Annotated in this window: 42 protein-coding genes (1 of these 42 running past the window's edge); 17 read left to right on the top strand and 25 right to left on the bottom strand. The window is 72.8% G+C overall.

The genetic code is table 11. From position 1 onward, the window contains the following. On the bottom strand, positions 1-818 hold the 5' portion of the coding sequence (locus ACFY3I_RS41145) for an MDR family MFS transporter (RefSeq protein ID WP_390866075.1). It extends 670 nt beyond the left edge of the window; the window shows 818 of its 1,488 coding nt (coding positions 1-818); it begins with the start codon at positions 816-818; its stop codon lies off the left edge, out of view. 293 nt (positions 819-1,111) lie between these two features. Here ACFY3I_RS41145 and ACFY3I_RS41140 point away from each other — a divergent pair, with 293 nt between their 5' ends. Beyond that, positions 1,112-1,600 carry a TetR/AcrR family transcriptional regulator gene (locus ACFY3I_RS41140; RefSeq protein WP_390866098.1) on the top strand — a complete coding sequence of 163 codons (489 nt, stop codon included), beginning with the start codon at positions 1,112-1,114 and terminating at the stop codon, positions 1,598-1,600. Between the two features lie 96 nt (positions 1,601-1,696). Here ACFY3I_RS41140 and ACFY3I_RS41135 read toward each other — a convergent pair whose 3' ends face one another. The 6 genes from ACFY3I_RS41135 to ACFY3I_RS41110 form a co-directional block, all read right to left on the bottom strand. Next, positions 1,697-1,897, bottom strand: coding sequence for a hypothetical protein (locus tag ACFY3I_RS41135; RefSeq protein ID WP_390866074.1), 201 nt, complete (start codon positions 1,895-1,897; stop codon positions 1,697-1,699). A gap of 91 nt (positions 1,898-1,988) precedes the next feature. After that, the gene (locus tag ACFY3I_RS41130; RefSeq protein ID WP_390866073.1) at positions 1,989-2,906 is read right to left on the bottom strand and encodes a TIGR03619 family F420-dependent LLM class oxidoreductase; all 918 of its coding nucleotides are present in this window, start codon (positions 2,904-2,906) and stop codon (positions 1,989-1,991) included. A 10-nt stretch (positions 2,907-2,916) separates the two neighbouring features. After that, a complete protein-coding gene (locus ACFY3I_RS41125; protein WP_390866072.1) occupies positions 2,917-3,567 on the bottom strand; it encodes an HAD-IA family hydrolase in 651 nt (216 codons plus the stop codon). Positions 3,568-3,927: 360 nt separating this feature from the next. Next, positions 3,928-4,764 carry a prephenate dehydratase gene (locus tag ACFY3I_RS41120; RefSeq protein ID WP_390866071.1) on the bottom strand — a complete coding sequence of 279 codons (837 nt, stop codon included), beginning with the start codon at positions 4,762-4,764 and terminating at the stop codon, positions 3,928-3,930. A gap of 4 nt (positions 4,765-4,768) precedes the next feature. Further along, positions 4,769-5,656 (bottom strand): hypothetical protein, encoded by an 888-nt coding sequence (locus ACFY3I_RS41115; protein ID WP_390866070.1) that lies wholly within the window; start codon positions 5,654-5,656, stop codon positions 4,769-4,771. Positions 5,657-5,659: 3 nt separating this feature from the next. Beyond that, positions 5,660-6,631 (bottom strand): 2-hydroxyacid dehydrogenase, encoded by a 972-nt coding sequence (locus tag ACFY3I_RS41110; RefSeq protein WP_390866069.1) that lies wholly within the window; start codon positions 6,629-6,631, stop codon positions 5,660-5,662. 646 nt (positions 6,632-7,277) lie between these two features. On the opposite strand from ACFY3I_RS41110, the gene ACFY3I_RS41105 reads away from it, so the two are divergent. Then, positions 7,278-8,351 carry an alkene reductase gene (locus ACFY3I_RS41105; protein WP_390866068.1) on the top strand — a complete coding sequence of 358 codons (1,074 nt, stop codon included), beginning with the start codon at positions 7,278-7,280 and terminating at the stop codon, positions 8,349-8,351. Between the two features lie 137 nt (positions 8,352-8,488). Here ACFY3I_RS41105 and ACFY3I_RS41100 read toward each other — a convergent pair whose 3' ends face one another. The 6 genes from ACFY3I_RS41100 to poxB all read right to left on the bottom strand — a co-directional run bounded on the left by ACFY3I_RS41100 (position 8,489) and on the right by poxB (position 15,572). Next, positions 8,489-8,959: a nuclear transport factor 2 family protein gene (locus ACFY3I_RS41100; RefSeq protein ID WP_390866067.1), complete on the bottom strand. Its 471-nt coding sequence runs from the start codon at positions 8,957-8,959 to the stop codon at positions 8,489-8,491. 222 nt (positions 8,960-9,181) lie between these two features. After that, positions 9,182-10,315, bottom strand: coding sequence for a glycosyltransferase (locus ACFY3I_RS41095; protein WP_390866066.1), 1,134 nt, complete (start codon positions 10,313-10,315; stop codon positions 9,182-9,184). 33 nt (positions 10,316-10,348) lie between these two features. After that, the gene (locus tag ACFY3I_RS41090) at positions 10,349-10,978 is read right to left on the bottom strand and encodes a TetR/AcrR family transcriptional regulator (RefSeq protein WP_390866065.1); all 630 of its coding nucleotides are present in this window, start codon (positions 10,976-10,978) and stop codon (positions 10,349-10,351) included. Positions 10,979-11,245: 267 nt separating this feature from the next. Then, complete coding sequence (locus tag ACFY3I_RS41085; RefSeq protein WP_390866097.1) at positions 11,246-13,114, bottom strand: MFS transporter; 1,869 nt, start codon at positions 13,112-13,114, stop codon at positions 11,246-11,248. An 87-nt stretch (positions 13,115-13,201) separates the two neighbouring features. Continuing rightward, positions 13,202-13,705, bottom strand: a complete 504-nt coding sequence (locus tag ACFY3I_RS41080; protein ID WP_390866096.1) for a MarR family winged helix-turn-helix transcriptional regulator — start codon at positions 13,703-13,705, stop codon at positions 13,202-13,204. 133 nt (positions 13,706-13,838) lie between these two features. After that, positions 13,839-15,572: a ubiquinone-dependent pyruvate dehydrogenase gene (gene poxB / locus ACFY3I_RS41075; protein WP_390866064.1), complete on the bottom strand. Its 1,734-nt coding sequence runs from the start codon at positions 15,570-15,572 to the stop codon at positions 13,839-13,841. A gap of 1,019 nt (positions 15,573-16,591) precedes the next feature. Here poxB and ACFY3I_RS41070 point away from each other — a divergent pair. Continuing rightward, entirely contained in the window at positions 16,592-17,287 is a 696-nt protein-coding gene (locus tag ACFY3I_RS41070; RefSeq protein WP_390866063.1) for a ricin-type beta-trefoil lectin domain protein, read from the top strand. A gap of 77 nt (positions 17,288-17,364) precedes the next feature. On the opposite strand, the gene ACFY3I_RS41065 is transcribed toward ACFY3I_RS41070, so the two are convergent. Next, the gene (locus ACFY3I_RS41065) at positions 17,365-20,367 is read right to left on the bottom strand and encodes a S8 family serine peptidase (RefSeq protein ID WP_390866062.1); all 3,003 of its coding nucleotides are present in this window, start codon (positions 20,365-20,367) and stop codon (positions 17,365-17,367) included. Between the two features lie 210 nt (positions 20,368-20,577). On the opposite strand from ACFY3I_RS41065, the gene ACFY3I_RS41060 reads away from it, so the two are divergent. Continuing rightward, entirely contained in the window at positions 20,578-21,561 is a 984-nt protein-coding gene (locus ACFY3I_RS41060; RefSeq protein WP_390866061.1) for a transcriptional regulator, read from the top strand. Between the two features lie 43 nt (positions 21,562-21,604). Here ACFY3I_RS41060 and ACFY3I_RS41055 read toward each other — a convergent pair whose 3' ends face one another. After that, positions 21,605-23,542 carry a protease pro-enzyme activation domain-containing protein gene (locus ACFY3I_RS41055; RefSeq protein ID WP_390866060.1) on the bottom strand — a complete coding sequence of 646 codons (1,938 nt, stop codon included), beginning with the start codon at positions 23,540-23,542 and terminating at the stop codon, positions 21,605-21,607. A gap of 421 nt (positions 23,543-23,963) precedes the next feature. Here ACFY3I_RS41055 and ACFY3I_RS41050 point away from each other — a divergent pair, with 421 nt between their 5' ends. After that, positions 23,964-26,753 carry an ATP-binding protein gene (locus ACFY3I_RS41050; RefSeq protein ID WP_390866059.1) on the top strand — a complete coding sequence of 930 codons (2,790 nt, stop codon included), beginning with the start codon at positions 23,964-23,966 and terminating at the stop codon, positions 26,751-26,753. A 126-nt stretch (positions 26,754-26,879) separates the two neighbouring features. Here ACFY3I_RS41050 and ACFY3I_RS41045 read toward each other — a convergent pair whose 3' ends face one another. Together ACFY3I_RS41045 and ACFY3I_RS41040 are read right to left on the bottom strand one after the other, a co-directional pair. Then, complete coding sequence (locus tag ACFY3I_RS41045; protein WP_390866058.1) at positions 26,880-27,080, bottom strand: hypothetical protein; 201 nt, start codon at positions 27,078-27,080, stop codon at positions 26,880-26,882. Positions 27,081-27,162: 82 nt separating this feature from the next. After that, the gene (locus ACFY3I_RS41040) at positions 27,163-27,945 is read right to left on the bottom strand and encodes a TetR/AcrR family transcriptional regulator (protein ID WP_390866057.1); all 783 of its coding nucleotides are present in this window, start codon (positions 27,943-27,945) and stop codon (positions 27,163-27,165) included. A 206-nt stretch (positions 27,946-28,151) separates the two neighbouring features. Here ACFY3I_RS41040 and ACFY3I_RS41035 point away from each other — a divergent pair, with 206 nt between their 5' ends. Then, the gene (locus ACFY3I_RS41035) at positions 28,152-28,583 is read left to right on the top strand and encodes a GAF domain-containing protein (protein WP_390866056.1); all 432 of its coding nucleotides are present in this window, start codon (positions 28,152-28,154) and stop codon (positions 28,581-28,583) included. A 162-nt stretch (positions 28,584-28,745) separates the two neighbouring features. Continuing rightward, positions 28,746-29,552, top strand: coding sequence for a mycofactocin-coupled SDR family oxidoreductase (locus ACFY3I_RS41030; protein ID WP_390866055.1), 807 nt, complete (start codon positions 28,746-28,748; stop codon positions 29,550-29,552). Positions 29,553-29,608: 56 nt separating this feature from the next. Here the strand turns inward: ACFY3I_RS41030 and ACFY3I_RS41025 are convergent, their stop codons facing one another. Continuing rightward, positions 29,609-29,896 (bottom strand): hypothetical protein, encoded by a 288-nt coding sequence (locus ACFY3I_RS41025; RefSeq protein WP_390866054.1) that lies wholly within the window; start codon positions 29,894-29,896, stop codon positions 29,609-29,611. A gap of 205 nt (positions 29,897-30,101) precedes the next feature. Between ACFY3I_RS41025 and ACFY3I_RS41020 the strand changes: the two genes are divergently transcribed. Both ACFY3I_RS41020 and ACFY3I_RS41015 read left to right on the top strand, forming a co-directional pair. Further along, complete coding sequence (locus ACFY3I_RS41020; RefSeq protein ID WP_390866053.1) at positions 30,102-32,366, top strand: helix-turn-helix domain-containing protein; 2,265 nt, start codon at positions 30,102-30,104, stop codon at positions 32,364-32,366. Between the two features lie 187 nt (positions 32,367-32,553). After that, on the top strand, positions 32,554-35,340 hold the full coding sequence (locus ACFY3I_RS41015) for an AAA family ATPase (protein ID WP_390866052.1): 2,787 nt from the start codon (positions 32,554-32,556) through the stop codon (positions 35,338-35,340). Positions 35,341-35,551: 211 nt separating this feature from the next. On the opposite strand, the gene ACFY3I_RS41010 is transcribed toward ACFY3I_RS41015, so the two are convergent. Beyond that, on the bottom strand, positions 35,552-38,401 hold the full coding sequence (locus ACFY3I_RS41010) for an AAA family ATPase (protein ID WP_390866051.1): 2,850 nt from the start codon (positions 38,399-38,401) through the stop codon (positions 35,552-35,554). A gap of 191 nt (positions 38,402-38,592) precedes the next feature. Further along, complete coding sequence (locus tag ACFY3I_RS41005; protein ID WP_390866050.1) at positions 38,593-39,027, bottom strand: hypothetical protein; 435 nt, start codon at positions 39,025-39,027, stop codon at positions 38,593-38,595. Positions 39,028-39,333: 306 nt separating this feature from the next. Between ACFY3I_RS41005 and ACFY3I_RS41000 the strand changes: the two genes are divergently transcribed. Together ACFY3I_RS41000 and ACFY3I_RS40995 are read left to right on the top strand one after the other, a co-directional pair. Next, a complete protein-coding gene (locus tag ACFY3I_RS41000; RefSeq protein WP_390866049.1) occupies positions 39,334-39,909 on the top strand; it encodes a TetR/AcrR family transcriptional regulator in 576 nt (191 codons plus the stop codon). Positions 39,910-40,092: 183 nt separating this feature from the next. Continuing rightward, a complete protein-coding gene (locus ACFY3I_RS40995; RefSeq protein ID WP_390866048.1) occupies positions 40,093-40,584 on the top strand; it encodes a Dps family protein in 492 nt (163 codons plus the stop codon). Between the two features lie 98 nt (positions 40,585-40,682). On the opposite strand, the gene ACFY3I_RS40990 is transcribed toward ACFY3I_RS40995, so the two are convergent. Further along, positions 40,683-41,222, bottom strand: coding sequence for a CGNR zinc finger domain-containing protein (locus ACFY3I_RS40990; protein ID WP_390866047.1), 540 nt, complete (start codon positions 41,220-41,222; stop codon positions 40,683-40,685). A gap of 121 nt (positions 41,223-41,343) precedes the next feature. On the opposite strand from ACFY3I_RS40990, the gene ACFY3I_RS40985 reads away from it, so the two are divergent. After that, positions 41,344-41,772, top strand: a complete 429-nt coding sequence (locus ACFY3I_RS40985) for a hypothetical protein (RefSeq protein ID WP_390866046.1) — start codon at positions 41,344-41,346, stop codon at positions 41,770-41,772. 85 nt (positions 41,773-41,857) lie between these two features. On the opposite strand, the gene ACFY3I_RS40980 is transcribed toward ACFY3I_RS40985, so the two are convergent. Further along, positions 41,858-42,784 (bottom strand): alpha/beta hydrolase, encoded by a 927-nt coding sequence (locus tag ACFY3I_RS40980; protein WP_390866045.1) that lies wholly within the window; start codon positions 42,782-42,784, stop codon positions 41,858-41,860. A gap of 201 nt (positions 42,785-42,985) precedes the next feature. On the opposite strand from ACFY3I_RS40980, the gene ACFY3I_RS40975 reads away from it, so the two are divergent. From ACFY3I_RS40975 to ACFY3I_RS40960, 4 genes are all read left to right on the top strand, one after another. After that, positions 42,986-43,864, top strand: a complete 879-nt coding sequence (locus ACFY3I_RS40975) for a helix-turn-helix domain-containing protein (protein WP_390866044.1) — start codon at positions 42,986-42,988, stop codon at positions 43,862-43,864. Then, positions 43,861-44,283: a DUF2255 family protein gene (locus ACFY3I_RS40970; protein ID WP_390866043.1), complete on the top strand. Its 423-nt coding sequence runs from the start codon at positions 43,861-43,863 to the stop codon at positions 44,281-44,283. Before ACFY3I_RS40975 ends, ACFY3I_RS40970 begins: the two co-directional genes overlap by 4 nt. After that, positions 44,273-45,157: an aldo/keto reductase gene (locus tag ACFY3I_RS40965; protein WP_390866042.1), complete on the top strand. Its 885-nt coding sequence runs from the start codon at positions 44,273-44,275 to the stop codon at positions 45,155-45,157. Before ACFY3I_RS40970 ends, ACFY3I_RS40965 begins: the two co-directional genes overlap by 11 nt. Before the next feature lie 145 nt (positions 45,158-45,302). Continuing rightward, positions 45,303-47,534 carry a tetratricopeptide repeat protein gene (locus tag ACFY3I_RS40960; protein ID WP_390866041.1) on the top strand — a complete coding sequence of 744 codons (2,232 nt, stop codon included), beginning with the start codon at positions 45,303-45,305 and terminating at the stop codon, positions 47,532-47,534. Positions 47,535-47,987: 453 nt separating this feature from the next. On the opposite strand, the gene ACFY3I_RS40955 is transcribed toward ACFY3I_RS40960, so the two are convergent. The 3 genes from ACFY3I_RS40955 to ACFY3I_RS40945 form a co-directional block, all read right to left on the bottom strand. Then, entirely contained in the window at positions 47,988-51,332 is a 3,345-nt protein-coding gene (locus ACFY3I_RS40955) for a right-handed parallel beta-helix repeat-containing protein (RefSeq protein ID WP_390866040.1), read from the bottom strand. Positions 51,333-51,367: 35 nt separating this feature from the next. Then, the gene (locus ACFY3I_RS40950; protein WP_390866039.1) at positions 51,368-53,002 is read right to left on the bottom strand and encodes a hypothetical protein; all 1,635 of its coding nucleotides are present in this window, start codon (positions 53,000-53,002) and stop codon (positions 51,368-51,370) included. A gap of 93 nt (positions 53,003-53,095) precedes the next feature. Next, positions 53,096-55,840, bottom strand: a complete 2,745-nt coding sequence (locus tag ACFY3I_RS40945) for a hypothetical protein (RefSeq protein WP_390866038.1) — start codon at positions 55,838-55,840, stop codon at positions 53,096-53,098. A 746-nt stretch (positions 55,841-56,586) separates the two neighbouring features. Between ACFY3I_RS40945 and ACFY3I_RS40940 the strand changes: the two genes are divergently transcribed. Continuing rightward, entirely contained in the window at positions 56,587-57,606 is a 1,020-nt protein-coding gene (locus ACFY3I_RS40940; RefSeq protein WP_390866037.1) for a S8 family serine peptidase, read from the top strand. The last annotated feature ends 65 nt before the right edge of the window (positions 57,607-57,671 follow it).

Raw genomic sequence — 57,671 nt, 5'->3', positions numbered from 1 at the left:
AGGTAGACCAGGACGGCGAACATCGCGGCGTTGGCGAGGAACCCGATGAGCGAGGAGAGGAGCACCGTCCGGGAGCCGAGCATGGCCGGCGGCAGCACCGGGGCGGCGGCGCGGCGCTCGACGGGCACCAGCAGGACGGCGAGCGCCACGGTGGCGGCGGTCAGGGCGACGATGGCGGGCGAGCCCCAGCCCCAGCGCTCCCCGAAGGACGTGACCAGGACCAGGCCGGTGGCGATGGCGGCCAGGACGGTGGCGCCGAGGTAGTCGATACGCGCCTTGGCACCCCGCGTGGCCGCCGGCAGGGCGCGGGCGGCGATGGCCAGGGCGACGACGCCGACGGGCAGGTTGACCAGGAAGGCCCACCGCCACGACAGCCGGTCGGTGAAGACGCCGCCGAGCAGCGGGCCGACGATGCTGGCGACGCCGTAGACCGAACCGAACATGCCCTGGTAACGGCCGCGCGCGGCGGGGGCGACGATGTCACCGACGAGGGCGAAGGTGAGCACGATCATGCCGCCGCCGCCCATGCCCTGGAGCACGCGGGCACCGATCAGTTCGGGCAGGTTCCGCGCCAGGCCGCACGCCACCGAGGCGATCAGGAAGATCGAGGTGGACGCCAGGTAGAGCCGCTTACGGCCGAACATGTCACCGAGCTTGCCCCACAGCGGTGTCACCGCCGTGGAGGCGAGCAGGTACGCGGCGCTGACCCAGGCGATGTCGTCGAAGCCGTCCAGGTCCTGGGCTATGCGGGGCAGCGCGGTCGAGACGATCGTCTGGTCCAGGGCCGCCAGCAGGACGGCGAGGATCAGGGCGCTCATGGCGGCGGCGACCCCACCCGTCCGGGATGAGGGCGCGGGCTGTGTCTTCGGCATCGGGACGTGCCTTTCCGTCAGGAAGGAAGGGAAGGAAGGTCAGGACACAGGAAGCGGTACCACCTCGTCCCGCTGGCTTTATCCGGCCTATCTGTCACTCGACTGTAGCACTTCCTTGGATGACATTCACACCAAAGAGGCCATAGGTGTCTCAGGTTGCACATTCACCGGCTAGAATCGGCCCGGTGAGAGCCGACGCAGCACGCAATCTGGAAGCCGTCCTGACCACGGGGGCGCGCATGCTCGCGGCCGACCCGGGCGCGAGCATCGCGAGCATCGCCGCCGAGGCCGGGGTGGACCGGCGCACCGTCTACCGGCGCTTCGCCTCCCGCGAGGAACTCCTCGCCGCGATCTACGAGGCCCGGCTGAAAGCCATCGAGGACGCGATCGAGGACGCCCGGCTGCGCGAGGCGCCCGTGGCCGTCGCGCTGCACCGCTACGTCGAGAACATCATCACCGTCAACCGCACCTGGCCGGTCGACCTCACCCGGATGCTCGCCGACGACACCGTCAAGGCCCGCCGGGACGCGGCCGTCCGCGAGGTCGACGACTTCCTCGGCCGCGCCACCGACGAGGGCCTGCTGCGGCCGGGACTTGCGCAGGGATGGGCGGGCGCGCTGCTGCCCCAGCTGATGCACCTGGTGATCCGGCAACTGCCGGAGCTGAGCTCCGGGCAGGCCGCGGACGTCGTGGTCGACACCTTCCTGAACGGTCTCGGAGCGTCCTGAGACGCCAAAGGCCCCCGGAAACACATGTCTGATGTGTTCCCGGGGGCCGGGCGACGGACCGGGCGGCCGAGGTGTGGGGCCGCCGTCCGTCTCACGTCACTCCACGGCCTCCCGCGGCCCGTCCGTGGCGGACAGGTCCTGTTCCCCGTCCACGTCGCGTGGACGCCGGCCGGACACCGGCACGGACACCGGCACGGACACCGGCACGGTGCCGGGAATCCGGACGCGGCGGAGCAGGGACGGCTCGTCCCCGGGGTCGGAGCGCTGCACGGCTTCTCCCGTCGGTGCGTACGTCATTCCGTGTCCGGAGCGTTCACGGAGCCCGGCGCGGACCGGGTCGGTGTCGGGGACGAACCCCGGCCGCAGCCGCGCATTCCGCGGCGCCGGCTCAGCCCTGGCGGACCCCTTCGAGGAAACGGCCCGCCAGGTCGACGCGTTCGTCGAGGGTGGCGGGAGACTGCCCGAAGTCCACGAACAGCTCGTGCACCCCGGCCTCGGCGGCGGCGCGCGCGTAGTCGACGTACTGGCCCAGCGTGCCCGCCCGGGGCATCCGGTCGGCGTCGGTCGCGCGCTCGGTCAGTTCGGGGTTGACCCGCAGCGCCATCCGCAGGGTGTCCGGGTCACGACCCGCCTCGACCGCCTCCTTGCGGACGACGTCCCACATGCCCATCAGATGGGGCAGCGGCATCGCCACGGGCAGCCAGCCGTCCAGCCGCCTTCCGATGCGCCGCAGACCCGCGGGGGTGAACGCGGCCAGGAACACGGGTGGGCCGGGACGGCGGCAGGGCTTGAGACCCACCATCGTCTCCGGGACGGTGAACAGCGGTCCCTGGTGGGAGAAGACGTCGTCGGCCCAGTACCCCTCCAGGACGTCGAGCGTCTCGTCGAGCCGAGCGCCGCGGCCCGTCCAGGGCACCGAGACCGCCGTGTACTCGTCGGGCATCCAGCCGAGCCCCAGACCGACGTCCAGACGTCCCTGGCTGAGCACGTCGAGGGTGGTCAGCGAACGAGCGAGCATGAGCGGAGGCTGCCAGAGCCCGTTGAGCGTGCTGGTGCCCAGCCGGACGCGGGTGGTGTGGGCGGCGGCGAAGGCCAGGGCCGTCAGGGGGTCCATGTGGTTCTCGTAGATCCGGGGCATCACGCCGTCGCCGCTCGGATAGGGCGCGCCGGGCACCCGCGGCGCGAGGACGCGGTCACCCGTCCACAGGGAGTCGTATCCGGTCTCCTCCGCGGTGCGGCAGATCCGGAGGATGCCGTCCGGCGTGGCGTCGGGACCGAAGGTGGGAAGGGCCAGGCCCAGTCTCATGGCTGTCTCCTCAGGCGGGGACCCGGCCGGGGTCCGGGTCGGTGAGCGGGATGCCCAGCAGGGTCTCCAGGGCGGCGACCGTCCCGGCGGGGTCCACCGCGTGCACGGTGGCGAATCCCAGCTCCGCCGCGGGCGGCAGGTACTGCTCGGTGTCGTCCACGAACACGCACTCCGCGGCGGTCAGGCCGAGTTCCGCCAGCACGAGGCGGAAGATCTCCGGATCGGGCTTGCGCAGGCCGTGGACCTCGGACAGCACCACGGCGTCGTACCGGGTGTCGATCTCGTAGCCGTCGTAGAGGTTCCACGGGGCCAGGCCGACGGTGTTGGAGAGGATCCCCACCTTGACCCCGGCCCGGCGGGCGGCCGCAGCCGCGGCGATCACCGCGGGCTGGGGGCGCAGGTCGGCGAAGACCCGGCCCATCAGGTTGTCCGGATCGATGCCGAGCAGCCGGGCGGCCGCCTCGTTCCACTGGGTCTGGGTGAGCGCGCCGCGCTCCAGGGCCTCGGTGAGCCGGATGCCCTCGGGGTTCAGGTAGATGCCGGTGAGCAGCGTCCCCTCGGCCAGACCGGCTCGCCTCTCGAAGGCGAGGGCGGCAGGCAGCAGAGGGGTCGTCAGCACACCGCCGAAGTCGAGCACGAGGCCCTTGCGGTGCTGGGTCATACTCACACCTTAGAAGGCCGCCCGGACCGCTCTTCCACCAGGTCGCCGGGTGTGCCGGCGGACAGGCACATGTGCGCCGGCCGGAGCGGTGCGCCGTCGACGGATGTGAACCATCGGGACGGGCCGACACGTTGTCCCGGGTGGAAGGGTTCCCGGCCGCCCCGGCGACGGCGGCAGGGACCCGGCCCGCCCCCGTGGGACTGGTCACGACAGCCACGGCCGCGGGCGACATGGTGCGGGAAGGGGTACGCCCCTTCCCGGACCGCTCCGGACGCCCCCTGGCCCGGGCACCGGAGCGGAGGCGGTCCCGACCCGGTGCCGACACGGCGGGCGGGACCGCGCACCGTCCGGCGGGCGCGGTCAGTTCCGCCGGCGGTGCGGATGTGCCGCGTAGACACCCAGAATCCGTACCTCGGAGGAGAAGAAACGCAGTTCGTGCAGGGCGAGGGAGACGCCGGGCTCGTCGGGGTGGCCCTCGATCTCGACGTAGAAGCGGCTGGCGTTGAGCCCCGCGCCCATCTGGTAACTCTCGATCTTCGTGAGGTTCACCCCGCTGGTGGCAAAGCCGCCGAGTGCCTTGTACAGCGCGCTCGGGATGTTGCGCACGCTGAAGAACAGGCTGGTCATGGCGGGCTCGTCCCGCTCCGGGGCCGGCGCGGGATCCCGGGAAAGCACGACGAACCTGGTGGTGTTGTCCGGGTCGTCCTCGACCTCCGGCCGCAGCACCTCGAGCCCGTAGAGCGCTGCGGCGGCCGGCGGCGCGAGCGCCGCGTGCCGCGGGTCGCCGAGCCCGGCCACCTCACGCGCCGAACCGGCCGTGTCGTCGCTGACCAGCGTGCGCCAGCCGCCCTCCCGCAGCACCTTGCGGCACTGTCCGAGAGCGTGCACATGGCTGCGGACGCACTCCACCTGGTCCAGGGTCGCGCCGGGCACCCCCATCAGGTCGAAACGGATCGCCAGGAAGTACTCGGCGACGATGAACAGCCCCGACTCCGGCAGCAGGTGGTGAACATCGGCGACGCGTCCCGCCGCGGAGTTGTCCACCGGGATCACCGCCACGTCGGCGCTGCCGAGTGACACGGCGTCCAGGGCCTGTTCGAAGCCCGTGCAGGGCAGTTCCCCGGCGTCGGGGTAGAGCGCCCGCGCGGCGGTCGCCGAATTCGAGGCGGGTTCACCCTGATAAGCAACGGTTGTCACCGTTTCAGTCCTTTCCACGGGAGGTCCTGTCGTCGCGCGGCAGAATCTCCCTCGCGAACCGCACCTGTTGAAGTATCGGCGAACTCGCCTCCATCACCCGCAACGAGGGGTGGCCACCCTCGCAGTCCGACGTCAGCGCCAGGTCGCACGCCATCGCGATCACGTGCCGGACGGTGGTACCCACCGTCCCGACGCGGTCGCCCAGGCGCTCCTCGACTGCGGGGGGCAGGCCCTGCCGCACCGACGGCGCGCCGTGCAGCACCGCCGCCAGGCTCAGCCGCTCGTCGTGCAGGACGGCCGCCAGTTCCGCGGCGGCGGCCGGCCGCGGCGTCACCCCGTCCGAGGACGGGTCCGCCAGCACGTCGACCACCCGGCGGGCGGCTCCGAGCGCCAGCGCCGTGACCGCCGTCCAGAAGAAGACCGCGTCCTCGGCCCGCAGCGCCTCACCCGCCGCGCGGGTGACCAGTCCCCCCGGCACATGGGCGTTCTCCAGCCGGAACCCCGGGCCCCGGCCGTCGCAGGCGGCGGGCAGAGCGCGGACCGCGCAAGGCAGCACCTGGGAGGACACCACGAAGAGATCCGGGCCGCCGTCGGCCGGGCCGGCCAGGGGGAGGGCGAGCCATGTCCCGGTTCCGTGGAGCGAGGGCAGCCGCCACTGTCCCGACACCGCGAAGCCGCCGGAGGCCGGGCAGGCCACGGCCACCGGGCCCGGGAAGCCCGTGCCGGGCACGGCCGTGGTGAGCGGCGCGGCCCAGTTCCAGGTACGGGTGAAGGCGAGCCATGCCGCGGCCGGATCGGAGTAGCCGTCCGACTCGAAGAACGCGAACACCCGTGCCAGCGGGGCGGTGGGACCGAGCACCCTGAGATAGTCGCCGTGCGTCGACGCCTTCATGGTCTACGCGGCCCTTTCGCCGGCGGCGGGACCGGGCGTCGTCAGCACGATGTTGTCCAGCGCCTCGCCCCGGACGTAGCGGTGCAGTTGCCGCCGCAGGAACCCGGCGTTCGACGTGGCGAACGTGTCGGTGAACGCCGCCACGTGCGGGGTGACCAGCGCGCCGGGCAGCCGCCACAGCGGATGCCCGGGCGGCAGCGGCTCGGGATCGGTGACGTCGAGCGCGACCCGCAGCCGGCCCTCGCGCACCCGCCGGACCAGCGCGCCGGTGTCGACCAGCTCGCCTCGGGCGACGTTCACCAGCAGCGCCCCGTCCCGGAGCAGTTCCAGCATGCCGGCGTCGAACATGCCGCGGGTCCACTGTGTCAGCGGGGCGCACAGCACCACCGCGTGGGCCGTGGGCAGCAGCGCGGACAGCTCCTCCACGCCGTGCACCCACCCGGCCGGGGTGCTGCGCGCCGTCCGGGCCACGAGGACCGGCTCGCACCGGAAGGCACGGAGCCGGGCCGCGACGGACGCGCCGACCGCGCCGTAGCCGATGACCAGAACCCGTTTGCCGAGGAGCGAGGTCCGGAACTCGGGCCGCCAGACGCCCTCGGCCTGCTGGGCGGCGAACCGGTCGAGTCCCCGGCACAGCGCCAGCAGCAGGGTGACCGCCAGCTCGGCGGTGGCCTCGCCGTGCACTCCGCGCCCGTTGGCCAGCCGGGTGCCGGCGGGCATCTCGTCCAGCAGCGGCATCATGTGCTCGTAGCCGGAGCTGAGCAGCTGGAGCACCTCCAGGTTGCGCATGAGCGACAACACCGGACGCAGTACCTCCTCCGCACCGGGTCTCGGCGGGCCGACCAAGAAACGCACCGCGGCGGGATCGCCGGGCAACGGGCCCGAGCCGTCCCAGAAGGAGTAGGAGAGCTCGTCGGGCAGTCCGGGGATCTGGCCGGTGTGGTAGGGGAGCCAGACGGTCTTGCCGTCCTTCATGGTGTATCAGCTTCTTCCCGCTCCGGTGCCACACGGCATGGCGGCCACCTGCCGCGCCGTGTGTGAGAAACCCACCGCTCCGTTCGCGGCGGGCGAGGTACCGACCGCCTGATCCGGCATGTGTTCGGTCACCCACTTGAGTTGACGTGTGTATCACGGGCCGGGGTTCAGGTGAAAATCGCCACTCGCAGGTGTGAACCGGGCACGTGGACGGCCGTGGGCCTGGGCCGGACGGTTCCAGGGTGTGCCAAAGCTGACAGCGGTTGCCGGGATGCCCGACACCCCAGGTGCCCGTGGCGCCGTTGGGTTCGCACCGGCACAGGAGGGTACGTGGCCGGGTGGAGCCCGGAAGGGGCGTCGGGTTCGTCGACGGCCGGAGGCGGTCACACCTTCTCGACCGAGTGAGAAACATGACAGGTCGTGGAGGAGGCGTACCGCACACATCCGGCCTGCCGGTCAGCCGGCCCTCGACCCTGGAGGTGTGTCCCAACGTGACAGGTGTCACGACTTGGAGGGGATATGACCGGGAATCCGCGAGCCGCCTGTGTTTGTTCGGCCGATCACATGCTCGCGTTGCTGGTCCCCCGGGGCCCCGCGATCCGGTTTCCCGGCCGTCGTGCCGGGTCCGTCCTCAGGAGTGACGAACATGCCGAAGGCCTTCGAGCCCTATGTGCTGGGTGGCAAGTCCCTGGCCCACCGCATCGTGATGGCACCGATGACCCGCAGCCGTGCCCACGGCCCCGGGCAGAGCCCCACCGGTCTCATGGCCACGTACTACGCGCAGCGCGCCCATGGAGGCCTGATCATCACCGAGGGCACCCAGCCCTCCGCCGCCGGCCAGGGCAACCCGGACACCCCCGGCATCCACTCCGCGGAGCAGGTCGCCGGCTGGCGGAAGGTGACCGAGGCGGTGCACGCCGAGGGCGGCGTGATCTTCGTGCAGCTCATGCACGCCGGCCGTATAGGGCACCCGAGCGTGACCGGGAAGCAGCCCGTCGGTCCGTCCGCGGTGGCCGCGAAGGGCCAGGTGTACACCCAAGAGGGCCGCAAGGACTTCGTCACGCCGCTGGAGCTGACGGAGGAGGCGATCGGGGGCACGATCGCCGACTTCGTCACCGCGGCCCGCAACGCCGTCTACGCCGGCTTCGACGGTGTCGAACTCCAGGGCGCGAACGGCTACCTGATCCACCAGTTTCTGGCCCCCAACTCCAACCGGCGCACCGACCGCTGGGGCGGCTCGCCGCAGGCCCGCACCCGCTTCGCCGTCGAAGTCGCCGGCGCCGTCGCCGAGGCGATCGGCCCGGACCGGGTCGGGCTGCGCATCTCCCCTGCCAGCCCCCTCAACGACATCGCCGAGGACGACCGCGCCGACGTCGAGCGGACCTACACCGCCCTGGTCGACTCCCTCACCCCGTTCGGCCTGGCGTATCTGCACCACAGCGAGGCGCCCGGAATCCGCGACCTCACCACCCGGCTGCGCAAGCAGTGGCCCGGCACCTACATCCTCAACCCCTACACCGGTGCCGAGCCCACCGGCCCCGACCAGCTGGAGCTGGCCGACGACGGCACCACCGACCTCATCTCCTTCGGAGCCCTCTACCTGGCCAACCCCGATCTGCCCGCCCGGCTGAAGGCAGGAGGACCGTTCAACACCCACGACCGGGCGACCACCTACGGCGGCGACCACCGCGGCTACACCGACTACCCCGCTCTCGGCTGATCCCCGGCGCGGGACCGGCGGCCGGCCGGTTCGCGGACTCCGCAAGGCGACAAAGCTATTACGCCGTAATGACCGGCCTCCGAGCGGAGTTGACTTGTCGACCTGTCGGCGGGACGGACCACCGGGCCGCCGCCCCGCTACCGCTCGGTGGCCTGGCGCAGATGCCGACTCACATCGCCGGCCATGGTGATGCGGACACGTCGTTCGACGAAACGCCATTGCCCGTCACGGCGTTCGAACCGGTCGTGGTAGCGGCCGGCGGCGATGGGCTGCAAGGGCAGGTCGGGCAGTGCCTGCAGCACGGTGACATAGGCACGCGAGAACGCCGTGCCCGCCGCCTCGTCGACCTCGACGGCGACATTGGTGGTGACGTGCTGGGTTCGCGGCGTGCCGTCGGCGTAGACGATCAGGGTGTCGTGGAACATCTTCTCGATCGCGTCGCGACCCCTCACCGGCTCTCCGCTGCCGATGAAGGTGGCGTCCGCGAGGAGGTCGGCGAGTCGGGCGAAGTCCCCGTCGTCCACGAGCTCCGCGTAGCGGGCGATCAGGTTCTCGACGGCACGGTGGCTCGGCGCCGGACCATCGGGCCGGTGATCGGACGGTGACATGGCTCCTCCAGGCGGGACACACGCCCTGCCGTCGCCGGCAACGGCGGCGGCAGGGCTGATCGACGGGGGTGGTGACACCTACCTTGCCATGCGGCCGGGACGGCCGGACGGCCGGACCGCACACCCGAGCGCGCGCCACCGGTCCGGACGGGACCTGATCCCGCTCCCGTCCGGACCGGACACAGATGTGTGCCGTCCGGGGTTCCGCGGCCGCAGCGGGTGTCAGGTCAGCGCGGCGGCCAGCCGGTCCGCGACCTCGCGTGCCGAGGGCATCGCGGCGATCTGCTCGGCGGCGCGGCGGGCGTTGTCCCGGAACTCGGCGTTGCCGAGCACCTCGGTCACGGCCCGGGCCACGGCCTGCGGACCGGCCGGCGGCAGCACGGCGGCCCCGAGACGCGCCGTCGCGACGGCCCCGGCCTGGAGGAACTGGTCGGCACCCTGCGGGACGACCACCATGGGCAGACCGCGGGAGAGCGTACCCAGCGTCGTGCCCGCACCGCCGTGGGTCACCACGAGGTCGACGCCGTCGAGCAGTTCGGCGAGCGGGGTGAAGGGGACGAACTCCACGTGGTCGAGCCCGTCGCCGTACTCCGCGGCCGTGGCGGTCAGGCCGAGGGTCACCACGAGGTCGGCCTGCGGAGCGAGGGCACCGACGATCGGGCGCAGCAGCGCCGGCCGGCCGAAGTGCGTCCCGAAGGACAGCAGCACCTTGGGCCGGGTCCGGAGCGCGACCGCGACCGGGGCGGGCGGTCCGTCCGTCGCGCCGGGACCGCGGTGGGCCTCGGTCCTCAGCGGGATGCGGCCCGGCGGAGACTGCCAGCCGGGCCCCTGGAGGACCTCGGGGCACGGGTCCACGTACCAGGCGGGGGTGGGCACGGCCAGACCGCGGTCCTTGTAGGCGGCCTCCGCCACCGTGTCGAAGACCTCGGTGAACTCGGCGGGGATGAGCGGCCCGAACGCGTGCGTGGCGTAGGGGACGTCGAGCGCCGCGGCGACGAAGGGGCCCACGTAGTCGGTTGCCTCGGCGACGATCACGTCCGGCTGGAACTCGCGCGCGGCGGCCGTCGCCGCGTCCGCGGTGAGGGCGATCCGCGCCCCCGCGAACACCTCGGCGGCCACGACGGGGCTGGGCACGGTCGGATCGTCCACACCGGCCCGGCGCGCGCCTTCGGCGAGCAGTTCGGGCATCTCGGGGCCGACGGCCAGCAGGCTCAGCCGCTCCGCGTCGAGCATCGGCCCGAAGGCGGCCGAGGTGAGTACGGCCACGTCGTCACCCCGGTCCCGGAACGCGCGGGCGAGCGGGAGCAGCGGCATCAGGTGGCCGTGCGCCGGCGTGCTGGAGAAGAGGATACGCATGTCGGGAGTCTAGAACTTTGATGAAGTAACACTTCATTGAATTCTGTCACACTTGAGCAACAAGGCAGAGCACACGGCATCCTCGAGAAAGACACATGCTTCCTCCCAGTCCCATCCGATCTCCAGCATCCTGAACCAGGACGGCGGCGTCACGAAGTACTCCAGTACCCGGACGGCGTCGCTCGCGGTCACACCTGGGCGCAGCGCGCCGAGCTGTTCCAGACGTCCGGTCACCTGCGCGAAGCGCTCCCGCTCCAGTTGCCTGATCCGGTCCAGCAGGGCCGCCACGCCCTGGTCCACCGTCGCCGCGTCGAAGAGCGCGATCATGGTGTGCCGGTGGTGCCGCACCAGGTCGTGGATGCTGCGCACCACCTGCCGCACCACCTCATCGCCGGTCGTGACGCTCCGGATGGCCACCAGGACCTCGCCGATGCCCGCGTCGTCGGCGGCGCGTTCGGTCAGAGCGGTGACCAGGGCCGGCTTGCTGCCGAAGGCCCCGTAGACGGTGCCCTGGGCGACATCGGCCGCCTCGGCGATGCGCTTGATGGTGACCCGGGCATACCCGTGTTCCGCGAACAACGCCTCGGCCGTGTCCAGGATGGCCGTCCGCGTCGCCGCGGCTGCGCGTTCGCGCACGGTCGAACGGTAGCTGCGCGACGTCATGTGCCCAGTGTAGGAAAGCGGCCGCCGGGCGATCGTTCCCGCCCGGCGGCACACCCGGTCCACGAGCCGTCAGCAGCGGCCGCCGGGCGAGATCTTGCCGTCGGCCCAGCGGCGTCACACGGGTGGGCGGCGGGCGGCGCCCGGGTCGTCGAGGCCGGGGCGACGGCCAGAGCGATCGTCGCCCCGCACATGTGGCGTTCACACCAGGGACGCGAACATGCCGCGGCGGGCGGAGCCGTGACCGGTGCCGCCCGCCGTGGCGGCCGTTCAGCCCGCCGGTACCGTCAGCAGGATGTCGTGGACGACCTGTGCCCCGTCCGCCACGATCGTGGACGTCTGCGGCCGGTAGCCCTCGACGGCGGCGGTCAGGACGTACTGGCCCTGGCCCGGGGCGTCCAGGGTGTAGGTGCCGTCGGAGCCGACGGCGGACCGGCTCAGTTCGCGGCCCTCCACGGTGGTCAGCGTGATCGCGCCCCGCGGCACCGGCCCGCTGTCGGCGAGGCTGATCCGGCCGCGGACCGCCACTTCGGCGGCGGTGCCGGTGGCCGCCGCGTCCGCCTCGACGGCCTCGGCGGCCACCGGCAGGCCCGCCACGGCCTCGGCGTTGCTGAGTTCCTCCGCCGCCAGAGCCAGTCCGCTGGAGGCGCGCAGCGGGACCTCCTTGATGAACAGGGTGACCAGGAACGCGATCAGGGCGACGGGGGCGACGTACATGAAGATGTCGCCGATGGCGTGGCCGTAGGCGCTCTCCAGCCAGGTGCGCACCGGGGCGGGCAGGGCCGCGAGGTCTGGCAGCTCACCGCCGCCGGCGGCCTTCGCCGCGGTGGCCTGGTCCCCCGGGTCGAGCTGGGTGACGGTCTCGCGGGCGTAGTGGCCGATCCGGGTGGTGAGGACGGAGCCGAGCACCGAGACGCCCACCGCACCGCCCAGGGACCGGAAGAAGGTCACCGTGGAGGACGCGGCGCCCAGATCGCCGGGCGACACCTGGTTCTGTGTGCACAGCACCAGGTTCTGCAGGGTCATGCCGACGCCGAGGCCCATGAGCGCCATGCACAGCGCGATGAACGGGTACGCGGTGTCGTGGCGGAGCATGCCGAGCAGGGCCAGGCCCGCCGTCAGCAGGATGCCGCCCGTCAGCAGCCAGCCCTTCCACTTGCCCGTGCGGGTGATGATCCGGCCGGAGACCGTGGAGGAGACGAACAGGCCCGCGATGAACGGGATCGTCATGACACCCGACCGGGTCGGGGAGTCGCCCCGGGCCAGCTGGAAGTACTGGCTGAAGAAGACGGTGCCGGCGAACAGCGCGATGCCGACGAACAGGGAGGCGACCGAGGCCAGGGTGATGGTGCGGTTGCGGAACAGCCGCAGCGGGATGATCGGCTCGCTGGCCCTCGTCTCGACGTACAGGAAGATCAGTGTCAGCGCGATCGACGCGCCGACCAGCGCGTACGTCTGCCAGGACAGCCAGTCGTACTTGTCGTCGGCGAAGGTGACCCAGATCAGCAGGACGCAGACGGCGGCGGTGACGAAGAAGGCGCCCGCCCAGTCGACCTTGACCTGGCGCCTGGTCACCGGCAGGTTCAGCGTGCGTTGGAGCACGACCAGCGCGACGACCGCGAAGGGGATGCCGACGAACAGGCACCAGCGCCAGCCGAGCCAGCTGGTGTCGGTGATGACACCGCCGAGCAGCGGGCCGCCGACGGTGGCGACGGCGAAGGTGGCACCGAGGTAGCCGGAGTAACGGCCCCGCTCGCGCGGCGAGATCATCGCGGCCAGCACGACCTGCGCGAGGGCGGACAGCCCGCCGCCGCCGAGGCCCTGGATGACCCGGGCGGTGATCAGTGTGGCGGGGTTCTGGGCCAGACCGGCCACCAGGGAACCGATGACGTAGATCACCAGCGCCGACTGGACCAGGATCTTCTTGCTGAACTGGTCGGCGAGCTTGCCCCACAGCGGGGTCGATGCGGTCACCGCGAGCAAGGAGGCGGTGACGACCCAGGTGTAGGCGCTCTGGCCGCCGCCGAGGTCTCCGATGATCCGCGGCAGCGCGTTGGTGACGACGGTGGAGGAGAGGATCGCGCAGAACAGGCCGAGCAGCAGCCCCGACAGGGCGCGCATGATCTGCGCGTGTGTCATCGGTGCCTCGGCGGCCCCTCTGCCGCGCTGGGCATGTGCCCGCACACCTGCGCTTGGGGTGGTTGTCATGGGGTCTGTGTTCCTAACTCACTGGGTGACAGCGGGTGTACAGGGGGAGAGGGCGGTGGCCGGCGGTTCGGCGCGAGCGTCGTGCTCGGTCCGCTGCGGGCCGTCGAAGCCGGCCCGCAGCCGGGACAGCAGCGAGGTCAGCCGGCGGATGTCCTCGTCGTTCCAGTCGCTCAGCCGCCGGGCCAGCTCCTGGGCGGTGCGGTCGGACAGTTCGGCGAGCCGGGCCCGGCCCTCGGGGGTCAGACGCAGGATGCGCGAACGCCGGTCCGCGGGGTCGGGGCTGCGGTCGATCCAGCCCCGGTCGGCCAGGTGGGTCACGAGGCGGCTGGTGACGGACATGTCGACACCGAGCAGTTCGGCGAGCCCGCCGAGGCGCAGGTCGCCGTCACGGCCGAGCAGGGCCAGGGCGGTGGCGGATCCGTTGGAGCAGCCGTCCGGGAGGATCCGGGCCAGCTCCCGTCGCACGGAGCCGACGGCGCCCAGCTGACGCATCAGCTCCTCGTAGTCGGCCTTCTGGGCCACGTGTCCCTCCATGGTCATTGCTTAAGGCAACTATGATCCGACTCGATTGCCTAAGGCAAATACTCTGGGTGTGCCCTGGCATACATGTGTTGATGGGTGTGTGTTTCGGGCCCGGCCCGCCGTGGGGCGAGGGTCAGTGCAGGATCCGCCGGGCGACGTTGGTGGTCACCAGGTCGAGCAGTTCCTCGCCCCGGCCGGACAGGACGGTGCGGATCGCGTAGAGGGTGAAGCCCTTGGCCTGCTCCACCGTGACGGCGGGCGGCACGGACAGTTCCTGGCGGGCCGTCATGACCTCCACCAGTGCGGGTCCCTCATGGGCGAAGGCACCCTTGAGCGCGTCCTCCAGGTCACCGGGCCGCTCGACCCGCCGGGCCCACAGCCCGATCGCCTCGGCGACGTCGGCGAGCCGGGGGTTGTCCAGCTCGGTGGCGTAGTTGACGATGCCCGCCGCCTTCATCTCCAGCTCCACGAAGTTCAGCGAGCCGTTGTTGAAGACGACGATCTTGGCGGGGAGCCGGTTCTGGCGGAGCGTGAACAGCTCGCCCAGGAGCATGGTCAGACCGCCGTCGCCGGACAGCGACACCACCTGGCGGCCCGGGTACGCCGCCTGCGCGCCCACCGCGTGCGGCAGGGCGTTGGCCATCGTGCCGTGGTTGAACGAACCGAGCAGCCGCCGGCGTCCGTTGAAGGTCAGGTAGCGGGCCGCCCACACCACCGGGGAGCCGACGTCGACCGTGAAGACCGCGTCCTCGGCGGCGAGCCGGTCGATGGTCCTCGCTACGAACTGCGGGTGGATCGGGGTGCGTTCGCGGTCGTTCACGGCGAGCGCGTCCAGCGACCTGCGGGTGCGGGCATAGTGGGCGAGGGCGTCGTCGAGGTGTCCTCGGCCAACCTTGACGTTCAGCAGCGGCAGGAGTGCGGGCAGGGTGTCCCGGACGCTGCCGGCCAGCGGCAGGTCGACGTGGGTGCGGCGGCCGATCTGCTCGCCCCGGATGTCGAGCTGGATCACCTTCGCGTGCCGCGGATAGAACTGCCGGTAGGGGAAGTCGGTGCCCAGCATCAGCAGGGTGTCGGCCTCTTCGATCGCCTTGTAGCCGGAGGCGAAGCCGAGCAGGCCGGTCATGCCGACGTCGTAGGGGTTGTCGTACTCGACGTACTCCTTGCCACGCAGCGCGTGCACCACCGGGGACTTGAGGGTCTCGGCGAGCCGGACCAGGTCGTCGTGGGCACCGGCCGCGCCGGCGCCCGCCAGGATCGTCACCCGCTTCGCGGCGTTCAGCAGGGCGGCGGCCTCGCGCAGCGCCTCGTCGTCCGGACGGACGACGGTCCGGGCCGGGCGGACCGCGGTGGGGGCCAGGTCGCGGCCGGTCCGGCCGAGGAAGATCTCGCCGGGTACGACGACGACGGCCACCCCCCTGCGTTCGACGGCCGCCCGCATCGCCGTCGCCAGGATGCGCGGCCCGTGTTCCGGGCTGGTGACGGTCTCCGCGTAGACGCTGCAATCGGCGAACAGCTCCTGCGGGCGGGTCTCCTGGAAGTAACCGGAACCGATCTCGCTCCCCGGTATCTGGGCGGCGATGGCGAGGACCGGAACCCGGCTGCGCTGGGCGTCGAAGAGACCGTTGATCAGGTGCAGGTTGCCCGGCCCGCAGCTGCCCACGCAGACGTTGAGCTCTCCGGTCAGCCCGGCCTCGGCGGCGGCCGCGAGGGCGGCGCTCTCCTCGTGCCGCACATGCACCCAGTCGACGTCGTCGTCCCGGCGTATGGCGTCCGTCAGACCGTTGAGGGAGTCACCGGGCAGGCCGTACAGGCGGCGCACGCCGGAGGCCTTGAGGGAGGCGACGACGTGGTCGGCGAAGGTGGGCATACGGGTTGCCTTTCATCGGTCGGGAGCGCGTCCGGCGCACGGCGGAAACCCGCTCGACGGCAGCCGCCCGCACCGGGGCCCGCCACGGTGGACGAGCACATGAGCAGTCTCCGGGAACCGACATTGCGCACACATCCGTCGAATGACTGTGTCAGCGCGACCACCGGGTCCCGGGGTACTGGGTCGGGCGACTGACGGTCTCCGGCACCCGCGCGTGCAGGGACTCCGCGGTAGGGCATCGGCGGACCGTGGCCTGCCGAAGGCCTCAGCACCGTGGGCAGAACACACACGGCCACTCCTCGGGCGGCAGCCGAACCGCGCACGTGTGGACCCGGCATCCGTGCACGGCACCCCGCGGTCCCCTGGTCCGTCACCGTTCACAGAATGGACGGATAGGATCAACCCCCCACGGGCCGCCCGCCGTCCGCACCGCGGACCGGACGCTCGTACATCTCCGGCCCGCGCCGTCGACGCGCCGGTTTGAGTCCCGGGACCCGGACCGGTATGAACCACGTGTCGCAGCCGTGGACGCGCACCGGAACACCCCCCGGGCGTGACATGTGCGACAGGCCCCGCCACCCACGACACCGCTCGGCCACCCTCCCGTACCGCTGCTCGTCCTCGGCCACGCCGGAAAGGAATCCATGAGTCCACCACACGCACCCGGTCCCGCGGAAGATCTCCCCAGAAGGATCCCGGGCAGCGCGCGACCCGCCGCATCCGGGGCCGGCCCGGTCCAGGACGGCACCGCAGGCGGCGAGACGCGACCGACCGGCGGGGAAGGCGCGCCCGAGGCCGGCGGGGGACGCACTGCCCCGCCCCGGCTCGCTCAGCTCTCCTCACTCGGTTCGCGGGGCGGTGCCGGCGGGGACAGACCGGGCAACGCCTCCGCGCGTCGCGGCAGTACGGGCCGGGAGCCCGCCCCGCGCATCGTCGTACCGCTCGAACCGGCAGGCCGGGGTGGTCGGGACAAGGCCCGAAAGGACGGGTTCCGGGGCGCGCTCGCCGTCGTCGGGATCGTGGGGCTGCTCTCGGCAGGCGGTGTCCTGCTGACTCTCAGCCTGCTCGACGGCCATGACGACGACGGAAACGCAGGGACCCCGGTCTCCGTCGACTCCGGTCGCCGCGACGCGGACACCGTCGACGGACTCGGATTCGCGCCGGTCTCCTCGCCGGCGTCCGGCACCGCCGCCGGCGCGACGCCTGACGGTTCCGAGCAGCCCACGTCCACCTCACCGGGCGGCAGTACGCCCGGCAAGGGCTCCGCGTCCCCCGGCGGGCACCCCGGTGCCTCGGCGAAGAGCACCGCCAAGTCCACCCCCCAGGCCGCGGCACCGGGTGTGCGCGTGTACAGCCACGCCTCGCAGCGCTGCATCGACGTCGTGGGCGGCAAGGCCGTCCAAGGCGCCGGACTGATGATCTGGGACTGCGGGCAGACCGCCTCGCAGCACTGGACGTTCACCGCCGGGACCATGCGCGCGCTCGGCATGTGCGTCCAGCCCGCGGGGGGTTCGACCGCCGACGGGACCGGTCTCGAACTCGCCGCCTGCGACGGGAGCCCGGCCCAGCGGTTCACGCTCAACCACCGGAACGACCTGGTCAGCGCAGTCGCCGACAAGTGCTCGGACGTGCGGGACAACGGCACGGCGAACGGCACCCGGCTCCAGTTGTGGTCCTGCTCCGGCGGTGACAACCAGAAGTGGTCCACGTCCTAGCCCCAGGTCGTGTCCGACCGTGCGGTGCGGTGCGGTGCGTGCCGGCCGTCGGACGGCCGGCACGCGGGAGGCCGGGCTCAGCCTCCGATGCTCACCAGTGTGCCGGTTCCGTCCTGGTAGGCGACGTAGGCGGTGGCCGGGGCGGAGGTGTCCACTCCCGACCAGGTGCCGGTGACGGTGAAGGGCAGGCCGGGCTTCGTCGCGGGCCGGGCGGGCCACACGTCGAAGGTGCCGGTCCTGGGCGTGTCCGCGCCCACCACGTTCGCCTGGAGGGAGAACGCGACGGAGGAGTCCGACGAACCGCCGACGCCGGTCGTGATGACGACGACCGAGTACCTGCCCGGCTTCAGGGTCGACAGGCTGACGCGCGCCCGGTTCTCGTACGTGCTCAGGTCCCCGCCCGTTGCGGGCGTACCGTCCGCCCGCAGGGGCACCACCAGCAGGTACAGCTTGTCCTCGGGGTTGTCCGCCGTGGCGAAGAACTCACCCGCCCTGACACCTTCGGGCACAGTGAGGGCGTACTCCCGCAGGTAGTCCGTGTCGGCGGACACTTCGCCGCGCACCGGCACGCCCGCGACCGGACCGTAGGCGGTGAGCGTCTGCTTCTCGGTTCCGGGGGTCACGGAGTAGGAGACGCTGCCCGAGCCGCCGCCGCCGGTGACCCGGCCGGGAGCCAGCTGGCCCTGCGGGGTGACCACGATCGGGCTGCGCACCGACACCCGGCCGCTGCCGGTCCAGGTCAGGCTTCCGGTGACCGGAACCCCCGAGGCCGCGGTGGTGCGCGTCAGCGTGATGCGGACCTTCGCGGTCTGTCCGGCGCGGGTGAAGTGCAGGGTCGAGGGCCGCACCTCCGCCCGGAAGCCCGGCAGGTCGACCGTGGCCCGGTACACGCCGGGCCGGACCGCGGTCAGCGTGCGGGTGAGGGTCCGCGAGCCGAGCAACTGGTCCACCGAGAGGGACGGGTAGTTCAGGTCGCTCGGTGCGACGGGCGCGACGCCGGTCCCGGTGTCCACGCCGAGGCCCTCCTCGTAGGCGAGCCAGTCCCGGTCCGAGGAGTCGTACACCAGGCCGGGGTTGAGCATCGCGGTGGGGTCGACCTCGCCGGAACCCTGCGCGTACGGGTCGGTCTGGGTGCCGCCCGAGTCGGTCCTGGTGTCCACCGCGGTGGTCATCAGCGCGGACTTGACCGCCATCGGGGACCACTTGGGGTGGACGCCGAAGTAGAGGGCGGCGAGGCCGGAGACCTGCGGCGCGGCCATCGAGGTACCCGTCAGGAAGTCGAAGTCGTGCCCTGCGTCGCCGGCGGGGGCCACGGAGGCGAGGACGGCCACGCCGGGTGCGGCGAGGTCCGGCTTGATCAGCGCACCCTTGTTGACGCCCGAGGGTCCGCGCGAGGAGAACGGGGCGATCTGCGGGTAGGGGGTGCCGGTGGAACCGCCCGGCTCCAGCGACACGGTGGCGCCGGAGGTCGCCGCGTAGGCGCGGACCGTCGTGGCCGCGGGTGTGTTCAGATGCACCGTCGGCACCGTGTGGATGTCGGCGTCGGTGTCCAGGTCGCCCAGGTTCACCATCACCATGCCGACGCCGCCGGCCCGTGCCACCTCGGCGGACTTGCTCACCCGCGCCGTCACGCCCCGGTCGCAGACCACGACCTTCCCAGCGGTCTTCGCCGGATCGAGACTGCCCGCCCGGCAGAGGTTCGCGTCGTCCGCCGTCACCCCGGCGGTCCTCGCGTCGGCGGCGAGCACCACGGGCTTCGGCCCGAGTTCGGCGTCCACGGTGATGCTCGCCCCGACGAAGGTGCGGCCGTCGCCAAGCCTGACCGTGGCCTCGGGGGTCCTCATGGTGCTGGCGGCGACCGTGGTCACCCAGGGGACCGTGTTGTCCATCCAGCCGGCCCCGGGGCCGTTGTTGCCCGCGGATGCCGACACGAACACCCCGGCCCGGGCCGCCGCCCGGAACGCCTGCTGCACCGGCGCGTCCAACGGCGATTCCGTGACGGACCCCACGGAGTAGTTGATGACATCGACGCCGTCCGCCACGGCCTGGTCGACCGCCGCGACGATGTCGGAGTCGACCCCGGTGGCGTTCCCGCTCGTGTCCGTCCACAGGGCCTTGTACACGGCGACCGCCGCGCCCGGTGCCACGCCGGAGATCTTTCCGTAGTCCTTCCCGGCCACGGTCGCCTCGACGTTCGCGTCGCCGGCGGCCGTCGAGGCGGTGTGAGTGCCGTGTCCGTCGCCGTCCCGCGGCGACACGTAGTCGTTCCGCTGCTCCGCGGGAGTCTGCGCCTGCCAGCCGTCGCCGAAGTACCGTGCCCCGACGATCTTCGTGTTGCAGGCGTCGGCGGTGAACTGCTCACCGCTCTGGCAGACACCGGTGAAGGTGCCTCCGTCGGCCTTCCTCATCCTGATCACCCCGCCCTTGCGGTAGGGGCGGTACGGGTTCTTGGCGGTGGGCGGCGCGGTGGCCAGCGCGGGCGCGGCGAAGGACGCGCTCTCGGGCCAGGCGCCGGTGTCGATGACGCCGACCACCACGCCCCTGCCGGACTTCGCGGTGCCTCCGAGCGCCGACCACACGCCGTGCGGGCCCGACAGCCCCATGATGTCGGTCGAGCGGGAGTCGTCCGTCACCTTGCTCACCCCGTCCGGAGTGACCTTGAGGACGCCGGGCTCGGTGCTCAGCCGAGCGGCCTGAACCGCCGTCAGGTCAGCGGTGAAGCCGTTGGTCACCACGGTGTACCGCTGCCGGACCCGGGCTCCGACGGCGGCGGCGGCCTTGCTCTGGCGACCCCGAAGGTAGTCCCGGTAGCGGTGTGCGGCGGTGCCGGAGGCGTCGACCCGGCCGCCCGACCGCGGCGCGGTTGCGACCAGGCCGTCCACACCGCCCTGGTAGGCGGCGACGGGCGCGTCCGCGAGGGTGACGATGTAGCGGCCGGAGGGGAGAGGGCCGGTCACGGGGACGGGGGTCAGCGGGTCGGCGGCGGCCTGGGCCGGGGTGCCGGTGCACACGGCGGCCAGGCAGACGGCGAGCGCCGCCGCGCCCCAGGCGAATGTCTTTCTTCGAACCGTGGATCTCACACGTTCCTCCAGGAGGAAGGGCCGGACCGGAGGATGTCTCCAGACCTTCGGGATGGCGCTGCACGTGCGGGTGAAGGGCGCGGACGAGTTGTCAGCGAGGAGAGTGAACGCTGTACCTCGGACAGGTGTCCAGATAATCTGTTGGCAGGTTTGGACGGATGGCCAACCGCGTCACGGATGTCACACGTCTAGCGACGGAGGTATGCATACGTGCTCACGACTCTGGGCATAGCCGAGTCCGAAGAACAGGTGTACCGGTGCTTCCTGGACCGTGGGCGGGCGACCGTCGCCGACATCGTCGCGGACCTGGGGATGCAGCAGGACGGCGTCATGCGGTCCGCCGCCCGGCTACGGGACCTCGGACTTCTCCAGGCCGTCGGCCGCGACCGCTTCCAGGCGACGAACCCCCAGGCCGTGCTGCTGCCCCTGCTGGCCAGGCGGCAGTTGGAGCTGGAGACCGCGCTGGCCTCGGCCCGCACGGAGGTCGACCGCATCGCCGAGCGCTACCGGGAGGGGCGGCTGCGCTCCGATCCGCGCAATCTGGTGGAGGTCCTGTCGGACCGCGAGCTGATCAGGGAACGGGTCGAGGCACTGAGCAACTCCGCGACCAGTCACATGTGGGCCCTGGACCGGCCGCCGTACGTGGGCCGCCCGGACGGCGGACTGCACAGCAACGAGGAGGAGTTCGACATCACGGCCGCCTGGCTGGCGCGGGGCATCGACGTACGCTCGATCTACTGCCCGCAGTCCATGGAGCGCCCCGGGCGGTTCGCCACGGTGCTCCGGCTCGCGGTGCTGGGCGAACGGTCCAGGATGCTGTCGTACCTGCCGTTCAAACTGCACATCATCGACCGGAAGGTCGCGCTGGTCCCCCTGTCCGGCCCGGTCTACGACGACCTGGTCATCATCCATCCGTCCGGCATGCTGGACGCGCTGATCGAGCTCTACGAGGCCTACTGGGCCCGGGCCGAGCCGGTCTCCGGTGCGCTGTCCGCCGAGGACGAGGCGTTCGGCGCGGACGACATCATGCTCCTCGGGATGCTCAAGGCCGGGCTCAAGGACCAGGCCATCGGGCGCCAGCTGGGGTGCAGCACCCGCACCGCGACCCGGCGCGTCGCCGCCGTGCTGACCAAGCTGGGCGCCGACACCCGTTTCCAGGCGGGGAGCAAGGCAGCCATCCGCGGGCTGATCTGAACCGGCCGGGGCCCGGTGGCGGAAGTGGGCCCCGGCTCGGTGGTCAGCGCCTGCGGTACGACTCGACGTAACCGCTTGCCGGCGTGCCCACGCCAGTGACGTCGTCGTAGCCCTTCACGGCCTTGAGTGAAGTGTTCTTGCCAAGGCTGCGGACGGAGGTGAGCAGGCCGTCGGCGGCGTCAACACCGTTGACGAAGTCGACGCGGGCGACCGCGAGTTCGGCACCCGTCGGGATGTCCGTGACGTCGCGGTAGACCTTCGACCCGTACTTGGCGTAGATCGCCGGGTTGGCGAAGCCGATCGCCTTGCCGCCGCGCGCCTCCTGGGCCAGGGCCTGGACGGCCGCGATCACCGGGGCGGCCAGCGACGTGCCGCCGATGCGGCTCTCGCCGTAACGCACCGAACCGTCGGGGTAGGTCTGCGTCAGGCCGATGAGGAAGCCGGTGTTCGGGTCGGCGACCGCGGCGATGTCCGGGACGACCCGGTTGCCCGCAGCACTGTTGGCCGAGGCCAGCTCACCGGGGACGGCACCCTTCTGGTAGGCGGGCTCGGGGACCGTCGTGCTGGTACCGCCGCCTGCTGCGCCGTTGAACGTACCGGGGAAGCCGGCCCAGCTCTTGCCGTCGGCTGAGAGCCTGGCCGCCAGCGTTCCCCAGCCGGTCTCCCACTGGTACGTGTCGCCCTTGCCGACGGCGAGCGAGGTGCCGCCGACTGCCGTCACCCAGGCGGACTCCGCCGGGAAGTTGACCTGCTTCGTCCCAGTGACCAGCTCGTTGTCTCCGCTGTCGCCGGAGGAGAAGTAGAAGCCGATCCCCTGGACCGCGCCAAGCTGGAACACCTGGTCGTAGGCGGCGGCGCTCTCCGGCGTCTGGTTCGCCTCGACGTCGCCCCAGGAGTTGGAGACGATGTCCGCGAGATGGTGGTCGACGACCTTCCCGATCGAGTCGTAGAAGGCGTCCGTCGAGCATGAGGACGCGGCCACGTAAGTGATGCCCGCGTCCGGCGCGACCGCGTGCGCGGCCTCGATGTCGAGGGTCTGCTCCCCGTACCAGCCGGCGGCGTCGCACTCCTCGGTGTCCGTCCACTCGTCCGGCAGCACCTGGGTGAGCTGACCTCGCTTCCAGGTGGCGTCGCCGTTGCGTTTCGCGTAGGTGGCGGCGTCCTGGGCGACGGTCGGCGAGGCGTAGGCGTCGGTGATGGCGATCCGTACGCCCTTGCCGGTGTGCTTCCCGGCCCCGTAGGCCGCGCGTATCTGTTTGCCGGTGTACCCCTTGATCGCGTATGGGACCTTCTTGCCGTACGCGTCGGGCAGAGTGGTCGCGGTCTTGGAACCGTAGTAAGACGAGAACGGCCCTGAGTTGACGAACGCCGCCGCCGGCTGCGGCAGCTGGTCGTCGTGGTCGAGCCGGTGTGGCGCGTCGTCCAGGCCGGTGACCGCGAGGACGGCGTCGCTCACGGACGCCGGCACGGTGGCAGTGGTGGCTGGGGCGCGGTACGTCCTGCCGCCCCTGGCGTAGTCGTGCAGGCGGGTGCCGAACGCTTTCTCGGCGGCGGTCACGTCGCCCTTGACGGAGACGTAGTGCCGGGTTACGTCGGTGACCTTCAAGCCGGCCGACGCGAGCCATGACCTGACCGCGGCCACCTGGGTCTCGGTCGCGCCGAAGCGGGCCTGGGTCTGTCGGGCGGTCAGGTACTTGCCGTACAGCGGCGAGTTCGGGTCGGAGACCGCCTTCGCGTAGGCGGTGAGACCTGCCGCGTCCCGCCCCGCAAGGTAGACCCGCAGGGACACCTGGGAGTCGCCGGCCGCCGCACCCCGGTCCGCCTTGGCCGTCGCCCACGCCGGCTTGGTGCCCGCGATGCCGTGGCGCCCCGCCTCGTCCGCGGCGTGCGCCACAGGTGCACCGAACACCAGCGCGCCCGCGAGCAGCGGCAGCATCGCCATACCGACACCGGCGCGCCGTGGCGTGCGATCGTGCCTCATCCGTCCTCCTGCCGTTCGGTTCCTTCGTTCTGTGGCCGGTGGTGTGAGAAACCCGGCTAGTGGGGGAACGGAACTGCTGCACAGCGGAGTTCATTCTGATGTTCTGTCAAACGCACTATGTGAGAGCCGATTGGCACGATGCCTGTGCCGTGAGTCCCATCGCGTCAGGCACCCGATTCGCCGCCACCGCGAACCGCCCCACACACTTCCCGGCCGTGTCGCACCCACCCGCCTCACCCCGTCGCCGCCCGGCCGAGCGCAGCGGCACCGGCCCGGACGCGAGGCCTCTGACCTGGGCGTCTCATACAATGGCGGGGCACGGACGGAGGGACGCCGATGACACATCACGGACAGGGGCGAAGGTCGCGCGTGTCGGCGTCCGGCGTTCCCGCCGGGCCGGTCCCGGCAGCGGTGGTGACCCATGGAGCGGAATGACGTGCCGCTGACCGGCGCCGCCGAGGCCCTGGTGGGGCGCGAGCGCGACCTGGACCGCGTCCTCGGCGTGTTCGAGCGGCACCCGGACGGCGCGCTGCTGCTGTCCGGGGACCCCGGCGTCGGCAAGTCCGCGATGCTGGACGCCGTGGCCGCGACCGCCGCGCGGAACGGAACCCGGGTGCTGCGGGCGGCCGGTGTCGAGTTCGAGGCGGACATCGGATACTCGGCGCTCAACCAGATCCTGCTGCCGCTGCACGATGCCCTCGACCGGCTCGGCGCCCCCGGCGGGGAGGCCCTGACCGTCGCCCTGGGATTCGGCGCCGGCCCACCGCCGGAGCGCCTGGTCGTCTGCAACGCCGCGCTGACCCTGCTGCGGTCCGCCGCCGAGGACAGCCCCGTCCTGCTGATCGTGGATGACCTGCCCTGGGTGGACCGGGCGAGCGCCGCCGTCCTGGGCTTCCTCGCCCGGCGGCTGTCCGGCGGGCGGGTGCGCTTCCTCGCGGCCTCCCGCACCGGTGCGGCCGGCTTCTTCGACGGCGGCGGCCTCCCGTCGTACGAACTGCCCGCCCTGGACGCGGATTCCGCCGCCCACCTCGTGGACCTGCGCTTCCCGGACCTGGCACACCCCGTTCGGCGGCGTCTGCTGGACACCGCGCAGGGCAACCCGCTGGCACTGCTCGAACTGCCCGACGCGCTGCGCACGGAGCAGAGACAGGCCCGGGAGGTCCTCCCGGCGGTCCTGCCGCTGGGAGAACGGCTCCAGTCGCTGTTCGTCAGCCGGGTCAGGGCACTGCCCGCCGCGACCCGTACCCTGCTGCTGCTCGCCACCCTCGACGGCACCGGCGACCTCGGAGTGCTCGCGGCCGCCACCCGGGAGACGGGCGGCGCCCCGGACCTGCGAGACCTCGACCCCGCCGAGCGGGACAGGCTGGTACGGGTGGCGGAGTCACCGCGCCGCCTGGTGTTCCGGCACCCGCTGATCATGTCCGCCGTGGTGGCGGCGGCCACCGGAAGCGACCTCCGCGAGGCGCATCGCGCCCTCGCCGCGGTAGCGACGAACCGGCCGGAACAGCGCGCCCGGCACCTGGGCGAGGCCACCCTGCAACCCGACGAGGACGTGGCCCTGCTACTGGAACGGACGGCCCGGCGCATCCTGGACCGCGGGGACGCCGTGGCCGCGATCGCGGCGCTCACCCGCGCGGCCGACCTCAGCCCGCGGGGCGCGGACCGGGCGCGACGGCTGTCGGAGGCCGCCTACGTGGGCGCCGAGTCGATCGGCGCGCTGCACAGCGCGTCCCGGCTGCTGGAGGACGCCCGGCGCGCGGATCCCGGGCACGGCACGTCCCTGAACTCAGCGAACGCCGCGGTGCAGCTCGTACTGAACAGTGACGGCGACCTGGCCACCGCGCACCGGCTCCTGGTCGGCGCCATCGAGGAGGGCGACCACGGCTACGACGCCACGGACCCGTCGCTCGTCGACGCATTGCACTTCCTGCTGCTGCTGTGCAATTACGGGGCCAGGGAGGAGCTGTGGGCGCCCTACCACCGGGCCGTCGCCCGACTGCGCCCCGCTCCCCCGCCCCTGCTGCTCGTCGCCGCCCGCACCTGGGGGGATCCCGCCCGCGCCGACGCGGCGACGCTGCGCGAACTGGACGGGATCATCGACGGAGCGCTGCGGGAGACCGATGCCGCCCGGATCGTACGGGTGGGAACCGCCGCGCTCTACCCGGACCGGCTGTCGTCGGTGCGGGAGGCCGCCTGGCGGCTGGTCCGGCAGGGCCGCGAGGGCGGGCCGGTGCGGCGGCACATCGGCGCCCTGCTGCACCTGTGCCTGGACGACTACCACCGGGGCCGGTGGGACGAGGTCCTGGAGCTGTCGGAGGAGGGACTGACGCTCTGCGCCTCCTCCGGGTACGCCGTGTGCACCTGGTTCTTCCAGTACACCAAGGGTCTGGTGACCGCCTCCCGGGGCGACACCGGGACCGCGCACGCGCTCGCCGAGGCGATGACGGGCTGGGCCGCGCCCCGTGGCATCCGCGAGGCGGTCCACTGCGCGCTGCAGGTGCACGCGCTCGCGGACATCGCTGACGGCGACTTCGACGCGGCGTTCCGCCGGGCGAGCGCCGTCAGTGCCGCGGGGGACTTCCCGCCGTACGTCGCGCACGCGGTGTGGGTGTTCTTCGAGCTGGTGGAGGCCGCGGTGCGCACCGACCGGCGGGCGGAGGCGGCGGCACACGTGCGGGCGCTGCGGGAGACGGCGGTCGCCGGGCTCTCGTCCCGGCTCGCCCTGCTGGCCGGCTGCGCCGAGGCCCTCGTCGCGGACGGCGACGCCGAGGCGGCCCGGCTGTTCGCGCGGGCGCTGGCCGTGCCGGACGCGGAGCGCTGGCCGTTCGAGCTGGCCCGGGTACGGCTGGCGCACGGCGAGTGGCTGCGCCGGTCGCGGGCGCTGTCGGAGTCCAAGGGGCCGCTGACGGCCGCGCTGCGGGCCTTCGAGGAACTCGGCTCCTCCGCATGGGCGGAGCGCGCCCGCAAGGAGCTGCGAGCGGCAGGGCGGGTGCTGCCGGACGCGGACGGCCGGTCCGCGGCGGTCCTCACCCCGCAGGAGCGCGAGATCGCGGAACTCGCCGCGAGCGGACTGACCAACAAGCAGATCGCGGAGCGGCTGTTCCTCTCGCACCGCACTGTCGGCGCCCACCTGTACCAGATCTATCCGAAGCTGGGCATCGCTTCCAGGATCGCGCTGCGCGACGCCCTGCGGCGGCAGGACGCGGACTGACCGGGACCTGCGCCGCCGGACGGAACGACGCGCGGGGTCGTTCGTGCGGGGAGCCGCCGAGACATGGACGCTCCCGCACACGACCAGTGGTCCACCGCCGACGTCGAAGCGTCCGACGCGCCCCCCCTACTGGTCCGCGAACGGGCCGGCGGTGTGCGGCGGGAGAGATGTGGCGGCGATGTGGGTCATCAGGGCGGTGACGGTTCCGGTGGAAGTGTTCCGCAGCGCGCTGATGTACGTCGGGAGCATGGCGACCGCGGCGGAGCCGCTGTCGCCGGCAGGCAGGCGACCGCCGAAGGCGGACGGGGACGGGTTGTCGCTGGTCATGCTTCCACGATGCCGCGCGCGAAACGCATGGATGTGACCGTGCGTGCCACCACGTGGGACAATGTGTGCCGGGGCGGGCGGCTCAGGTGTCCCGGCCCGGCCCGGGTGGCCGGGCGTCCGTGTCCACCCCGTCCGCCAGCCGGTCGAGCCACTCCAGGAGCAGGGTCCGCTCGCCGTTGCTGAGCGGCGCGATCTCGGTCTCGCCGAGAGCGGCGAGCAACGCCATGGCATGGCTGGCCACGGCCGTGCCGGAGGCGACGCTGCCGGGTCCCTCCGAACCCGCGGCGGGCAGGGTGAGCGTGTTGATCACCATCTCGCGGGCCTCCCATGCGTTGCGCAGGTCGCGTGCCTTCTCCGGGTGGCTGATCAGGGTGAGGATGGTGCCCACACCGGTGGAGTGCATGACCTCGGTCGCACGCTCGATACTCATCCGCAGACGGCCCGCGGCAGCAACTCGGGTGATCATGCGGCGCAGATCGTCGGCGGCCCGCCGGCCGGTCTGGGGCAGGTGCCCGGGCCGGACCTGGCCGTAGACGAGCGTGTAGTACGCCGGGTGGTCGAGCCCGAACCGGATGTGCAGGTCCCAGGCGTCGCGCAGCGCCTGCACCGGGTCTTCGCCGGTGAACAGTTCGGCCTTGACCTCCAGGTATCGCCGAAAACCGTGTTCGGCCACCGCTTCGAGCAGGCCGTCCTTGTCCCCGAAGAGCCGGAAGATCGACGGCGTCGGGACACCGGCCTGAGCCGCGACGGCCCGGGTCGACACGGCGTCCAGCCCGCCCTCCTCCAGCAGACTCGCCGCGGCCAGCACGATCTTCTGCCTCAGTGCGGGCGCCGACTTGTCGGGTGCCGCCTCCGTATCGATCATGTATCGATGATATCAGTTGTGCGAATCACCGATTCGCGACCGGATCCGGACCGGACGCCTCGCATCCGGGGCATGGCATCCCGGCGGCACGCGCCGCGCCACGACGCACCGGCCGGAACCCCACGGGAGGCGCCGGGCACACAGAACATGTGTCACCCATCCCTACGCCGCACACGTGTGCCGTAATGTCCCGTACGATCACGGCCATGCTCGATGAGTCGACGAATGTCTGGCTACGCGGTCTGCTCGAACGCCACGCGGCCGTGGCGGGCACGGTCCACGCGGTGCGTGAAGACCTCCTGCACCTCACGGCCGCACACAACATCCCGCCCGAGGTCCGGAAGATCACCGCTCTGATCCCGCTCGGCAAGGGCATGGCGGGACTCGCCTGGGAGCGGAACCGTCCCGTCCAGACCTGCAACCTCAAGCAGGACGACAGCGGCGCGGTCAAGCCGGGAGCCAGGGCGGTCGCCGGCAAGGCCGCCATCGCCCTGCCGGTGCACGCGGCCGACGGCACCGTCCGTGCCGTCGTCGGCCTCGCCTGGCCCGACGAACGCGAACTGACCGACCAGCAGCTCACGGCGATCGCCGCAGACGTGGCGTCACTGCCCTCCGACGCGGCCCCGGCCCGTGCGTGACCAAACACATGTGATCCCGCGCGGCCTCGCGTTCCGTTTCCCCGGTGAGAAGGCCGAGGTTCCGGGACGCCACGTCCGTCGGACCGGCTCCCGGCCGTCGGGCGACGCCTGAGGACGGTCTCAGATCCGCCACGCCGCGGACACATCACCAGAGGAGACGGCATGGGACGTGTAGAGAACAAGATCGCACTGGTGACGGGCGCCGCCCGCGGGCAAGGCCGCAGCCATGCCGTGCGCCTCGCCGGGGAAGGCGCCGACATCATCGCCGTGGACATCTGCGCGCCGATCGACGGTATCGGCTATCCGATGGCCACCCACGAGGACCTGGAGGCCACCCGGGACCTGGTGATCAAGGCCGGCCGCCGGGTCATCGCCCTGGAGGTCGACATCCGTGAACGGCACGCCCTCACGGAAGCGGTGGAGGCCGCCGTCACCGAACTGGGCGGCCTCGACATCGTGGTGGCCAACGCGGGAGTGGCGGCACTCGGACGCTGGAGCGACCTCGACTGGCAGCAGTGGGACGCCATCGTCGGCGTCAACCTCACCGGCACCTGGAACACCATGACCGCCGCGATCCCGCATCTGCGGGCTCGCGGCGGCGGCTCGGTCGTGGCCACCAGCTCGGTCGCCGGTGTCGTGGGCCTGCCCTTCGCGGAGGCGTACGCGGCGTCCAAGCACGGCGTCATCGGGCTGGTGCGCTCGCTCTCCATCGAACTGGCAGAGGAAGGCATCCGGTTCAACGCGGTCTGCCCGACGGGTGTGTCGGGCACCGGCATGCTGCAGGCCCTGGCCGGGGTGACGGACATCGAGGCGGACGACCGGGTGAAGTCCGCGTTCCTCAACGCGTTCCAGGTCGACACCGTCGAACCTTCGGACGTCAGCAGCGCGGTGCTGTATCTGGCCTCCGACGAATCGCGTTACGTCACGGGGACGGCCATGTCGGTGGACGCCGGTCTGATCAGCCTCTGAAACGACAGAACCCGCCCCTGGTGGGTGACTCCGGATCGTGCGCCGGCGGCGCCGGATCACCGGGTGGCGGGTCCGGTCCCTGCCACCCAGCGCCGGACGCTGGTGATCAGCGAACGGCTGGTACCGAACGCGGCCTCCAGCCCCTGCTCGGAGCCGGCTCCGGCCTTCTGGTGGAGTACGACTCCCACAGCCGGCCGGTCGCGGCCGTCGCGGTCCGGTGCGACGGCCGCCCACATCAGGTTGCCGCCCGCCGGGGAGCTGGACCCGGTCTTGAGGCCGATCACCCCGCCTTCCCCGAGGAGGGTGTTGGTGTTGCGGACCGGGTCCGGAACACGACCGGCCACACCGGCCCAAGCCGGGGCCTGCGCGGCTCCCCGCCTGTGCGCGCCCCGAACCACGACGGGCTTCACCCAAACGGGCCGCACCCGGTCATCCTGCACACGAGCCGCGGTGCGGACCGGTCGGCGGCGCCCCGGCGGGGTGTGCCGCGGTCGCCTCACGCTCCCTTGCTTTAATGTCCGTTCCAGAACTAGTGGGCCGGGGGCGGGTGTGGACAGGACGGAGTTCGGGCGGCTGCTGCGGGAGGCTCGGCAGCGCACGCTGCTGACTCTGGAGAGTCTCGCCGAGCTGTCCGGGGTGAGCGTCCGGGCGATCAGCGACATGGAGCGCGGGCAGAGCCTGCCGCGGCAGGCGACGCTCAGCGAGCTGATGGACGCCCTGGAGCTGGACGAGGACGAGCGCCGCAGGTTCGTCGACGCGTCGATGCGGCGGGCGGGAGAACCGGAGGTGCCGATCCCCCGGCAGCTGCCGCCCGACCTCGCCGTGTTCCGCGGACGTGAAGAGGCCCTCGCGACGATGGGCGGGCTCCCCACGCGGGTCGCCGAGCAGGGCGGGCACGTCGTCGTCTCCGCGATCGGCGGCATGGCCGGCGTGGGCAAGACGACCCTCGCGGTGCACTGGGCACACCAGGTCTCGGACCGGTTCCCCGACGGCCAGCTGTATGTGAACCTCCGCGGCTTCGAGGACACCGGACATCCCCTGGACCCGGCCGAGGCCCTCGGCGGGTTCCTCACCGCCCTCGGCGTGGCCGACCGTGACATCCCGGGCGGCACCGAAGAGCGTGGCGTCCTCTTCCGGGAACGGACCACCTCCCGGAAGCTGATCGTCGTACTCGACAACGCGCGCGACGAGGCCCAGGTCAGGCCGCTGCTGCCGGCCGCGGGATGTCTGACCGTGATCACCTCGCGCAGCCGGCTCTCCGGGCTGGGCGCCGTGGAGGGCGCCAAGCTGGTCGCTCTGGACGTGTGGACACGTGCGGAGGCGCTGGCCGCGCTCGCCGCGCGCATCGGCGAGGAGCGCTGCCTCGCGGAGCCGGGGGCCGCCGCGGAGCTGGTGGACCTGTGCGGGTCGCTGCCGCTGGCGGTCGCCATCGTCGCGGCGCAGCTCAGCGCCACGCCTCAGGTCCCGCTGCGCGTGGCGGTGCGGGAGCTGCGCGAGGCCGGGCCGTTGCTGGACGCGCTGTCGGCCGGCGCCCCGCGGGGTGACGTGCGTGCCGTGTTCTCGTGGTCCTACCGCGCCCTGCCGCCGGAGACGGCGGGCTTCTTCCGGCATCTGTCACTGCACCCGGGGCCGTCCGTGTCGGCGGCGGCCGCCGCCTCGCTGGCGGGCGTCGGCCTCCCGGAGGCGCGACGGCATCTGCGGCAGCTGGTCGCGGCGAACCTGCTGTCACGGGACGCGGAGGGCAGGTACGTGCTGCACGACCTGCTGCGGGTCTACGGCGCCGAACTGGTCGAGCTGGGGAAGGACGACCGCCTCGGCGCGCTGACCCGCCTGCTGGACTACCTGCGTCACAACGCGCACGCGGCCAACCGTTTCCTGGGGCGCACCCTGGCCGACGAGGCCGCCCCGGCGGCGGACGGCGTGGTGAGCGTCGTCCTCGGAACCCGGGAGGAGGCGCTGGACTGGTTCGCCCAGGAGGAGGCGACGGTCGCGTCGGCGCTTCGGTCCCTGGACGACCCGCGGCTGCTGCGGTTCCGGATGACCCTCACACAGGACTGGGTGAGCTACTACTCGGTCATGGGCCGCTGGAGCGCGGAGATCGAGACCAAGCGCATCGGCCTGGAGGCCGCGCTGTCGCTGGACGAACCGGCGTCCGTGGTGCGCAACTCCGCGGACCTCGCCCGTGCGCTGGCGGAGACCGGACAGAGCGAGGAGGCCGACCGGCAGGTCGAGTTGATGCTCGGGCAGCTGGACCGGCTCGGGCCGGTGGAGCAGGCGTTCACCGAGCGGACCGTGGGCTGGGTGCGCGGCCGTCAGAAACGCCATGCGCAGGCCCTGCACCACGCCCGCAGGGCGCTGGAGATCTACCGAACGCTGGGCGACGAACGGGCCATGGCCCGCGAGATGAACGCGGTGGGCTGGTACCTCGCCCTGCTCGGCCGGTACGAGGAGACGGTCACCCTGTGCCGGGAGGCGATCCCGCTGCTGCGGCGGGACGACAACCTCCGTATCGAGGCGGCCGCCTGGGACACCATGGGCTACGCGCGCCAGCGCCTCGGCGACCTCGACGGGGCGGCGGCGGACTACCGTGAGTCGCTGCGGATCTACGGGGAGGCCTTCGACGGCTACAACCAGGCCGAGGTACTCGACCACCTCGCGACCGCGCAGCAGGAGCAGGGCGACCACGCGGGAGCGCGGACGAGCTGGCTGCGGGCGGCCGGCCTGCTGAACGCGATCCACAGTCCGCGCGCGGCCCGGATGCGGGCCAGGGCGCAGGCCCTGGACGGCCTCGGGGAAGACCCCGGGCGGCCCTGACACCGGGCCCGCCGGGCACCGCACCCGCCGGCTCGAAGGCTGACGCCACCTGCGGCTTCCTTCCGGCAGCGGGCAAGCTGCATGTGAACTGCCTGGTTCTGTAGCCGTCATTCCACTGGGATGGGAGGAGGCAAGAGAGCCTTCCCTCGGTCCGGCGGGAAGGCTCGCCGCGGAACAGGGGTCATCGATGAACGCGCAGACCAGGCTCGCCTCGCTCACCGTCGGTCAGGAGGGGCCTCAGACGTTGTCGCTGGTCACCCCCCTTCCCACGGCGCTGCCGGAGACCTCGGGGCTCATCGGCCGCGACGGCGAGGTGCGGGCTCTCGGTGACTTCCTGCGCGAGGCGACGGCCCATGGCGCGGCCCGGGTGGTGACCGGGCACGCCGGTTCGGGCAAGTCCGCGCTGCTGGAGGCCGCCGTGCAGGAGGCCACGGCCGCCGGGCTGCGGGTACTGCGCTGTGCGGGCATCCGCGGCGGCAACCCGGCCGAACTGTCGGGTCTGCTCCAGCTCGTCTGGCCGGTGCTGGGCACCTCGGGCCGGTCCTCCGCCGGACGGCTCGACGCCCTGGAGCTGCTGCTGGTGGACGGAGCACCCGCCCCGGGCGAGCGCTCCCGGCTGTCGTTCGCCGTCCTGGACGTGCTGGAGTCGGCGGGCGCCGGGCAGCCCCTGCTGCTGGCCGTGGACGACTGGGACGCGCTGGACGAGTGCAGCCGGGACGTGCTGTCCTTCGTCGCCCGGCGCACCGAAGGCCATCCGCTGGCCGTGCTGATGACCGCGCGCCCGAACCGTTCGCGTCCGGCACCCCTGGCCGGCGTTCCGGAACTGCCGCTCGGCCCGCTCACCTCCGCGCAGTCCGTCCGGCTGCTCGCCACCCGGCGGCCGGGCCTGGATCCGCAGGCGGTACGTGAGCTGCTGGCGACCGCGGCCGGCAATCCGCTGGCGCTGCTCGAACTCCCCGTCCGCTGCGAGGACGCGCTGCCCTACGCGCCTGCCTCCTCCGACCGGCTGGCGGCCGCCATGGCCCCGGGCGCGGCCCGCCTGCCCGCCGGGACCCGGGACCTGCTGCTGGTTGCGGCACTGCACCCGGCGGGCGACCTTCCGCTGCTGCTGTCGGCCGCCTCCCGGATCGGGGGCACGGAACTGGGCTTCGCGGCGCTGGAACCCGCCGAACGCGAAGGCCTGGTGACGTTCGACGGCATCCGGCTGGTCTTCGGCCATCCCGCCACCGCCGGGGCCGTGTTCCACGACGTCGGCCCCCGGCGCGTCCGTGCCGCGCACGCGGCCCTGGCGGCGGTGCTGGCCCACGGCTCGGTGCGGAGGCTGTGGCATCTGTCGCAGGTGGCCGAGGGGGACGATCCGGAGCTGGCGGGCCGTCTCGAAGCCGTGCACGGCCACGCGCTGGAGCAGAGCGAGCCGCTGATGGCCGTACGACTCCTGCGCCGGGCGGCCGAACTGTATCCGGCGCCCGGCGACCGGGGCCGCTGCGCCCTGCGGGCCGCCCAGCTCGCCCACACCCTCGGACTGGAGCGGATGACCCGGACGATGGCGCACCGCGCGCTGCGCCGGCCGCTGGGTCCCCTCGGCACACTGTGCGCCGAGGCGCTCGTACGGACCGGTCACACACCTGCTGCCGCGGACCCGGCCGCCTGGCCCGCGCCGGACGGCCCGGCCGAGCAGGAGAACGCGTTGGAGCTGGCCCGGATCACGGCTCCCCAGGTCGCCGGCGACGAGGTGCGCGCCCACGCCCTGATCACGTTCCTCGACGGGATGCCGGAACGGAGCGAGGATCCCCGGCTGCTCCAGGCCATGGCCACGGCCGGTCCGGTCCTTCGGGCCGCGACGGTCCTCGCGGGCGTCCGCGCGGTCCGGCGACTCGCCGACGTGTCGGTGCGCGACCTCGAACGCCTCGGGGAGGCGGCGCTGCTGGCCGGTGACCCGCTGCGGGCTCTGGACCTGTACCGGCAGGCCGAGCGCCGGCACCGTTTCCACGACCTGCCCGACCAGCTCCCCGGGGTGCTGCTGCGGCAGGGCCTCGCCCATCTGGCCATGGGCGACTGGGGGCAGGGTGGCCACGCGTTCGGACGGTGTGCCGAGATCGCCCAGGACCACGGCCAGGAGCACGCCGCGGCGGCGGCCCGGTTGCTGGCGGATCTGGTCCGGGGGCTGCGCACCGGCCGCCCGGTACGTCCGGACGGCGCCCGTGATCTGGAGGCCGCCCGCCGCGCGGTCCGCTCGATCGACGAGGTCCTCGCCGTCGGCGCCGCCTGTGCCCTGGCGGAACAGGGCGACTTCGAGGCTTGCTTCAGCGCGCTGTCGGCCCTCCTGGACGGTCCCCGGGTCGGCGCGGCGGCGCTGTTCGCGCTGGTGCCCTTCGCGGAGGCCGCGGAGGCGGTCAACGCCGGCCGGGAGGCGCTTGAGCTGCTGGGCCGGCTGGAGGCGCGGCTGGGCGCGGAGTGCGCACCCGGGGTCGCCGTCCGGTTCACGGTGGCGCGGGCCGTCCTCGCGGACGAGGACGACGCCGAGGCGGTGTTCGAGCGGGCCTTCGCCGAGGACCTGTCCGGCTGGCCCTATCTGGAGGCGCCGCTGCGGCTGGCGCACGGACGGTGGCTGCGGCGTCGGCGTCAGTTCGCCGACTCCCGCGCCACCCTGCGGCAGGCGGCGGCAGGCTTCGCGATGATGGGCGCCGAGGCGCGGACCGTGCGGATCACCGCGGAGCTGCGGGCGTCCGGTGAGCGGGCGGAGAGCGGCACGACGGGCACGGTACGGCGGTCGGCGGCCCGCGACCTCCTCTCCGCCCAGGAGCTGCGGATCGCCGAACTCGCCGGCCGCGGTCTGTCCAACCGCGAGATCGGCGAGCGGCTCGACCTCTCGCCGCGGACCATCGGGGCCTACCTCTACCGCATCTTCCCCCGGCTGGGCGTGACGGCGCGGGCGCAGCTCGCGGCGGTGCTGAAGGATCCCGAGACGACCTGACGGGCAGCCCCCGGACCCGCCTCACCACCGCCGTCCGGCACACACCGCGGACCGTCCGATCCGGCACGCCCGGACGGCGGCCGGCACCTCGCCCCCGGCCCCACGCCACGCACGCCCGGCCCCTGGCGAACGCCCCGAACCAGTACGCGTCAGCCCCCTCCGGCCACCCGGCGTGTCCATCCGCCGGTCGCCCAGCCCGCCCCCGTCCCGTTCAGTCGGTGCCGAATCTCGCGGCGAGCTCGGCGCGGGAGGTGACGTCGAGTTTCGGGAAGATCTGGTAGAGGTGCGAGGCGACCGTGCGCGGTGACAGACGCAGTTGTTCGCCGATCGCCCGGTTCGTCAGACCGCGGGCGGCCAGGCGCGCGATGGTCAGCTGCTGGGGCGAGAGCGCCTGGGAGAGGTCGTCCGTGACGGGCTGTTCCTCGTCCTCGGCGGGGCGTCCGGCCACCGACTGCCCCGTCGCCCTCAGTTCGGAGGCCGCCTGTTCCGCGCGGGACAGTGCGCCCAGGCCGCGGAAGACCGACTCGGCCGTGATCAGCGGCTGCCGCGACGCGGTGATCCGGCGTCGGCGCCTGAGCCAGGCCCCGTAGCCGAACTGGGTCATGGCGTGAAGCAGCGGCCACACCTCCGCCCCCGGCTCCAGCGCCCTGCGGTAGCGGACCTCCGCGTCCTGGTCGGAGGCGAGGACGGCCTCGGCGTACGCCAGGATCCGGGCCGCGAGCGGTGCGCGCCCGGTCTCGGTCAGCGCCGCGACGTGTGCGACGACGGCCTTGGCGTCGTCCGTCTCCCCGGCGGGTTGCGCCGCCTCCGCCAGGAAGGCGAGCCCCCAGAACTCCTCATGGGCGTAGGACACCGCCGGTTCGGTGAACAGGGAGCGCAGCCGGGCGTAGGCCTGGGCGTACCGGCCCGTGCCGGACGCGGTGATCGCACGGGCCAGTGCGGCCAGGCCCAGCTGCCGGTTCTGGCCGAGGCGCAGTGAGGCTTCCTCGACCTCCGCGGCACGCTCCAGCGCGTGCTCGGTGCGCCCCTGCAGGGCGTCGACGACTCCGAGGGTCGCGGTGGCCCGCGCCACCCAGTCGGGCTGCCCCGTCCGGTCGGCGATCGTCCGGCCCTCCTCGGCGAGTGCCCGGGCGGTGTGCCACTGGGTCCCGAGCCAGATCTGACCCATGGCCCTCGGTACGAGGATCTGCGGCAGCCGTCCGTAGCGGCCCTCGGCACGGACCGCCCGCTCGGCCTCCTCGAAGAACGGGGCCGCCCGGTCCAGGTCGGTGCTGAGGTGGGCGACCTGGCCGAGCAGGGCCGCCTCGTCACCGCCGGGCAGTGCGGAATCGGGGTGCGGATCGGCCGGCCAGGGAGACGAGAGCGGGTCGGTCAGCGCCATCACGGCGAGATCGCGCGCGTCCCGGGGGCCGGACCGCAGGTCCTCGAACGCCTCTCGGACCATGCGGCGTTCGTCCCGTCCGGCCTGCTGCCACCAGCACCGGCGGGCCGCCGCGTGCAGCAGTTTCCTGGTGAGTACCGGATCCTGGCCGGCCACCGCGTGTGCCGCCTCGCACAGCTCCGCGATCCGCTCCCGTCCGACCACGCTGTTGCCCGGCAGCAGATCGTGCACCCACAGCAGCAAGGCACGGCCGTACGTGCCGAGTTCGGCCGGGTCGATCCGGCGGGCGTGCCGCAGGGCCTGTTCCACCAGACCGTGGTCACAGGCGAGTTCGGCGGCGCGCAGCAGTCGGCCCGCCCGGCGTTCCGGGTCCGGGGAGAGCCGGGCCGCCTCCTCCAGGGCGGCCAGGCCCACGAGCACACCGGTGCCCAGGTGCGGACCGTCGGCCAGTGACTCCAGGCGCAGGGCCAGTTCCTCGTCGGGACCTGCCGCGCACCGGGCCGCGTGCCAGGCGGCGTGCGGCGGGCTGGAGAGGGTCTGCCCCAGCACCGCGTGGGCGGCCATGCGCCGGGCCGCCGACTCCAGGAACAGGACCGCGGGACGCAGCAGCGGCCGGGGGAACCTCAGCAGGCCCCCCTTCTGGCCCGCGACACCGGCAGCACCCGCGACGGCGGCCTCGGCCTCGGCGTACTCCAGCGCTTCGGTGGCCTCCGTGACCTCCGTGAGGAGCCCGCGGCTCGTCGTCTCGGACAGGCCCGCGCGGGCAGCGTGGTCGCCGCCCAGCAGCAGGGCACTCGCGGCCAGGATGTCGTGTGCGCGCGGCGCGGCGCTCAGCGCCGCGACCAGCAGCACATCACGGGCCTGCGCCGACAGGCCTTTCAGATCGTCCGCGTGTGCCTCGGCCAGTCGTGCCGTCGCCGGCAGCATGCCGAAGCCCGCCGCGTCGCCGAGGTGGCCGACGCCCAGGGAGAGTTCCGTGAGCGCGAGCGGGTTGCCGTCGGCGACGGCCAGGACCAGCTGTTCCTCGGTGTACCCGGTTGTCCGTCCGGCGCGGTTGAGGATTGCGCGGGCCTGCAGACCGGGCAGTCCGTCGAGCGTGGTGGTGGCCGTGTCCGGGACGGTGGTCCGGGGGCGGGGTTCCGCGCGCTCGGCGATGATCATGCTCACCTTGGAGTCGGCGCAGAGCCGGGCCAGAGCGTTCAGGGTGTCGCGACTGACGGCGTCGAGACGGTCGATGTCGTCGACGCACAGCAGTACCGGCTCCGGTGCGGTGGCCAGCAGGCGCAGCGTGGCGGTCGCCAGATCGGCAGGGTCCGGCGCGTTCGGGCCGCCGCCGAACGCGGTGTCGAGCACGAGGCGGTCGGCGGCCGGGAGGCAGTTCAGCCGTGTCAGCTCGGGGCGGAGGAGGCCGTGCAACGCGGCGTGCGGCAAGGCCCGCTCGGCGGGGGCCCATGCCGTCGCCAGCACGCGGATGCCCCGGCGGCCGGCGGCGATCGCCGCGAAGCGTACGATCGTGGACTTCCCGGTGCCCGCAGCGCCGTGCACGCGGAGTACGCCTCCGCTCCGGGGCAGACCCCCCAGCAGTTCGGTGACCAGCTTCTTCTCGTACTCGCGGCCCACCAGGGCAGTGTCGTCGGAATCCGCCTCGTACGATCCCGTGGGACCGATGGGTGCCCTCACTCCGTCCCCTCCCCCATCCCCCATGACGTCGGCAGGCGGGTCGATGCGCCGTGGTCCCTGGTCCCCGTTCGCGTATGTACACCCGTGTGTATGTTCAGCACCAGTGTGCGCTCCTACCGCCTGTCTGCATACCTATGCACATGTGTGCCCACTTCTGTCACGTGTACATGCCGTGCGGGGCGCGTACGTGGTCATTCGGGCAGCTGCTCGTCCAGCGGCCCGCGCCCGGTGCCGGCCGCTGCGTAGAGATCGCGGATGCTGACATCGTTTCCGAATCGGAGACGGCGGAAGACCCAGTCGATCGGGTGGGCTTCACGCGCGTCGGGCAGCTCCACCACGAGGGGAAGCTCTGCCGACGGCGCGGTCAGGGCGTGCCGCCAGGCGCCGCCGGCGTGCCGGGCCAGAATCTCACCGACGTAGCAGCCGAAGGCGACGAGGGACTCGGCCATGTCCTCACCGGTGACACCCTCGGCACGGAAACCGTCGACGATGTCCTCCACCAGCAGGATGCTCTCCGGACTGTAGTCCAGTTCCGCACCGCTGATATCGGCCGCGGCCGCGACGATGGCCGCTGCATGCCGGGACGCGTTGCCGGGCTCAAGTGGGGGGTTCAGGTGCACCTGCATTTTGGTCCTCGGGCTGTTGCCGTCAATGTGACGAGGCTAATCGCACAACGCCTGGACGAGCATGCCCCCACCGGTATCGATATGGAACCCTCCCGAATATGTGCGAGTCTGCCGAGACCGGGACGAATGTCTCCCACGTTTTCACGTTTGCAGTCGATCGACTCATGCCGCCGGTTGTCCGTCCTGCCAGAGTCGGCGCCGTGTTCCGTTTCTCCGTTTCCAGGGCCCCGGACCGGGCGCCCCCGCCGCGTCCCGACCGATGTCCTCGTACCGCTGCGGAGATCCCGCCGACGAAAGGATTCCGAGGTGGCGCGCCCTCGCGAGTTCGACACCGACCTGGCAGTGGAGCAGGCCATGGGTCTGTTCTGGAGACAGGGCTACCACGCCACCCCGATGCCGCGGCTGACGGCGTTGCTGGGTATCGGCAACGGCAGCCTGTACGCGGCGTTCGGTTCGAAGGACGGCCTCTATGCCCGTGCCCTGGAACGCTACAGCGCGGGTATGGTCGCGGCTCTGAACCGCGATGTACGGGCCGGCAGCGACATCCGCACGGCGCTGCGCGGGCTGCTGATCTCGATGATCGTGGACGACGTCGCCGATCCCGAACGCGGCTGCCTGCTGGTCAGTGCGGCCACCGAACGCGCGGCGCACGACGGCACGGTGGAACAGGTGCGGCAGGCGATGGCTGCCGTGGAGTCGGTGCTGGCCGATGCGCTGATCCGGGGAAGGGCGCGCGGCGAGCTGAGCGGCGAGCGCAGTCCGCTGGAACTCGCCCGTTTCCTCACCACCTTCATCCAGGGCATGCGGGTGATGGGGCAGGCGCGCGCGGATCGCGCCTTCCTGGAGTCGGCCGTCAGCGGGGCGCTTCGGGCGCTGGACTGAGAGCACACGTTCTTGGGTCATACAGCCCAGACGTGGGTCCCTTGGGTCCCTGAGCGGTCGCCGCACGTAGGTCATCTCCGCCTGCGCCGCATCCTGGGCCGCAGTCGGACGACTGATCCGGGGCGTTTCCTCCGCTTCGACAATGAAGGTGCCAGTGACCACCCGGAAAGGAACCGCACAGCCATGACGGTCATCACCAGCCCGCTGCCGGACAAGGAACGCCGGATCGCGGGAAGTGCCCTCCAGGCGACCCTGATCGACCTGCTCGACCTGTCCCTGGTGGCCAAGCAGGCGCACTGGAACCTCTACGGGCCCCGTTTCCGCTCCGTACACCAGCAACTCGACGAGGTGGTCACGACCGCGCGTGACTACGCCGACACGGTGGCCGAGCGGGCCGCCGCGCTGGGTGTGAGCCCGGACGGGCGGGCCGCCACGATCGCCGCGACCAGCGGTGTGCCCGGCTTCCCGGCGGGCTGGACCAAGGACACCGACACCGTCGGGGCCCTGGTGAGGGCGTTCTCCGCCGTCATCGGGCGGGTCCGGGAGCGCGTCGAGGAGACCGGGCCGGCGGACGCCGTGACCCAGGACCTGCTGATCGGCCTGACAGCCGACCTGGAGAAGCAGAGCTGGATGTTCCAGGCCGAGAACGCCGGGACCAGCGGGCCCGAGGTCTGAACGGGCCCGAGGTCTGAACGGGCCCGAGGTCTGAACGGGCCACTGGGACGGGCCGGGTGGCCGGTCCCCGTGGCCCGACGGCCGGGCCTCGCGATCCCTCACCGCCGGCGGCGGGCCCGCAGCGCGGCCGCCTTGACGCGGTTCCCGCAGGTCCGCATCGCGCACCATTCGCGCCGGCGGCCTCGGGAACGGTCGAGGTACACCTGTGTGCAGTCGGGGTGCCCGCACTCGCGCAACAGGTCCGCCTCGGCACCGGCCATCATCTCCACCGCCTCGCGGGCCAGATCGGTCAGGGCCTGGGCGGCGGTTCCTGAACGTGTGGACCCGTCGGAGCGCAGGCACATCGTCACCGGCACCGAGGCGGCCTGGCGGTTGACCGCGGCGACCGCCCGGGCGGGCAGGGACCGGCCCGCGAGCCGCGCCCCGACCAGCGCATAGATCGCCTCGCGCAGGGCCAGCGCGGCATGCAGGTCCGTCTGCCCGGACCCGGGTTCCCGGTCGAGCAGTCCGGACTCGACGAACCAGGAGTCGAGCAGTCCGGGGGTGGTGATGTGCTCGACCGGTGCCGCCGCACGCCGCCCCTCAAGGGTGCCCACGAAGTCGAGCGCGGGCGTCCCGCACGGAAACACATGTCTCACGAGACCCTCCTGACAGGTGACTGCACACCTCTCAAGAATAACCGGCTTGACGGGTGACGGGAATGCGTGGGAGCCTTCCGTCACCGGCCAGAACAGTTACTTCTCGGTGAGGACACATCCCATGGCAGTCGTACGCTTCCACCTCGTCTCCACGCTCGCTCCCCAGGACGTGCTGGGGGTACTGACCGACTTCGGTCCCTCCCGTGCCCAGTCCTGGCCGACCATCGACGCGGACCACTTCGAGGTCCACGACCTCGGGGACACCTGGGCCGAGGTCACCGAGGGCACCGCCGCCGCCTGGGAGCGTGCCCGCTACGAATGGCAGCCCGGCGGCGACACGGTCACCATCACCACCCTCGACTCCAAGCTCTTCGGCGCCGGCGGCGGCTGGGTCTTCACGATGACCCCCGAGGGTGACGGCACCCGCGTCGACGTCGAACTCACCCGCGCGCCCGCCACCCTCAAGGGCAAGATGCTCGCCTCCCTGCTCCCGCTGGCCGCGCCCGGTTCCCTGCGCAAGTCGTTCGCGGGCCCCCTCCAGGCCAGATGACCCCCAGCACGAGGGGCCGGCAGCGTCAGCTGCCGGCCCCTTCGTCATGCCACCGTCGAGTCCGTCACGGCCTCGCCGGCCGGAATCAGTCCGCGACGCCCAGACCCGCGGTGTAGAACTCGGTGAGCTTGGCGACGGCCGGGTCGACGTACTCCTTCTTGTCGTAAAGGTCGACGTGGCTCGCGCCCTCGACCCAGAACAGCTCCTTGGGGCCGGTGGCGCGCTGGTGGACGTCGACCGCCATCCACGACGTGACGGCACGGGTGCCGATGATCTGGAGCAGCGGACGGTCACCGATCAGCGGGACGGCCTGGAAGGCGTCGAAGGCGGCCATCTTGTCGACGCTCTCCCAGACGAAGAACTTCGCGGACCGCTCGTGCGCCCCGCGGGGGGTGCAGTAGTAGTCGAAGCCGTCGACACCGTGCTCGCCGGCGAGTGCGCCGGCCTGCTCGGCCGTCTCCGGGAAGATCGGCAGGACCGCGGGCTCCGCGCCGCGGGCCGCGGCGGTACGGGCCTGGGCGGCGGCGTCCAGCATGCCCTGGAAGACGGCGGGGTCCTGGGTGCCGTCGGCTCCGACGCGGAACTGACGGGCGATGTCGACGCCGCTGACGGTGGCCACCGCCTTGATCCGGTGGTCGGCTCCGGTGGCGGTCAGCACGTAGCCGCCGGAGGCACAGATGCCCAGGGCACCGATGCGGTCGGCGTCGACCTCGCCGCGCGTGGTGAGGAAGGAGACGGCGGCCTTGAGGTCCTCGACCCGGTGCGCGGGGTCCTCCAGACCGCGCGGCAGACCGCCGGACTCGCCCTGGAAGGCGGAGTCGAAGGCGATCGCGACGAAGCCCTGCTCGGCCAGCCGGGCCGCGTACAGACCGGCCGTCTGCTCCTTGACACCGCTGCCGGGGTGCCCCACCACGATCGCGGGCCGCGGGCCCGACGCCGGGGCGTCCGGGGTGTAGAGGTGACCGGCGATCTCGATGCCGGCGCTGTCGAAGGTGACACTGGTCCTGGCCATGAAGGCACTCTCCTGAGGATGACGCTGAAGTCTGCTGACCGCCGCACCGGTCGGTGGGCTCGGTGTCCGCACCGTCCGGCCGGGCACAGATCCACCATGCGCCTTCCCGTCCACGGCCGGGAGAGACAGGTTTCTGCCTGGGAAGGAATCTGCCCCCTCACACCTGTGTCGCGCCGGGTCCGGCGGCATGACACTTGAGGCATGAAACAGACACCCGACTCCCATCTCGGCGCCTTTCTCCGGGCCCGTCGGGCGCAGCTCAACCCGCGGGAATGCGGTCTGCCCGGGACGGACTCCGCCCGCAGGGTCGCCGGGCTGCGCCGCGAGGAGGTCGCTCGGCTCGCCTCGATCAGCGTGGACTACTACACCCGGCTCGAACAGGGCCGCGTCCGGGCCTCGGCCCCCGTGCTCGTCACCCTGGTCCGCGCCCTGCGCCTCGACGACGACCAGAAGACGTACATGTACGAGCTCGCGGGCCGCGGCGACGCACGTCCGCGCCGTCGCAGGACCGCGCAGCAGGTGCGGCCCGCGATGCGCCGACTGCTGGATCAGCTCACCGCGACCCCCGCACTGGTCCTGGGCCGGCGCCTGGACGTCCTCGCCTGGAACCCGGCCGCCACCGCCCTCTACACCGACTTCGCCGCCGTCCCCGACGACCGCCGCAACTATGTACGCCTGCTGTTCACCGACCCCGTGATCCGCGGCATGCACAAGGACTGGGAGCACGACGCCCGCGACGCCGTCGCCGCCCTGCGCATGGAGGCCGCCGCCGACCCCGACGACCCCGAACTCGCCCGCCTCGTCGGCACCCTGACCATCCGGGACGCGGACTTCCGCACCTGGTGGGCCGAGCACCGCGTCAACAGCGCCGGATACGGCGCCAAGAACCTGCGCCATCCCGTGGTCGGCGACCTCACCCTGGACTGCGACACCTGGGCCGGCTCCGACGGCTCCGGACAGCGGCTGATGGTCCTGACCGCCGGGACCGGCACCCCCTCCCACGACGCCCTGCGCATCCTCACCTCCTGGACCGCCACCGGTCCGGTCGACGCCGACCGGACGGAGGACCTGACGCGATGACCGCCTGGACACCGCGGGAGCAGACCCTGCTCACCGACACCTACGCGCTCGTCCTGACGGCCGGGGACACCCCTGGCAGCGGTGTGGAGATCGGCATGGTGGTCGTCGACGGCGACCTGTACGTCCGCGCCTACCGGGGCGTCCGCTCCCGCTGGTACCGGGCTGCCCAGGACCACGGCCACGGACGGATCGAGGTGGCCGGCGTCACCCGGGAGGTGCTCCTGCGCACCCGCGACCTCACGCTCACCCCCGCGATCGACAACGCCTTCCGCGCCAAGTACGGCGCCCTCGCCGACGCCCTCACCGCGAGCCCGCAGGCGCGGGCCGCGACGATACGCATCGAACCGTGCCCCCGCACCCCCGGGAGCACATCCCAAAGCACGCCCCGAGGCACACACGAGAGCACACATGAACACTGAACGAACGAAGATCACGCTCGGCTCCGGCCTGACGGTGGGCCGCATCGGCTACGGCTCCATGCGCCTGACCGGTGAGGGCCTGTACGGCGAGTACCACGACCGGGAGGCGGGCAAGGCCCTCCTGCGAGACGCGGTGGACGCGGGTGTCGACCTGATCGACACCGCCGACGTGTACGGACCGCACACCGCCGAGACACTGATCCGCGAGGCCCTGCACCCCTACCCGGACCATCTGGTCGTCGCCACCAAGGGCGGTCTCGTGCGCAGCGGCCCAGACCTGTCGACGATCGGGTTCGTCGGCAATCCGCAGTACCTGCGGCAGTGCGTGCACCTCAGTGCCCGACGGCTGGGCGTCGCGTGCATCGACCTGTACTACCTGCACAGCGGGTGGGCCACCGACGCCTCCTTCGCCGACCAGGTGGGCACCCTGGCCGAACTGCGCCAGGAGGGAATGATCAAGAACATCGGCCTGTCGAACGTGTCGGTGGAACAGCTGCGCGAGGCACGCGCGATCACCGACATCGCCGCCGTGACCGCCCACTACAACGTCGCCGCGCGCCAGGAACACCCGCTGCTGGAGGCGGCCGTGGCCGCCGGGGCCGCGTTCGTGCCCTGGCAGCCCGTCTCGCTCAGCACCCCCGGGGACCCCACCGACACCGACGGGCCCGCGGCCATCGCCGCGGTGCTGGCCCCCATCGCCCTGGCACACGGCGCCACCGTCCCGCAGGTCGCCCTGGCCTGGCTGCTGGCCCGGTCACCCGCGATGCTGCCGATCCCGGCCACCACCACACCCGTCCACCTGCGGCAGAACATCGCCGCCCAGGACCTGCGGCTGTCGGCGGAGGAGATCCAGGCGATCGACGCCCTCGCGTGAGCCACCCCCGGTCAGGTGGCCGGCGTACCGACCCACCATGTGAGACCCGCGCGGAACACCTGTTCCAGAACTGCTACGTTTCGCAGCGTTGAGGGAGAGCGCCGGCGCCCGGAGGGGTGTCCGAGCACACGCAGCGGGGAGCGCGATGCACGACGAAACCTTCGGCCACCTGTTGCGTGAGGCACGCCGACACTCGATGCTCACACTGGAGGGTCTCGCGGAGGCCTCGGGGGTGAGCGTCCGGGCCATCAGCGACATGGAACGGGGCCGCAGCCTCCCGCGCCGGTCGACGCTGAGCGAGCTGATGGACGCGCTCGAACTGGACGAGGACGAACGGCGTCGCCTGGCCCAGGCCGCCACCCCGCGCACCCAGCAGGTCCCCCGGCAGCTACCGCCCGATCTGCCGGTCTTCCGGGGACGCACGGAGGCCTTGAAGGCCGTACACGGATTCACGGAAGCGGACGACGGTCGGGGCAGGCATGTCGTGATCACCGCGGTGGGCGGCATGGCCGGGGTGGGCAAGACCACCCTCGCGGTGCACTGGGCCCACCAGTTGGCGGAACGTTTCCTGGACGGTCAGCTGTACGTGAACCTGCGCGGCTTCGAGGAGTCCGCGCGTCCCCTGGAACCCGGTGAGGCCCTGGGAGGCTTTCTGCGCGCCCTCGGTGTCGCGAGCGGCGACATACCTCCCGGCACCGAGGAGCGCGCTGCCCTGTTCCGGGAGCGGACCGCGGCGCGTCGACTTATCGTCGTCCTCGACAACGCGCGGGACACCGCACAGGTCACCCCGCTGCTGCCGGCCGCCGGCTGCCTGACCTTCGTCACCTCGCGCAACCAGCTGTTCGCCCTGGCCGCGACAGAGGGAGCCACGCTCGTCAATTTGGACGTGTGGACCCGTGAGGAGGCACTCGCCGCACTCGCCGCCCGGATCGGCGCGGACCGCTGCCGCGCCGAACCGGACGCGGCGGCCGAACTCGTCTCGCTGTGCGGGTATCTGCCGCTGGCGGTCGCCGTCGTCGGAGCGCAGCTCAGCGGCGACCCCGGGATGTCACTCGGCTCCAGCGTCCGCGAGCTGCGCGGCACCGGAACCCGTCTGGACGTCCTGGCGGCCGGCGGCCAGGCGGGCGAGGGTGATGTCAGGGCCGTCTTCTCGTGGTCCTACCGCGCGCTCGGTGAGCGGACGGCACGGTTCTTCCGGTATCTGGCGGCCCACCCCGCTCCCGCCGTGTCGGCCGAGGCGGCCGCCTCGCTCGCGGGCGAGGAGATGCCGGTGGCCCGCCGCCTGCTGCGCGAACTGGCCACCGCCAGCCTGCTCTCCCGGGACGCCGAGGGCCGGTATGTGATGCACGACCTGATCAGGGCCTACGGCACCGAACTCATGGAACGTGCGGAGGACGACCGGGTCGGCGCCGAGATCCGCCTGCTGGACTACCTGCGCCACAACGCGCTCTCCGCCGGCCGGTTCGTCTCGCGCTTCCCCCCGGCGGCGGCCGACGCGGCGGCGCCCGCTGTCGTCCGTGTCACGGTCGGCGACCGCGAGGAGGCACTGGAGTGGTTCCGCCGGGAGGAGCCGTCGGTGGCGGCAGTCCTGCGCACGGTACGGGATCCGCGCCTGCTCCGGCACCGGGTGAACCTGACACTGGAATGGGTGGGTTACAACGCGGCTGCGGGCCGCTGGACCGAGGAGGCCGCCGCCGCGCGGGAGGGTCTGGAGGCGGCGCTCCTCCTCGACGACCCGGTCGCCGTCGCACGCACCGGCGCGCACCTGGCACGCGCTCTGGTGGAGACGGGCCGGACGGCCGAGGCCGACGAGCCCGTCTCCACGATGCTCGCCCAACTGCCGCGGCTGCCCACGGAGCACCAAGTCCGCGTCGAACGGAACGTCAGTTTCCTGCGGGGCAGGCAGCAGCGCCACGCGGAGGCGCTGGAGCACGCGCGCCGGAGCCTGGCCATCGCCCGTGCCCACTCGCGTGACGACGAGGTAGCGCGCACGCTCATCGGGGTGGGTTTCTGTCTCGCCATGGTCGGGGACCACGAGGCAGCCATCGCCACGGGTGAGGAGGCCGTCCCCATGCTGCGGGAGCTGAAGGACCGCAGTGGCGAGGCGTCGGTGTGGGACGCCATCGGTCTCGCCCAGCAGCGGCTGGGCCGCCTCCAGGAGGCCGTCACCAGCTACGGGAAGTCGTTGCGGCTCATCGAGGAGGTCCACGACGACTACATGCGGGCCGAGACCCTGGACCGTCTCGCGTCCGCGCTGCTGGAACTCGGGGACGCCGCGCAGGCGCGAGATCACTGGCTGCACGCGGCCGACCTTCTCGACACGCTCCGGGTTCCACGGGGCGACACGCTGCGGGCGAAGGCGCAAGCGGCCGGGTGAGGGACCCGCGACCGGGACGGTGGGCGGTGGGCGGTGCGCCGTTCGTCGCCGACGACCCGCTCCTCGCTCGGTGACCGTGCCCTTCGGGCCCTCCGGGGCGGTCGAGGAGAGCGCAGGCCCGGCGGTCCGCCGGAGGCCGTGCCAAGGATCCGCTCGGCGAAGCCACGGGCGTGCCGCCGCACCGTGATCACGTACTGCTTCGGGCGCGTCCGCCGGCAGCGCCGCACCGACCGCGAACACGTGCGCGCCCGCCGGTGTTCCGCCGGACCGGCTGTCCGGCCGAGCCGCGCGAGGCGGTCGCCCGCGTGCCGATCCGCCTCCGTGTCCGATCCGGTCCTGGACCGGACACAGAGGCTGGCGCGGTCGGCGGCTCCCATCGCCGACCGCGGTCCGTTCGCCCCGGCGCGGGTGCGCCCCGCCCGGGACCGGCGGCCGGCGACCGGCGGCCGCTCGTCAGCTCGCCAGGCCGGGCGGGGCGGCGAGGGCCGCCTCGGGCAGGTCCTCCGGACGGAGAGTGGTGAGCGCCTCGAGGTCGGGAGCGGGCAGTGAGGCCAGCCGTCCCGCCTGGCGGGTCATCATGGTCTCCAGCAGCTGGCGGGCGAGTCGGGCGTTGCCGAAGCTCTTGGTGCGCGGCAGGGTGTCGAGGTGGGCGCGCAGCGCCTCCACGGTCGGCGGCGCGCACACATAGCCCGCCGTGGACGCCTGCTCCTCCATGATGGACAGCAGTTCGTCGGTGGAGTAGTCCTCGAACGTGACATGCCGGGAGAACCGGGAGGCCAGACCCGGGTTGGACGCCAGGAACCGGTCCATCTCGACGGGATAGCCGGCGACGATCACCACCACCTCGTCGCGGCGGTCCTCCATCAGCTTCAGCAGGGTGTCCACGGCCTCGCGGCCGAAGTCCTGCGTCGAGTTCTCGGGCGTCAGCGTGTAGGCCTCGTCGATGAAGAGGACACCGCCGACGGCCTCCTCGAACTTCTCGGTGGTCAGTTGCGCGGTGTGCCCGATGTAGCGTCCGACCAGGTCGGCCCTCGCGACCTCCACGAGCTGCCCCCGCGGAAGCACACCGAAGGACTTCAGCAGGTCGGCGTAGAGGCGGGCCACGGTGGTCTTGCCGGTGCCGGGCGGGCCGGAGAACACCGCGTGGTGGCTGACCGAGGGGGTCGGCAGGCCGAGCGCGGCGCGCTGCTGGTAGTTGGTGAGCAGGTCCACGATGCCGCCGACCTCGCGCTTGACCGCCCCCAGGCCGGTCATGGCACGCAGCCGGGCCAGGACGTCGGACTCGCCCGGTGCCTTCTCCTTGGCCTCCGTGCGCAGTTCCTCGGCGAGATCGGCGCCGACGTCCTCGGGCAGCATCAGCATCAGGTCCGCCTCGCTGGCCTCGGGCAGGGTGGCCAGCCGCAGCGACTGCCGGTCGACCATCTCCTCGAAGACCTGACGCGCGGCACGGCCGTTGCCGAAGGTCGCGTCCCGCCGCATCCGGGAGAACCGCAGGTCCAGCGCCTCCTTGGTGAGCGGGTCGAGCACATAGCGATGGCCCGCGCACATGGACTCGGTGATGGTCACGAGTTCGCCCACCGAGTAGTTCTCGAACTCGATGGTCCGCGTGAAGCGGGAGGCCAGGCCTGGGTTGGCGGCGAGGAAGTCCTCCATCTCCTTCGGGTAGCCGGCGACGATCACCACGGTGTCGTCGCGGTGGTCCTCGATCAGCTTCACCAACGTGTCGATGGCCTCCTGGCCGAAGTCGACGCTGGAGCCCTTGCTGTCCGACAGCAGGGTGTACGCCTCGTCGATGAACAGCACACCGCCCTGCGCCTGTTCGAACACCTCGGTGGTCTTGATCGCGGTGCCGCCGATCACCTGGGCGACCAGGTCCGCGCGCGCCACCTCGACTATGTGCCCGGACGTCAGCATCCCGAGGCTCGCCAGGATGCCGCCGTAAAGACGGGCCACGGTGGTCTTGCCGGTGCCCGGCGGACCCGCGAAGACCAGGTGGCGGCTCATCGGCGGTGCCGGGATGCCCAGTTGGGCCCGCCGCTGGGCGAGCTTGCCCAGACTGACGAGCATGTTGACCTGTTCCTTGACGTTGGTGAGGCCGACAAGATCGTTCAACTCGGCAACCAGAGCGTTCTCCGGTGCCCCGCCCTCCGTTCCGGCGCCAACCCCGGCGTTCTCGGGGACGACGGGATCGGCAGCCGGGTCGGTACCCTCGTCCGGCGACTTGTTCTCGACGCTGGTGAGACCGGAGAGTGTGAACTCGCCGCGGGACGGCGCCCGCTTGATCCCGGCGCCCCGGTTGGAACGTACGGTGCAGTCGGTGACCTCGACCGAGCGGTCGGTGTCGACGCGGATGCCGTCCCCGGCATTCCCGCTGAACTCGGAGGACTTCAGCGCGGCCCGGCCGCCCGCCCCGACGAGAGCGCCGTGGCCGCCGCTGCCCAGCACCCGGGTGCGGATGAGCGTCAGCTCGCCGTCCTCCTCGACCGCTGCCCCGGAGGCCGAGGAGCCGGAGACCTCGCAGTCCCGCAGGGTCACCCGCCCGGCACCGCCGGCACAGACACCGGACCTGCCCGCGCCGCGCAGAGCCGAAGTCCCGACATGAGGATTGCCGCCGTCCTCGACGCGCAGGGCGTGCCCCGCGCAGTCACCGACCTCGCAGTCCTCGAACCGGCCACGGCTGTTGCCCGCGACCAGGATGCCCGCGCCGCGCGCCTCCGTGATCCGGGCCCGGCGCAGCAGCGGGTTGGCCCCGGAGGACAGCGACACGCCGTTCCCCCCGGCCCGTACGACGTCCAGCTGGTCGAACTCCGGGGCGGACTCCCCCTCCATCAGCACCCCGACCGACCTGCTGTTCGTCACCCGCGTCCCGGTCAGGGAGGGGGTACTGGACTCGTTCACATACACGGCGGCCTCTTCGGCCGAGTCGAACGCGCAGTTCACGAAGTAGCCGCGGGAACGGCCGGTGACGTACAGGCCGCTGCCCTTGGTACGGGAGGTCTCGCAGTAGGACAGCTGCGGATCGGAGCGCTCCGCGACCACGAAACCGTGGCTGATGGAGTCGTACACCTGGACGTGGGACAGCTCGGTGCGCGCGGAACTGGCGAGATGGACGCCCACGGAGCAGTCGCGCAGCGTGGTGCGCACCACCCGCAGCGCCGTGCCGCCCTCCAGGGCGAGTCCGGGCTTGTCGGCCGCGGTGATCTCGCAGTCCTCGACGACACCCCGGGACTGTCCGTTGGCGAGCACACCGTTGCCGCGCGCATCTCGGATACGGCAGTTGCGGACGTCGGCACGTCCCCGCTCACTGATCACCACACCTGAGGTGCCGAGGTTTTCGATCAGGCAGTCCTCGATGACACTGCCGGTCGTACCGGCCTCCACCACGCCCGCGCCGACGGGGTTGGTGATCCGGCAGGAGCGCAGGGCGAGGGATCCGCTGCCGCGGCTGAGCAGAGCCGTCCAGCCGGCCCCGAGCACCTCGCAGCTGTCCATGGCGACCTGGCCGCGGACCGCGTCGATCACCGGCAGCTCACCCTCGCCGGCGCGCAGGAGCAGATCGGTCAGCATCACGGCGTCGGCGGCCAGCGTGACGGCGGCGCCCTTGTCGGGGGCGATCTCCACGCTGCCGCGCGGGCCTTCGGCGACGATGGTCACCCGGTTGTTCACCACCAGGGTCTCCCGGTAGCTGCCCGGCCGGACGCTGATGACAGCTCCCGGCCGGGCGTTGGCGAGTGCCGCGCCGATGGTGGTGTGGTCGCACCCGTTCTCCTGGCCGACGCTGATCAGATGGCGGGCCACGCCTGCTCCTTCGTGTTCGCGGTGTCGCGGTGGGCTCAGTGCTGAGTGTCGGCGGCCCAGAGCGTCTGATCGTCAGCGCTCAGGATCGTGACGTTGCCGTCGTTCTGGATGACCAGCTTCGCGCCGGTGTGGCCGCCGGTCTGGGACGACCACAGGGTCTGCTGGTAGGCGGACCGGACGACGAGTTCGCCGTCCGCCTTGAAGGTGGCGTAGTTGTTCTCCCCAGTGGTGTGTGACGACCACCGGACGGTGCCGTTCTCATCGGAGACGACCAGGTCACCACCGGCGCGCATGGTGATCCGCATCCGGTTGGAGTTCACGGACTCGCCGGAGCGCAGAGTGAAGGCGGAGGTGAGGACCTTGGTGCTCCACTGGGGGGCGGCGTCCGCCGCCGGGGACTGGTCCGTGGCGGTGTCGGACGCCGTGGTGGCCGCCGTGGCCGACCCCGTCGCGGCCGCTGCCTGCTGACGGTCCGTGGCGGGGGTGGTGTCGTCGGCCTTGGTGTCCGTGGCGGTGGTGGTGTCCGTCGCCTGCTGACGGTCCGTGGCGGCGGTGTCGTCCGCCGCCGAGGAGGACGAGGCCTGCGCGCGGTCCTCGGAGGAGGTGCCGGACGTACCGGACTGGCCGCCGTCCACCGGCGTCAGCGCCTCCCCGGCCGCCGTGGGACTCGTCGTGGTGGGGGCACCGGCACCGGTGGAAGCCACCGCGGCCACCCGGGCGGCGACCGGCGTCGTGTCGGACTTGGTGGTGGTGCTGGTGGCGGGCTTCACGGCGGCGGCCATGACCGTCGTCTTCGCGGGCGTCTTGGCGCCGTCGGCCGTGTCCGTGGCCTTGGCGGGAGTGCCCTTCTCGTCCGTGGCGACCACCGGGTGACCGGCCTTGTCCGCGGCCGCCGACACCTGGGTGTCCGCGCCCTGCCGTGGCTGTGCGGCGGCCACCGCCGTGCCCGAGTCGGGAGTGCCGGCGCCGGAACCGGCAGGGTCCGCGGCCAGCACCCCGGGCACCTGCGCGGTGTCCGCCGCCGTGTCACCGGCGGCGGCGCCCGAGCCGTGCCAGGCCCCGGCTTCCGGATTCAGCAGATTGTCGGCGGACGTCGCCGCGCCACCGGTGACGGAGTCCTGCAGGGGCATCTCGCCGGGGTAGGCGTCCGGGTGCCGGTCGGCGGCGCCGCCGCCCTCCACGGCCACCGGGTCCGCCTTGCCGAGACCTTCGTAGGTCGTCGTGTGGTCTTTGGCGTTGGACGTCATGAACGGGGTGGACGCGACGACCGCGCCGGCCACGGCGGCGGCGACCAGGAACGGCCGTTCGGCGATCTTCGAGGTCAGCCGGCCCGCACCGGACCGACGCTGCGCAGGGCCCGCGACCGGTGCCGCGCCCTCGGTGCCGGCGGTGGGCTCCTGGCCCGCCTCGTCGGTCCCGCGCGGACGCCAGGCGGCCGGGTCGGACTCCGCCTCCTGCTGCGGGGTGCGGGACGCGGCCAGGACCGAGGAGAGGGACCGGAGCGTGCTCTCGTCGTGCCCCGCGCCGAGCGGATCCGCCGGGGCGAGGGGGGTCATGCTCGCGCCGTCCGGCATGGGCAGCGCCGCGGCGCGGCGGACGCGCCGGCCGGTGTGGGGCGCACCGGTCGTGGCGATCGGCTGGGCGGTGGGCCTCGACGTTCTGGGGGACATGACGCTCCTCGGGGCGGGACGCTGTGGGTGGGGCTCGTGGGGGACTTGACTGCCGTCTGTGCCGTCTGTGCCGTCGGCTGGAGGCGGCGCGGTCTAGGTCCCCGGGTTCGGGGACGGCTCTGGTGCGGGGCGCCCCCGCGGTGCACCGGCGTCCTGCTCGGGCCGGGCGGCGGGCAGGTCGAGCACGGCCCGCAGGCGGTTGAGGAGGGCCGCGTCCAGCTGTGTGGAGGAGGTGTGCGCCTGTTGTGGCAGCTCCTGGAGCAGCCCGACGGTGGCCGCGCCGTGCCGGGTGACGCCGAGGACCCGGAACCTGCACTCCTGTGCGAAGAGGATGTCCTGTCCGTCGCCGCCGGGGCGGGTGCCGGTACGGCGGCCGGTCACCGACCAGATGAGGACGTGGTCGGTGCCCGGTGCGGGGTACGCGCGTCCTGCGGAGACCGCGCGGACCGGCACGGTCGCCTCCCACTCCTCGCCGACCGAGTCCGGGGTGACGCGCGAGACGAGCTCCTCGGCGGTGCTCAGCGTGGCGCCCCGGTAGGAGGGCAGCCGGCGCATGCCGGACCGCAGGCAGCGCAGCAGCGTCCGGCTCTGTTCGTCGCCCTCCGCGTAGGTGGTCCGCAGTTGCGCGTCGTCCACCGCCGTCATGTAGACGTGGACGGCCGCCAGTTCCGCGATCGAGACGTCGGACTCCGGGGGTGGGTTCGCCGCGAACAGGCGTTCCGTGATCCGCGCGACGCCCGCTCGGTGCTGCTTCCAGAAGGGACCGAGGTAGGCGCGGAGTTTCTCGTGGTCCGGACCCTGGATGTCGCGTTCCGCCGTCGTGCCAGCGCTCCGGGGACGGCCGGTGTCGGGGCTCGCGGCGGCGGGGAGCGGACCGGCGCCGACGGCGGGGGTCTCCGCCGCCGCGACGGTCGCCGAGCCCGGCCCCGATGCGCTCGTCCGAGCCGAGGCGCCCAACGGGGAGGGAGCCGACGCACCGGCAGGACCCCGACCCGGAACGGGCATCGAGGCAGGAGCCGGAGGAGGAGGGAAGGCTGACAGCGGGGAGGTCGGGCCGGAGGTCTCCACGGCCGACGTCGCCCCCTGCTCCGGTGACCGCACCGACGTCCCAGCCGCGGCCCGCTCCGTGGCGGTGGCCACGGGAATCACGGTTGCAACCGGGACCGCGGTCGCGACGGAGGCCGCGGTCGGGACCGGGCCGGCCGCGGGCGCCGCCGCCGGAACCGGAGTCCCGGTCCGGGTGTCCCTCCCACTCGCCGTCACACGTTCCGGGGACGTCCGCTCGACGGCCGGCCGGGCCTCGGGGGTCCGCTCCGCTTCGCTCGGCCCTTCCGTCTCGTCATGCGCGGGCGACCCGCCCGGCGCGGCCGTCCGGCCCAGGGACGGGAAGCTCTCGTCACCGGACGACGGCACCGCCCGCGCGGCTCCGGCCTCCCGCGCGGCCCCGGCCCCGGTCTCTGTCCCCGTCCCCGTCTCGTCCCGCGCCTGCGGCATGAGGGAGAAGTCGTGCCGGACCGTGAGCCGGCGCAGGTTCTCCATGCCGTTGCGGCCCAGAACGCCGTGAACATGGACGACGGCCCGCTCCCGCACCTCGGGTTCGAGTTCCTCGAAGAGGCGGTCCAGGCTCGGCCAGAGCGTGTCGTCGAGCGCGCGGCGCGGCGCACCGAGTTCGATGGCGACGGAGTCCGCGCCGGCCGTGCGGGTGGCGGCGGCGAGAGGCGGCTCGCTGCTGCGCGGTCCCGCCCACAGGCCGGCGGGGGTGACCGCCACCTTCCAGGTCTGGCCGAAGGGCAGCGCGCCGGAGTCCGTGCCCTGGAGCAGGGCGGCGGGGGCGCGCCACGAGGTGACCCGTACGCCCTGCCTCCGGCCGTCCGTCGCCGGCGCGCAGGTGAGCGTCTGCGCGAACGGACGCCAGGCCGGAGTACCTTCGCCGTCGACCAGGTACAGCTCCGTCGAGCCCGTACCGTCCTCGCCGTCGCCTTCCTCGACCACCACCGGAACACCGTTGGCCACGTGGACGTCGGTCCCCAGCAGGTCCGCCACCTCCTGCCCGGTCTCTACGAGGGAGTGCCCGTGCAGCGAGAGCAGCCGGATGTCCTTGCGTACCCGTCCGGGCAGCGCGGCGATCACCGTCGCCAGTCCCGCGGCGGGCACGCTCGGCGCGTCGACGAGCAGGTGCGGCCGGTCCGGGTCGGGCGGCACAGCGTAGGGCAGGGTGTGTACGGCGGCCGAGGGCGTGCCGGTCGGACGGATCACGAGACCGGCCGGCACCGGCTCGACGACGTGGTCGGGGACCGCGCCCGGATCCAGCCGTCCGAGCGCGGACTCCCAGTCGGGGATGGGCAGTCGGCTGCCGACGGGCCGCGGCACCTCGCGGACCGAGAAGTGCCACCAACCGCCGGGTGCGTCGGGCAGGTCGGGCGAGAAGAGGGAACCGTCCGGGACGACCACCGCGGGTCCGGCGGTCGCCAGCACGTCCAGTTCCCAGCGCTCGCAGACGAGCCGGGCCGTGGAGGGCCGGCCGTCGGCCTCGTCGGCCCCCGCCGACATCACCAGCCGCAGCAGTCGTACCCCTTCGTCCTTGTACTCGCTCAGCACAGGGGCCAGCCGTTCGCACAGGCCCTCGACACCATCCGTGCCGAGCGGGGCGCCGACCACGACCACGGCCTCGTCGGCGCGGGCGGGGCCCAGCCATTCGGCGATGTCCGTGAGCCGCCGCGGCAGCGCACCGCCCGTGTGGACCAGGGCGATGTGCTCGCGGGCGCGTGTGACGGTCAGACCGGCGGCCGCGCCGCGGTCGGCAGGTCCGCCTCGCCGGCCGGTGCCGCGCCGGATCATCGCACACTCCTCACGAGGACGGCGGTCAGGCGATCCTCATCGTTCGCGGTCGATCCGGCCGGGGCCGTGGCGGGCGTGCCGGCGCGGGAAGCGACCTGTCGGTGACGGCGGGCCGGTGCCGGTCCGGCACCGAACGGGAAGTCGGTTGCTCCACGGTACGTTTCTCAGGAGGTCACATACGGATCGGCGACGCCGTCCAGTGCCACACGTATCTCTTGCGCGCAGCTTACCCGTTGCCGGTGACCCGCGAGTCCGGGCACCCCTTTTGGGACACGATCGTCACATGTTGCACTGCGGGGCAGCCCCGCTGACTAACATGTCCTCAACGTCCCGGCCCGTCGGGACGACGCGGTCACGAACGGCCGCGTAGGCCGGCCTCCGCCCTCAGCCCGCATTCCTCCCCTTCCCGCCCCGCCTGCCCCATGGCATGCCGACCGGTCACCACGGCCACGGAATTCGATGACATGACCGACGACAGTCCCTTCCTCCGCCGTCGTGCTCACGGCCCCCGCAGCACAGGTCTCCCGGCACTCCGGCCGACGCGCGGGCCCGGCGTGCCCCGCCTGTCGGTGCTGGGTCCATTCCTCGGGGCGGTGCTGGCGGTGACTCCGGCCGTCGGCGCTGCCGCCGCCGGGGGCACGACGACCACACCATCGGCGAGCGCGTCGGCCGGTCCCCAGCTGCCGCTCACACCTTCCTCGATCGATCCGGAGTCCGGCACCTGCGCAAAGGTGTCGCCCACCCAGGTGAGTGCCACTCCCTGGGCGCAGCTGAGTCTGGACGTGGCACAGGCGAACAAGTACACCCAGGGCGACGGCGTCCTGGTCGCCGTCGTGGACACTGGTGTGGCACCGCAGGCCGCCGGGCTCGCCGGGCGCGTCCGCGCCGACGGTGCCGCGGCGCAGGACTGCGTGGGACACGGCACGTTCCTGGCCGGGGTGATCGCCGCCTCGCCCGTGCCCGGCAGCGGGTTCGCGGGGGTGGCGCCCAAGGCGCGCATCGTCGCCGAGCGGGGCACGGACCAGTTCGGACGGGCGAGCGCCGACCTGGTGGCCCAGGGGATCGAGTCGGCCGTCGCGGCGGGCACGAAGGTGGTGGACGTCTCGGCGGCGCTGTCCGCGAACAGTTCCGCGCTCCGGACCGCCCTGAAGCACGCCGCCGTGAAGGACGTGCTCGTGGTGGCTCCGGCCGCGCCCGACGCCGCGCCCGAGAGCGCCTCGGGGCAGTCCTCCGAGCCGCCGCCCGCCTCCTACTGGCCGGCCGCGGCGGACGGGGTGCTCTCCGTGGTGGACGTGGACATCAACGGCGCGCATCCCGACGGGACCCCGCAGCCGGAACACGCCGACCTGGCCGCGCCCGGCGACGGGATCACCGGGATCGGTCCCCAGGGCAAGGGCAACCACGTCGCGAACGGTCCTTCCGTGGCCGCCGCGTTCGTGGCCGGTGCCGCCGCGCTGGTACGGGCGCGTCTGCCACATCTCACGGCGGCCCAAACCGCGGCCCGGCTCAGGGCGACCTCGTCACATGCCTCGGTACCGCTGCTCGATCCCTCCGCGGCGCTCAGCACGGTGCTGCCCGCGGCGGCACCGCCCGCCGCCCCGGACACCGCGCTGCACCTGCCCGAGGCCGCGCCGACAAGCCGGGTCGTCCCCCGTGCCTGGACGCTGGCCGGTGCCTGTCTGCTGCTGGGGATGCTGGCGGCCGGAGCGATGGCCGTGGTCAGGGTCCGCGCCACCCGGCACCGGACCGGCGGAAGGCCGGCCTGACCCGGAACATCAGAACCGGGGGGCGGGACGGGCGGTGGCCACCGCCCGTCCCGCCCCCCGGTTCT

This window comes from Streptomyces sp. NPDC001068 (genome assembly GCF_042897315.1).
In the GTDB taxonomy this organism is placed as follows: Bacteria; Actinomycetota; Actinomycetes; order Streptomycetales; family Streptomycetaceae; genus Streptomyces.
Note: the sequence above shows the minus strand (reverse complement) of the source record. Positions and strands in the feature narration are given on the sequence as shown.

Coding starts and splice junctions, on each gene's coding strand:
- ACFY3I_RS41140 (WP_390866098.1), top strand. CDS start 1,112: ATGCTCGCGGCCGACCCGGGCGCGAGCATCGCGAGCATCGCCGCCGAG.
- ACFY3I_RS41135 (WP_390866074.1), bottom strand. CDS start 1,897: ATGACGTACGCACCGACGGGAGAAGCCGTGCAGCGCTCCGACCCCGGG.
- ACFY3I_RS41130 (WP_390866073.1), bottom strand. CDS start 2,906: ATGAGACTGGGCCTGGCCCTTCCCACCTTCGGTCCCGACGCCACGCCG.
- ACFY3I_RS41125 (WP_390866072.1), bottom strand. CDS start 3,567: ATGACCCAGCACCGCAAGGGCCTCGTGCTCGACTTCGGCGGTGTGCTG.
- ACFY3I_RS41115 (WP_390866070.1), bottom strand. CDS start 5,656: ATGAAGGCGTCGACGCACGGCGACTATCTCAGGGTGCTCGGTCCCACC.
- ACFY3I_RS41110 (WP_390866069.1), bottom strand. CDS start 6,631: ATGAAGGACGGCAAGACCGTCTGGCTCCCCTACCACACCGGCCAGATC.
- ACFY3I_RS41105 (WP_390866068.1), top strand. CDS start 7,278: ATGCCGAAGGCCTTCGAGCCCTATGTGCTGGGTGGCAAGTCCCTGGCC.
- ACFY3I_RS41100 (WP_390866067.1), bottom strand. CDS start 8,959: ATGTCACCGTCCGATCACCGGCCCGATGGTCCGGCGCCGAGCCACCGT.
- ACFY3I_RS41095 (WP_390866066.1), bottom strand. CDS start 10,315: ATGCGTATCCTCTTCTCCAGCACGCCGGCGCACGGCCACCTGATGCCG.
- ACFY3I_RS41090 (WP_390866065.1), bottom strand. CDS start 10,978: ATGACGTCGCGCAGCTACCGTTCGACCGTGCGCGAACGCGCAGCCGCG.
- ACFY3I_RS41085 (WP_390866097.1), bottom strand. CDS start 13,114: ATGACACACGCGCAGATCATGCGCGCCCTGTCGGGGCTGCTGCTCGGC.
- poxB (WP_390866064.1), bottom strand. CDS start 15,572: ATGCCCACCTTCGCCGACCACGTCGTCGCCTCCCTCAAGGCCTCCGGC.
- ACFY3I_RS41055 (WP_390866060.1), bottom strand. CDS start 23,542: ATGAGGCACGATCGCACGCCACGGCGCGCCGGTGTCGGTATGGCGATG.
- ACFY3I_RS41050 (WP_390866059.1), top strand. CDS start 23,964: ATGGAGCGGAATGACGTGCCGCTGACCGGCGCCGCCGAGGCCCTGGTG.
- ACFY3I_RS41045 (WP_390866058.1), bottom strand. CDS start 27,080: ATGACCAGCGACAACCCGTCCCCGTCCGCCTTCGGCGGTCGCCTGCCT.
- ACFY3I_RS41040 (WP_390866057.1), bottom strand. CDS start 27,945: ATGATCGATACGGAGGCGGCACCCGACAAGTCGGCGCCCGCACTGAGG.
- ACFY3I_RS41035 (WP_390866056.1), top strand. CDS start 28,152: ATGCTCGATGAGTCGACGAATGTCTGGCTACGCGGTCTGCTCGAACGC.
- ACFY3I_RS41030 (WP_390866055.1), top strand. CDS start 28,746: ATGGGACGTGTAGAGAACAAGATCGCACTGGTGACGGGCGCCGCCCGC.
- ACFY3I_RS41015 (WP_390866052.1), top strand. CDS start 32,554: ATGAACGCGCAGACCAGGCTCGCCTCGCTCACCGTCGGTCAGGAGGGG.
- ACFY3I_RS41005 (WP_390866050.1), bottom strand. CDS start 39,027: ATGCAGGTGCACCTGAACCCCCCACTTGAGCCCGGCAACGCGTCCCGG.
- ACFY3I_RS40995 (WP_390866048.1), top strand. CDS start 40,093: ATGACGGTCATCACCAGCCCGCTGCCGGACAAGGAACGCCGGATCGCG.
- ACFY3I_RS40985 (WP_390866046.1), top strand. CDS start 41,344: ATGGCAGTCGTACGCTTCCACCTCGTCTCCACGCTCGCTCCCCAGGAC.
- ACFY3I_RS40980 (WP_390866045.1), bottom strand. CDS start 42,784: ATGGCCAGGACCAGTGTCACCTTCGACAGCGCCGGCATCGAGATCGCC.
- ACFY3I_RS40975 (WP_390866044.1), top strand. CDS start 42,986: ATGAAACAGACACCCGACTCCCATCTCGGCGCCTTTCTCCGGGCCCGT.
- ACFY3I_RS40970 (WP_390866043.1), top strand. CDS start 43,861: ATGACCGCCTGGACACCGCGGGAGCAGACCCTGCTCACCGACACCTAC.
- ACFY3I_RS40965 (WP_390866042.1), top strand. CDS start 44,273: ATGAACACTGAACGAACGAAGATCACGCTCGGCTCCGGCCTGACGGTG.
- ACFY3I_RS40960 (WP_390866041.1), top strand. CDS start 45,303: ATGCACGACGAAACCTTCGGCCACCTGTTGCGTGAGGCACGCCGACAC.
- ACFY3I_RS40950 (WP_390866039.1), bottom strand. CDS start 53,002: ATGTCCCCCAGAACGTCGAGGCCCACCGCCCAGCCGATCGCCACGACC.
- ACFY3I_RS40945 (WP_390866038.1), bottom strand. CDS start 55,840: ATGATCCGGCGCGGCACCGGCCGGCGAGGCGGACCTGCCGACCGCGGC.